The sequence below is a fragment of the Mannheimia massilioguelmaensis genome, from assembly GCF_000940515.1.
Classification (GTDB): Bacteria; Pseudomonadota; Gammaproteobacteria; order Enterobacterales; family Pasteurellaceae; genus Basfia; species Basfia bettyae.
In genome coordinates, this window is the sequence record NZ_CDQL01000003.1 from 1 (window position 1) to 57,671 (window position 57,671).

60 protein-coding genes and 1 pseudogene (1 of these 61 running past the window's edge) are annotated in these 57,671 nt (G+C 36.3%); 34 read left to right on the plus strand and 27 right to left on the minus strand.

Features of this window, described 5'->3' with window-relative positions; genetic code table 11:
* Window positions 1-127: 127 nt before the first annotated feature.
* The 5 genes and pseudogenes from BN1226_RS00265 to BN1226_RS00285 all read left to right on the plus strand — a co-directional run.
* Window positions 128-379, plus strand: a pseudogene (locus BN1226_RS00265) (4Fe-4S dicluster domain-containing protein); the annotation flags it as partial.
* 1 nt (window position 380) lies between these two features.
* Entirely contained in the window at window positions 381-1,217 is an 837-nt protein-coding gene (locus BN1226_RS00270; protein ID WP_044469520.1) for a DmsC/YnfH family molybdoenzyme membrane anchor subunit, read from the plus strand.
* Window positions 1,218-1,303: 86 nt separating this feature from the next.
* Complete coding sequence (gene dmsD, locus BN1226_RS00275) at window positions 1,304-1,909, plus strand: Tat proofreading chaperone DmsD (RefSeq protein ID WP_044469521.1); 606 nt, start codon at window positions 1,304-1,306, stop codon at window positions 1,907-1,909.
* Between the two features lie 6 nt (window positions 1,910-1,915).
* Complete coding sequence (napF, locus tag BN1226_RS00280) at window positions 1,916-2,446, plus strand: ferredoxin-type protein NapF (RefSeq protein ID WP_044469522.1); 531 nt, start codon at window positions 1,916-1,918, stop codon at window positions 2,444-2,446.
* Window positions 2,447-2,580: 134 nt separating this feature from the next.
* Window positions 2,581-3,477: a mechanosensitive ion channel family protein gene (locus BN1226_RS00285; RefSeq protein ID WP_044469523.1), complete on the plus strand. Its 897-nt coding sequence runs from the start codon at window positions 2,581-2,583 to the stop codon at window positions 3,475-3,477.
* Window positions 3,478-3,541: 64 nt separating this feature from the next.
* Here BN1226_RS00285 and BN1226_RS00290 read toward each other — a convergent pair whose 3' ends face one another.
* The 4 genes from BN1226_RS00290 to rsmD form a co-directional block, all read right to left on the minus strand.
* On the minus strand, window positions 3,542-3,937 hold the full coding sequence (locus BN1226_RS00290) for a DoxX family protein (RefSeq protein WP_044469524.1): 396 nt from the start codon (window positions 3,935-3,937) through the stop codon (window positions 3,542-3,544).
* Between the two features lie 196 nt (window positions 3,938-4,133).
* On the minus strand, window positions 4,134-5,273 hold the full coding sequence (locus BN1226_RS00295) for an NADH-dependent flavin oxidoreductase (RefSeq protein ID WP_044469525.1): 1,140 nt from the start codon (window positions 5,271-5,273) through the stop codon (window positions 4,134-4,136).
* A 126-nt stretch (window positions 5,274-5,399) separates the two neighbouring features.
* The gene (locus BN1226_RS00300) at window positions 5,400-7,331 is read right to left on the minus strand and encodes an ABC transporter ATP-binding protein (protein WP_044469526.1); all 1,932 of its coding nucleotides are present in this window, start codon (window positions 7,329-7,331) and stop codon (window positions 5,400-5,402) included.
* 47 nt (window positions 7,332-7,378) lie between these two features.
* Window positions 7,379-7,996 carry a 16S rRNA (guanine(966)-N(2))-methyltransferase RsmD gene (gene rsmD, locus BN1226_RS00305; RefSeq protein WP_044469527.1) on the minus strand — a complete coding sequence of 206 codons (618 nt, stop codon included), beginning with the start codon at window positions 7,994-7,996 and terminating at the stop codon, window positions 7,379-7,381.
* A 98-nt stretch (window positions 7,997-8,094) separates the two neighbouring features.
* Between rsmD and ftsY the strand changes: the two genes are divergently transcribed.
* From ftsY to BN1226_RS00330, 5 genes are all read left to right on the plus strand, one after another.
* Complete coding sequence (gene ftsY, locus BN1226_RS00310; protein WP_044469528.1) at window positions 8,095-9,561, plus strand: signal recognition particle-docking protein FtsY; 1,467 nt, start codon at window positions 8,095-8,097, stop codon at window positions 9,559-9,561.
* A gap of 69 nt (window positions 9,562-9,630) precedes the next feature.
* A complete protein-coding gene (ftsE, locus tag BN1226_RS00315) occupies window positions 9,631-10,281 on the plus strand; it encodes a cell division ATP-binding protein FtsE (protein ID WP_005760900.1) in 651 nt (216 codons plus the stop codon).
* 12 nt (window positions 10,282-10,293) lie between these two features.
* Window positions 10,294-11,229 carry a permease-like cell division protein FtsX gene (gene ftsX / locus BN1226_RS00320; RefSeq protein WP_044469529.1) on the plus strand — a complete coding sequence of 312 codons (936 nt, stop codon included), beginning with the start codon at window positions 10,294-10,296 and terminating at the stop codon, window positions 11,227-11,229.
* Between the two features lie 174 nt (window positions 11,230-11,403).
* Window positions 11,404-12,516, plus strand: a complete 1,113-nt coding sequence (asd, locus tag BN1226_RS00325; RefSeq protein ID WP_044469530.1) for an aspartate-semialdehyde dehydrogenase — start codon at window positions 11,404-11,406, stop codon at window positions 12,514-12,516.
* Window positions 12,517-12,652: 136 nt separating this feature from the next.
* Window positions 12,653-13,594, plus strand: a complete 942-nt coding sequence (locus tag BN1226_RS00330; protein WP_044469531.1) for an alpha/beta fold hydrolase — start codon at window positions 12,653-12,655, stop codon at window positions 13,592-13,594.
* A gap of 38 nt (window positions 13,595-13,632) precedes the next feature.
* Here BN1226_RS00330 and BN1226_RS00335 read toward each other — a convergent pair whose 3' ends face one another.
* Together BN1226_RS00335 and mutS are read right to left on the minus strand one after the other, a co-directional pair.
* The gene (locus BN1226_RS00335) at window positions 13,633-14,352 is read right to left on the minus strand and encodes an MgtC/SapB family protein (RefSeq protein WP_044469532.1); all 720 of its coding nucleotides are present in this window, start codon (window positions 14,350-14,352) and stop codon (window positions 13,633-13,635) included.
* A 15-nt stretch (window positions 14,353-14,367) separates the two neighbouring features.
* Entirely contained in the window at window positions 14,368-16,944 is a 2,577-nt protein-coding gene (gene mutS / locus BN1226_RS00340) for a DNA mismatch repair protein MutS (protein ID WP_044469533.1), read from the minus strand.
* A gap of 211 nt (window positions 16,945-17,155) precedes the next feature.
* Between mutS and recA the strand changes: the two genes are divergently transcribed.
* Window positions 17,156-18,220: a recombinase RecA gene (gene recA, locus BN1226_RS00345; protein WP_005760727.1), complete on the plus strand. Its 1,065-nt coding sequence runs from the start codon at window positions 17,156-17,158 to the stop codon at window positions 18,218-18,220.
* A 90-nt stretch (window positions 18,221-18,310) separates the two neighbouring features.
* Window positions 18,311-18,772 carry a recombination regulator RecX gene (gene recX, locus BN1226_RS00350; RefSeq protein WP_044469534.1) on the plus strand — a complete coding sequence of 154 codons (462 nt, stop codon included), beginning with the start codon at window positions 18,311-18,313 and terminating at the stop codon, window positions 18,770-18,772.
* An 11-nt stretch (window positions 18,773-18,783) separates the two neighbouring features.
* Here recX and BN1226_RS00355 read toward each other — a convergent pair whose 3' ends face one another.
* Both BN1226_RS00355 and narQ read right to left on the minus strand, forming a co-directional pair.
* The gene (locus BN1226_RS00355) at window positions 18,784-19,329 is read right to left on the minus strand and encodes a GNAT family N-acetyltransferase (protein WP_005760881.1); all 546 of its coding nucleotides are present in this window, start codon (window positions 19,327-19,329) and stop codon (window positions 18,784-18,786) included.
* A gap of 8 nt (window positions 19,330-19,337) precedes the next feature.
* Complete coding sequence (gene narQ, locus BN1226_RS00360) at window positions 19,338-21,065, minus strand: nitrate/nitrite two-component system sensor histidine kinase NarQ (protein ID WP_044469535.1); 1,728 nt, start codon at window positions 21,063-21,065, stop codon at window positions 19,338-19,340.
* A 401-nt stretch (window positions 21,066-21,466) separates the two neighbouring features.
* Between narQ and napF (BN1226_RS00365) the strand changes: the two genes are divergently transcribed.
* The 16 genes from napF (BN1226_RS00365) (at window position 21,467) to BN1226_RS00440 (ending at window position 33,754) form a co-directional block, all read left to right on the plus strand.
* On the plus strand, window positions 21,467-21,991 hold the full coding sequence (napF, locus tag BN1226_RS00365) for a ferredoxin-type protein NapF (protein ID WP_044469536.1): 525 nt from the start codon (window positions 21,467-21,469) through the stop codon (window positions 21,989-21,991).
* Window positions 21,988-22,272, plus strand: coding sequence for a chaperone NapD (locus BN1226_RS00370; protein ID WP_005760940.1), 285 nt, complete (start codon window positions 21,988-21,990; stop codon window positions 22,270-22,272). Before napF (BN1226_RS00365) ends, BN1226_RS00370 begins: the two co-directional genes overlap by 4 nt.
* A 33-nt stretch (window positions 22,273-22,305) precedes the next feature.
* Window positions 22,306-24,813 carry a nitrate reductase catalytic subunit NapA gene (gene napA, locus BN1226_RS00375; protein ID WP_044469537.1) on the plus strand — a complete coding sequence of 836 codons (2,508 nt, stop codon included), beginning with the start codon at window positions 22,306-22,308 and terminating at the stop codon, window positions 24,811-24,813.
* 107 nt (window positions 24,814-24,920) lie between these two features.
* Window positions 24,921-25,835, plus strand: a complete 915-nt coding sequence (gene napG / locus BN1226_RS00380; protein WP_005760729.1) for a ferredoxin-type protein NapG — start codon at window positions 24,921-24,923, stop codon at window positions 25,833-25,835.
* Window positions 25,822-26,715 (plus strand): quinol dehydrogenase ferredoxin subunit NapH, encoded by an 894-nt coding sequence (gene napH, locus BN1226_RS00385; protein WP_044469538.1) that lies wholly within the window; start codon window positions 25,822-25,824, stop codon window positions 26,713-26,715. The genes napG and napH overlap by 14 nt, the downstream gene beginning before the upstream one ends.
* A gap of 19 nt (window positions 26,716-26,734) precedes the next feature.
* Window positions 26,735-27,178, plus strand: coding sequence for a nitrate reductase cytochrome c-type subunit (locus BN1226_RS00390; protein ID WP_044469539.1), 444 nt, complete (start codon window positions 26,735-26,737; stop codon window positions 27,176-27,178).
* A 12-nt stretch (window positions 27,179-27,190) separates the two neighbouring features.
* Window positions 27,191-27,796, plus strand: coding sequence for a NapC/NirT family cytochrome c (locus BN1226_RS00395; RefSeq protein ID WP_044469540.1), 606 nt, complete (start codon window positions 27,191-27,193; stop codon window positions 27,794-27,796).
* Window positions 27,797-27,901: 105 nt separating this feature from the next.
* A complete protein-coding gene (gene ftsB, locus BN1226_RS00400; RefSeq protein ID WP_044469541.1) occupies window positions 27,902-28,180 on the plus strand; it encodes a cell division protein FtsB in 279 nt (92 codons plus the stop codon).
* Entirely contained in the window at window positions 28,180-28,878 is a 699-nt protein-coding gene (ispD, locus tag BN1226_RS00405; protein ID WP_044469542.1) for a 2-C-methyl-D-erythritol 4-phosphate cytidylyltransferase, read from the plus strand. The genes ftsB and ispD overlap by 1 nt, the downstream gene beginning before the upstream one ends.
* A 53-nt stretch (window positions 28,879-28,931) precedes the next feature.
* Entirely contained in the window at window positions 28,932-29,408 is a 477-nt protein-coding gene (ispF, locus tag BN1226_RS00410) for a 2-C-methyl-D-erythritol 2,4-cyclodiphosphate synthase (protein WP_005760764.1), read from the plus strand.
* Complete coding sequence (truD, locus tag BN1226_RS00415) at window positions 29,408-30,421, plus strand: tRNA pseudouridine(13) synthase TruD (RefSeq protein ID WP_044469543.1); 1,014 nt, start codon at window positions 29,408-29,410, stop codon at window positions 30,419-30,421. Before ispF ends, truD begins: the two co-directional genes overlap by 1 nt.
* 36 nt (window positions 30,422-30,457) lie before the next feature.
* Entirely contained in the window at window positions 30,458-31,198 is a 741-nt protein-coding gene (gene surE / locus BN1226_RS00420) for a 5'/3'-nucleotidase SurE (RefSeq protein WP_044469544.1), read from the plus strand.
* Between the two features lie 41 nt (window positions 31,199-31,239).
* Window positions 31,240-31,815, plus strand: coding sequence for a YqaA family protein (locus tag BN1226_RS00425; protein WP_005760758.1), 576 nt, complete (start codon window positions 31,240-31,242; stop codon window positions 31,813-31,815).
* 11 nt (window positions 31,816-31,826) lie between these two features.
* On the plus strand, window positions 31,827-32,015 hold the full coding sequence (locus tag BN1226_RS00430; protein WP_005760870.1) for a hypothetical protein: 189 nt from the start codon (window positions 31,827-31,829) through the stop codon (window positions 32,013-32,015).
* Between the two features lie 19 nt (window positions 32,016-32,034).
* Window positions 32,035-33,306: a murein hydrolase activator NlpD gene (gene nlpD, locus BN1226_RS00435; RefSeq protein ID WP_044469545.1), complete on the plus strand. Its 1,272-nt coding sequence runs from the start codon at window positions 32,035-32,037 to the stop codon at window positions 33,304-33,306.
* A gap of 55 nt (window positions 33,307-33,361) precedes the next feature.
* A complete protein-coding gene (locus BN1226_RS00440) occupies window positions 33,362-33,754 on the plus strand; it encodes a hypothetical protein (RefSeq protein WP_239384629.1) in 393 nt (130 codons plus the stop codon).
* Window positions 33,755-33,852: 98 nt separating this feature from the next.
* On the opposite strand, the gene BN1226_RS00445 is transcribed toward BN1226_RS00440, so the two are convergent.
* The 7 genes from BN1226_RS00445 to gpt form a co-directional block, all read right to left on the minus strand.
* Window positions 33,853-34,242 (minus strand): RidA family protein, encoded by a 390-nt coding sequence (locus BN1226_RS00445; protein WP_005760909.1) that lies wholly within the window; start codon window positions 34,240-34,242, stop codon window positions 33,853-33,855.
* A 123-nt stretch (window positions 34,243-34,365) separates the two neighbouring features.
* Window positions 34,366-35,457: a lactonase family protein gene (locus BN1226_RS00450; protein WP_044469546.1), complete on the minus strand. Its 1,092-nt coding sequence runs from the start codon at window positions 35,455-35,457 to the stop codon at window positions 34,366-34,368.
* A 5-nt stretch (window positions 35,458-35,462) separates the two neighbouring features.
* Window positions 35,463-36,881: a DASS family sodium-coupled anion symporter gene (locus BN1226_RS00455; protein ID WP_044469547.1), complete on the minus strand. Its 1,419-nt coding sequence runs from the start codon at window positions 36,879-36,881 to the stop codon at window positions 35,463-35,465.
* A gap of 15 nt (window positions 36,882-36,896) precedes the next feature.
* The gene (locus tag BN1226_RS00460; protein WP_052506662.1) at window positions 36,897-37,772 is read right to left on the minus strand and encodes an amidohydrolase family protein; all 876 of its coding nucleotides are present in this window, start codon (window positions 37,770-37,772) and stop codon (window positions 36,897-36,899) included.
* A 93-nt stretch (window positions 37,773-37,865) separates the two neighbouring features.
* Entirely contained in the window at window positions 37,866-38,939 is a 1,074-nt protein-coding gene (locus BN1226_RS00465; RefSeq protein WP_044469548.1) for an isocitrate/isopropylmalate dehydrogenase family protein, read from the minus strand.
* A gap of 18 nt (window positions 38,940-38,957) precedes the next feature.
* Window positions 38,958-39,617, minus strand: coding sequence for an aspartate/glutamate racemase family protein (locus BN1226_RS00470; RefSeq protein ID WP_052506663.1), 660 nt, complete (start codon window positions 39,615-39,617; stop codon window positions 38,958-38,960).
* A 415-nt stretch (window positions 39,618-40,032) separates the two neighbouring features.
* Entirely contained in the window at window positions 40,033-40,491 is a 459-nt protein-coding gene (gpt, locus tag BN1226_RS00475) for a xanthine phosphoribosyltransferase (protein ID WP_005760744.1), read from the minus strand.
* 230 nt (window positions 40,492-40,721) lie between these two features.
* On the opposite strand from gpt, the gene BN1226_RS00480 reads away from it, so the two are divergent.
* Window positions 40,722-41,387 carry a CPBP family intramembrane glutamic endopeptidase gene (locus tag BN1226_RS00480; RefSeq protein WP_044469550.1) on the plus strand — a complete coding sequence of 222 codons (666 nt, stop codon included), beginning with the start codon at window positions 40,722-40,724 and terminating at the stop codon, window positions 41,385-41,387.
* A 136-nt stretch (window positions 41,388-41,523) separates the two neighbouring features.
* Window positions 41,524-42,978: an aminoacyl-histidine dipeptidase gene (locus BN1226_RS00485; RefSeq protein WP_044469551.1), complete on the plus strand. Its 1,455-nt coding sequence runs from the start codon at window positions 41,524-41,526 to the stop codon at window positions 42,976-42,978.
* A gap of 62 nt (window positions 42,979-43,040) precedes the next feature.
* Here BN1226_RS00485 and mioC read toward each other — a convergent pair whose 3' ends face one another.
* The 3 genes from mioC to glpX all read right to left on the minus strand — a co-directional run bounded on the left by mioC (window position 43,041) and on the right by glpX (window position 47,174).
* On the minus strand, window positions 43,041-43,484 hold the full coding sequence (mioC, locus tag BN1226_RS00490) for an FMN-binding protein MioC (protein ID WP_044469552.1): 444 nt from the start codon (window positions 43,482-43,484) through the stop codon (window positions 43,041-43,043).
* 74 nt (window positions 43,485-43,558) lie between these two features.
* Entirely contained in the window at window positions 43,559-45,988 is a 2,430-nt protein-coding gene (gene gyrB, locus BN1226_RS00495; protein ID WP_044469553.1) for a DNA topoisomerase (ATP-hydrolyzing) subunit B, read from the minus strand.
* A gap of 172 nt (window positions 45,989-46,160) precedes the next feature.
* Window positions 46,161-47,174 carry a class II fructose-bisphosphatase gene (gene glpX, locus BN1226_RS00500; protein ID WP_044469554.1) on the minus strand — a complete coding sequence of 338 codons (1,014 nt, stop codon included), beginning with the start codon at window positions 47,172-47,174 and terminating at the stop codon, window positions 46,161-46,163.
* Between the two features lie 195 nt (window positions 47,175-47,369).
* Here glpX and zapB point away from each other — a divergent pair, with 195 nt between their 5' ends.
* The gene (gene zapB, locus BN1226_RS00505; RefSeq protein ID WP_005760797.1) at window positions 47,370-47,588 is read left to right on the plus strand and encodes a cell division protein ZapB; all 219 of its coding nucleotides are present in this window, start codon (window positions 47,370-47,372) and stop codon (window positions 47,586-47,588) included.
* 317 nt (window positions 47,589-47,905) lie between these two features.
* Window positions 47,906-48,796, plus strand: coding sequence for an EamA family transporter RarD (gene rarD / locus BN1226_RS00510; protein WP_044469555.1), 891 nt, complete (start codon window positions 47,906-47,908; stop codon window positions 48,794-48,796).
* Window positions 48,797-48,835: 39 nt separating this feature from the next.
* Here the strand turns inward: rarD and BN1226_RS00515 are convergent, their stop codons facing one another.
* The 7 genes from BN1226_RS00515 to rbsK form a co-directional block, all read right to left on the minus strand.
* Window positions 48,836-49,018 carry a DUF1232 domain-containing protein gene (locus BN1226_RS00515; protein ID WP_044469556.1) on the minus strand — a complete coding sequence of 61 codons (183 nt, stop codon included), beginning with the start codon at window positions 49,016-49,018 and terminating at the stop codon, window positions 48,836-48,838.
* Between the two features lie 127 nt (window positions 49,019-49,145).
* The gene (locus BN1226_RS00520) at window positions 49,146-49,517 is read right to left on the minus strand and encodes a DUF2255 family protein (protein ID WP_044469557.1); all 372 of its coding nucleotides are present in this window, start codon (window positions 49,515-49,517) and stop codon (window positions 49,146-49,148) included.
* 177 nt (window positions 49,518-49,694) lie between these two features.
* The gene (uhpC, locus tag BN1226_RS00525) at window positions 49,695-51,023 is read right to left on the minus strand and encodes an MFS transporter family glucose-6-phosphate receptor UhpC (RefSeq protein ID WP_044469558.1); all 1,329 of its coding nucleotides are present in this window, start codon (window positions 51,021-51,023) and stop codon (window positions 49,695-49,697) included.
* Window positions 51,024-51,338: 315 nt separating this feature from the next.
* Window positions 51,339-52,355, minus strand: coding sequence for an aldose 1-epimerase family protein (locus tag BN1226_RS00530; RefSeq protein WP_239384631.1), 1,017 nt, complete (start codon window positions 52,353-52,355; stop codon window positions 51,339-51,341).
* 7 nt (window positions 52,356-52,362) lie between these two features.
* Window positions 52,363-53,343 (minus strand): MFS transporter, encoded by a 981-nt coding sequence (locus BN1226_RS00535; RefSeq protein WP_420835327.1) that lies wholly within the window; start codon window positions 53,341-53,343, stop codon window positions 52,363-52,365.
* Between the two features lie 140 nt (window positions 53,344-53,483).
* Window positions 53,484-53,831: an MFS transporter gene (locus BN1226_RS00540; protein ID WP_044469560.1), complete on the minus strand. Its 348-nt coding sequence runs from the start codon at window positions 53,829-53,831 to the stop codon at window positions 53,484-53,486.
* A 10-nt stretch (window positions 53,832-53,841) separates the two neighbouring features.
* Window positions 53,842-54,762, minus strand: a complete 921-nt coding sequence (gene rbsK, locus BN1226_RS00545; protein WP_044469561.1) for a ribokinase — start codon at window positions 54,760-54,762, stop codon at window positions 53,842-53,844.
* Between the two features lie 169 nt (window positions 54,763-54,931).
* On the opposite strand from rbsK, the gene deoC reads away from it, so the two are divergent.
* Window positions 54,932-55,606 carry a deoxyribose-phosphate aldolase gene (deoC, locus tag BN1226_RS00550; protein ID WP_044469562.1) on the plus strand — a complete coding sequence of 225 codons (675 nt, stop codon included), beginning with the start codon at window positions 54,932-54,934 and terminating at the stop codon, window positions 55,604-55,606.
* Between the two features lie 20 nt (window positions 55,607-55,626).
* On the plus strand, window positions 55,627-56,382 hold the full coding sequence (deoR, locus tag BN1226_RS00555) for a DNA-binding transcriptional repressor DeoR (RefSeq protein ID WP_044469563.1): 756 nt from the start codon (window positions 55,627-55,629) through the stop codon (window positions 56,380-56,382).
* A 202-nt stretch (window positions 56,383-56,584) separates the two neighbouring features.
* Here the strand turns inward: deoR and BN1226_RS00560 are convergent, their stop codons facing one another.
* Both BN1226_RS00560 and BN1226_RS00565 read right to left on the minus strand, forming a co-directional pair.
* Window positions 56,585-57,079 carry a YfbU family protein gene (locus BN1226_RS00560; RefSeq protein WP_044469564.1) on the minus strand — a complete coding sequence of 165 codons (495 nt, stop codon included), beginning with the start codon at window positions 57,077-57,079 and terminating at the stop codon, window positions 56,585-56,587.
* 17 nt (window positions 57,080-57,096) lie between these two features.
* Window positions 57,097-57,671: the 3' portion of an MlaA family lipoprotein gene (locus BN1226_RS00565; RefSeq protein ID WP_044469565.1), read on the minus strand. Its footprint extends 172 nt past the window's final position; the window shows 575 of its 747 coding nt (coding positions 173-747); its start codon lies beyond the right edge, outside the window; the stop codon is at window positions 57,097-57,099.

Sequence of the window (57,671 nt, forward strand, 5' to 3'; positions counted from 1 at the left end):
TCTTTTAATTTAACCAATAAAAAGGGGCTGACATCTCGTCAACCCCCGTCATACCTATATTCGTTCCACTTATTCCAGCATAATTCAACCTAAGTCCTAATATTCTCAATTTAAGTGGTTGGTTACAATGACCAAATGTGATGGTTGTTATTCTCGCATCAAAGAAGGGCATAAACCAATTTGTGTAGAGGCTTGTCCGTTACGGGCACTCGATTTTGCTCCAATTGATGAATTACGAGCAAAATATGGCAACCAAGCATCAATTGCTCCTTTGCCACCATCAGACTTTACCAAACCAAACTTGGTAGTTAATCCGAATAAAAATGCTCGCCCAAGTGGTGATACAACAGGGTTTTTAGCTAACCCGAGAGAGGTGTAAGATGAACGGATTACATGAATTACCCCTTATTATTTTTACGGTATTAGCACAATCAGTGGTAGGTGCGTGGCTAATCTTCACTTTTGTTTTATACCGTAATAATAGTGAAAAGAGCCAAAATTATCTCTATAAAGCAATGTTTGTATTATTAGCCTTATTAGGTGTTGGTTTCATTGCTTCAGTGTTACACCTGGGTTCTCCACTACGCGCCTTTAATAGCCTAAATCGTGTAGGCAGCTCAATGCTTAGTAATGAAATTGCCAGTGGAGCCGTTTTCTTTGCAATGGCAGGTTTATATTGGTTAGTGACTATTTTGGGAAAAATGCCTCCAGCTTTAAATAAAACTTGGCTAATTTTGACCGCACTTTTAGGGCTAGTGTTTATGTATATGATGAATAATCTTTATCATATTAGTACGGTGCCAACCTGGAATAGTACGATTACCTCTTGGTTATTTTACTTAACAGTGGTTATTGGCGGTTCCGCTTTAGGCTATGCACTTGCTTATGGTAATGCTGATAAAGCGTATCAACTAAGCTATATTCCTATTTTATATTGCTTAGGTGTGTTTTTATCTGTAATGGTCGTGATTTATCAAGGCTTTGGTTTAACTCAAATTCATAGCTCGGTTCAACAAGCGGTAAATTTAGTACCAGATTTTGCAATTATGCATTGTATTCGCTTTTGTTTATTAGGGTTAGCGGGTTTCTTATTATTCAAAGGTAAGAATCTAGCTATGCTCACTAGTGCGGCATTTATTGCACTCTTCGCAGAAATGATTGGTAGAACCGTTTTCTATGGTTTACATATGACAGTCGGCATGGCTGTGGCTGGTTAAATTAACCGCTGAAATTTTTCTAAAACCCACCGCACTTTTAATAAGTACAATACCCATAAAAGTGCGGTTGATTTTTAAGGAATAGTATGAATAACGAATTACTGCAATGGATTTCTACGAGTGGACGTTTATTAGGCGCAATATTTTATTATGAGCCTCAAGATCAACGCGTTGCTTCTATCTTAGATTTTTTTAAACAGCCAAATTGGATTAAAGAATGGGCACCTTTATCTCAATCAGAACAAATCAGTACTTTAGTAAAAAAAGGCTTACAACAGAATTTATCTGCAGATTATCAATATTTGTTTATAGGCCCTAATGATTTGCCAGCACCTCCTTGGGGATCGGTGTATTTAGATAAAGAATCGGTTATTTTTGGTGATTCATTATTAGCCTTACGAAGCTTTTTGCAAAGCAACCAAATTAATTTTGTGCAGACTTTGAATGAACCTGAAGATCACTTAGGGTTGATGTTGATGTTAGCCGCTTATTTAGCGGAAAATCGCCCTCAATTATTGAATGAGTTTTTGAGTCAGCATTTACTTACTTGGGGATATCGTTGTCTTGATTTATTAATTGAACAAAAAAAATTCCATTTTTATCAAGGGCTTGCACTTCTTGCTCGAGAAACCTTACAAGGTTGGCAACAACAAGCAGATATTCAACCCGCTCAACTACAACTATATCGGTAATTTGCTATGCAGGGCAAAAATGAACAATATTATGAAGCTTATTTAAGCCACCATCATATTTCTCGTAGAGGGTTATTACGTGGTGTTTTCCATCCTGTTGAAAAGGCTGTGGAAAAGCATATTGTTCGTTTAGCTACTCGACCGCCTTTTGCTGCTGAAGAAGCGCTTTTTCTGATTGCTTGCACTGGATGTGGTGATTGCGTTTCTGCTTGCCCTCATCATCTTATTCAGATTCAGCAACATAAAGCCGTGCTTGAAATTGATTATATGAGTTGTAATTTGTGTGGCAAATGTGCAGAGGTTTGTTCAAGCTATGCATTACATCCTGCTTTTAAAAAAGATACGGAATTACGACCGCACTTTTCTAATCAATGTCTTGTAAAGCAGCATCAAGCTTGTTCTAGTTGTCAACAACAATGTCCACAACAAGCGATTTCTGTTGATTTAGTCGTAGATAATGAACGTTGTAATGGCTGTGGTGCATGTAAAATATCTTGTTTCCTTTCAGCCATAAACTTGCAACAGATTCCTGCTTAGCTTGCAACCAATAAAAGTTTATGTTGTCATACACTAAGTGCGATGAAATTTTCAATATTTTCACCGCACTTTTTATTTAATTAAGTTAGAGTAATCATTTTACTCTTGTTTTTATTGGTTAGAGGAAAGACAAAATGTCAGCACAAGAGACAGCGCAAAATTTAGATGTGGCCGCTGAAACAGATAAAATTATTAATAAAGTTAGTAGCATGAATTTTGACACCATGTTAAATCAATGGATTCTGCCTTATGGTACTAAACTATTATTAGCCATTGTTATTTTTATTGTAGGTAAATGGGTTGCTCGTGGATTGAGTAAATTATTAGGTAAAGCAGCTTTTGCTTCAACCAAAGATGATATGTTACAAAGCTTTGTTTCATCCATTAGTTATTTTTTATTTTTATTGATTGTGGTGATTGCAGCGCTTTCTCAATTAGGTATTAATACTAGTTCATTAGTAGCGTTAATTGGTGCCGCTGGTTTAGCGATTGGTTTATCATTACAAAGTTCATTGCAGAACTTTGCAGCAGGTGTCATGTTGCTTATTTTCAAACCCTTCCGTAAAGGCGATTTTATTGAAACTAGTGGTCAGGCTGGAACTGTTGAACAAATGGGACTATTAGTGCTTGAATTACGCACGGCAGATAATAAAACGGTATTAATTCCAAACGCTAAAGTATTCTCTGATAGCATTGTAAATAACAGTGCAAACTCAACTCGTCGTATCGATTTTATTTTTGATATTGCATATGATGCAGATATTGCGAAAGCTAAAGAAATTGTGGCTCAAGTATTAAAATCCGATGTGAGAGTGTTACAAAATCCACAACCAACAATTGCAGTGGGTGCATTAGCAGCAAGCAGCGTACAATTATTTGTTCGTCCTTGGGTAAATACGGGTAATTATTGGGATGTCTATTTTAATATTACTGAAAATGTCAAACTTGAATTTGATAAAGCTGGCATTGAAATTCCATTTAATCAGATGGATATTAATTTCCCCACAGAAAAAATTTCACAAATTAAGTAATTAGTAATCAATAAAAAGGCTGAAATCAATCATTCAGCCTTTTTGTTTATTTAAACTGTAAATATTATTTATTTCGGTTATCCACAGAAAATTTCCCTGCACCTGCAAATACAAAAAAGAAAAATACGAAGCAGTAAAGTGCTGGTAATTCACCACCTTTTAATAAAGGCAATAATGGGTTGGCTCCATGTACAAAGAAGAATGCAAAAGCCATCATGCCTGATAATAAGAAGGCTACAGGGCGAGTAAATAAACCGATGATAAATAAGAAGCCACCAACGATTTCAAGAATACCGCCCACACCATATTGTGAGAATAATGGTACTGAGCCATTACCGTTTGTCATTGACATAGGGAATTCAAAGAATTTTGCCGTGCCATGTAATAAAAACATATAACCAACAATGATGCGTAATAACCCTAAAACATAGGGGGAGTATTTTTCTAATTTTTCGTTCATAAAGTTGTTCCTAAATAAAATACTAAACAAATAAATAATATTATAAAAGACACACATTAGACAGTGTTTAGTAATTATATTTTATTTACTTATCATTAATAAATATCAAAAATATTGAAACATTATTAACTAATAGTAAATAATGAAAATATAAGAACGTGAATACTAAGATCCATTTTCTTAATTTAATATAAGATTAAATATCTAAAGGGCTCCAGTTTTTATCTTTCACTGGAGGCAGCCAAGCACTACCTTTTACACACATTTCCCATAATAATTGCGGAATACCATAATGGTCGGCTTTTTCAGGATCAAGATGTGTAATTATTTCATTTTCACAGCCCCGTTTAATCAGAGTAGCGATATTGGGATTGATCATTACTGTTTTACCTAAACCAATAAATTCTGCCCAGCCTTTTGCGTAAGCATTGATAATTTGTTCTGCTGTGAATAAGCAACCTACGCCAATCAGTGGTAGTTTACCCGCAATATGATCATGTACTAATTGCATACGAGTTAGGTTGGTATCCGCACCGCGACGAGCTTTTTTGTAGAAATCATGTAATGACATATGTAGATATTGCAATGGTTTTTTCACTAATTCATCAACTAACGCAAAAGTATCTTCCATTGTTAAACCTAATTCTTCAGGTTCTTCAGGTGAGAAACGGTAACCGATCACAAAATCATTACGATTAAATTTTGCTCGAGCCGCAATGACAGCATCTACAACCGCTAATGGGAAACGCATACGTTTTTCACGTGAACCACCCCATTCATCAGTACGTTGGTTGGAATGACCTGAGTAGAATTGTTGAATTAAATAACCATTAGCACCATGGATTTCTACGCCATCAAAACCAGCTTGAATAGCTAATTCTGTGGCATAACCAAAAGCTTTTATTAAATCTTCTATTTCAGTTATGGTTAATGCACGAGCGCCAGATTCTTGATCATCAGAAGGTGCTACCTTGTCGTTGCCTTTTAATAAATCCGCCACTGCAGATTTACCGCCATGGTGGATTTGTAAAATCGCTTTTGCGCCCTGTGCTTTAATTATCTCTGCTGTTTGTTTTAAGCTAGGTAATTGTGATACATGAATCGCTTCAGGTTGACCATAAAAAGCTTTACCGTTATCAGCTACTAGCGTTGCTGCTAAGATAAACATACCAACGTCATTAGCACGATTGCCAATAAAGATACGTTCTTCATCGCTGAGTGTGCCATTTTCATGAGAGGCAAAATGTGTCATCGGTGCTACGACTAAACGGTTTTTAATTTCTACACTGTTATTTAAACGGTAAGCTTCAAATAAAGGGGCATATTTTGAATTCATAATAGATCCTTGGTTGAGGAGGGATTTTATGAGAGTAAAACAACTTGCTGAATTAATCAATGATTAGATAGTGAGTTTGTTAACTCACTATCTGGATTAAAAGTGCGGTGAGAAATATAAAAATTTTTATGAATTCAGGATTGCTTCCAATTCTTCCTGGGCCGTTAACCATGCTATTTCTATTTCTTCTAACGTTTTTTTCACTTTGACTTGTTCCGCTAAAAGTGCGGTCATTTTATCTTTATTTTCTGCCGTATAAAGTTCGGAATCACCTAGTTGAGTTTCAATATCATTGAGTTGCTGGTGGCATTTATCCATGTTTATTTCAAAGGAGCTAATTCGTTTACGTAAAGGAGCTGTTTGTTGGCGTAATTCTGCCTCACGGCGTTTTTGCTCTTTGCGATTAGCACTCGTATTTTCATTGGCAGATGATTGTGCAGAAATTTCGGTATTTTTGACCGCACTTTTTCCTTGAGCATTAATTTCATTTAGCCATTTCGCATAGTCTTCTAAGTCACCGTTAAATTCTTCTGCTTGTTGATCATGTACCAAATAGAATTCTTCCACGGTGTTACGTAGTAAGTGACGATCGTGGGAAACAACAACTAACGAGCCTTGATAATCCACTAGAGCTTCTGTTAACGCTTGACGCATATCTAAGTCGAGATGGTTGGTGGGCTCATCTAATAACAGTAAATTAGGGCGTTGCCATACGATCAGCGCTAACACTAAACGGGCTTTTTCACCGCCAGAGAATTGTTTTACTGGATCATTCACTTTATCACCGTGGAAAGCAAAACTACCAAGATAATTACGCAGCTCTTGCTCTGTCTGCATCGGTGCAAGTTTTTGTAAATGCCATAAGGCACTTTCATCAGCACGTAAAGTATCTAATTGATGCTGTGCAAAATAACCTAATTGTACGCCTTTAGCTAATTGTACTACGCCAGAACGGGCTTGCAGTTCACCTGCTAATAATTTAATTAAGGTAGATTTCCCTGCTCCATTTTTGCCCAGTAAACCGATACGTGAACCCGGCACCAAATTCAGCTTAATTTTTTGTAGAATTTCTACCGCACTTTTACCTTCACCATAGCCTGCAGAGGCTTTATCAATCATTACTAAGGGATTAGGCAATGAAAGAGGTGCTCGGAATTCAAAGGTAAAAGGATTATCCACATGAGCAGGAGCAATTAATTCCATACGCTCCAGAGCTTTCATGCGACTTTGCGCTTGTTTTGCTTTGGTGGCTTTTGCCTTGAAACGGTCGATATATTTTTGTAAATGAGCAATTTTATCTTGTTGTTGACGATACATTGCACTTTGTTGTGACAGCTTTTCTGCTCGTTGTAATTCGAAAGACGAATAATCGCCCGTATATTCATTCAGTTTTTGATGTTCAATGTGAATAATTTTATTCACAATCGGATCAAGGAAATCACGGTCGTGCGAAATTAATAAGAGTGTGCCTTGATATTGAACCAACCAACGTTCTAACCAAATTACCGCATCTAAATCCAAGTGGTTAGTGGGCTCATCGAGTAATAATAAATCTGAAGGGCATAACAATGCTTGTGCTAAGTTTAAACGCATACGCCAGCCCCCCGAGAAAGATTTCACCGAATGTTGCAATTCTTCCTGTGAGAAGCCTAAGCCATGTAATAAAGCAGCCGCACGAGCTTGAATCGTCCATGCATCAATGGTATCTAATTGACCATGAATACGGGCGATAGCATTACCATCATTACATTCATTGGCATTCGCCAATTCTTTTTGTAAACGACAATATTCACGATCGCCTTCAATGATATAATTTAAGGCTGAAATTTCTAAAGCAGGGGTTTCTTGATTTACCCAAGATACTGCCCAATTAGCAGGATAAGTAGCATTGCCACCTTCAGGTTGCATTTCTTTTTTGAGTAAAGCGAATAAGGTGGATTTTCCGCAACCATTTTTACCTACCAGCCCGACTTTTTGTTTAGGATTGATGCTGGCGTTTGCCTCTTCTAGAAGAACTGTTTGACCACGTTTTAAAGTTAAATTAGAGAAAAAAATCATGCTGTTTTGAGTTTATAAAATTGAAATAAGGTTTTAATCTTTAAGAATTAGTCAACTTGATATAAGCGATAACTGACTAATCCTGTGTTTTTTTCTTTGAGTAAATGCCAATGTGCTGGTGCCGAAATAGGCTTAGCCAGCTCAGTTTCCACATAAACTAAGGCTTTTGTTTTGAGCCATTGATTTTTATCTAGTAGAGCTATGGCTTGTTCCGCCAAATTAAAATGGAACGGCGGATCCAAAAAGACTAAATCAAATTGAGGCTGAGCAGGTCTTTGGCTTAAATAAATTAAGCTGTTTTGATTGATGACTTCCGCTGATTCTTTAGCACATTTTAGGGTTTGTAAATTTTGTTTAAGCTGTGTTGCCACAGACTTTTCTAATTCTAAAAAAGTAACATGTTTAGCTTGGCGGGAAAGAGCTTCAAAACCTAAGGCACCACTGCCTGCAAATCCATCTAAACAGACGCTATCTACAATGTAAGGCATTAGCCAATTAAATAACGTTTCTTTAACTCGATCACCTGTTGGGCGCAACCCTTGTGAATTTAGTACAGGAAGTTTTCGCCCTCGCCATAAACCAGCAATAATTCGTACTTCACCTTTAGCCTGGTTTTGTTTAGTTGGTGTCAGCTTTAAAGTGCGTTGATTTGTATTTTTTTTCATAGAGGATTTGCAAATAAATGTTACACTATGGGAAATTAAATGTAGTTTAACAAAATTCAGGTTTTTTGACCAAACCTTAGAGGAAATGAGAGCAATTTATGGCAAATGAACAGAAAAAAGGCGGTTTTTGGTCTTGGTTAGGCTTAGGTAACAAAAAAGAACAAGAAGAGCAAGTCGCTGAGTCAGAAGCCCAATCTGAATTATCATTATCAGAACAAGTGGAAGAATTGGTTGATGATGTTAAAGATAAAATTGAACAATTAGCCGAGAAAACAGAAGATATTACTGAGCAAGTTGAAGAGAATATTGATCAGCTTCAAGCACATGTGGAACAAAAAACAGATCAATTTGAAGCTCAACTAAAACAATCGGTTTCTGAATTTTCACAGAAGTTTGAAGATTTTGAGCATAAAATTGATGATAATTTACAAGATATTAAACAAGATGCTACTGCTTATATTGAACAAGTGAAATCGGAATTTTCTGAAAATGAACCGCACGTTGAAGGCAAATTAACAGATAAGCTAGAACATCAAAGTGCGGTAGAAAATTCAGAAATTTCTGCTCAAACTGCACTGACTCATAGTACTGACCTTGATGTTAGTCAAGTAGCTATTCAAACTCAAGAAAAACCAAGTGAAGGTGGTTTCTTTAGTCGTTTGGTAAAAGGGTTATTAAAAACTAAACAAAATATTGGTGCAGGCTTCCGTAGTTTATTTACGGGTAAAAAAATTGATGATGAGCTATTCGAGGAATTAGAAGAACAGTTATTGATTGCCGATATCGGTATGCCAACCACCACTAAAATTATCAGCCATCTTACCGAACATGCCAGCCGAGCTCAGTTGAAAGATGCCGATATGCTCTATCAACAATTGAAAGTAGAAATGGCAGAAATTCTTAAACCTGTTGAGCAACCCTTAGTAATTGATAGCAGTAAAAAACCTTATGTAATTTTAATGGTGGGAGTCAACGGCGTAGGTAAAACAACCACAATTGGTAAATTAGCCCGCCAGTTCCAACAACAGGGAAAATCGGTGATGTTAGCCGCGGGTGATACTTTCCGTGCTGCTGCTGTTGAACAGCTACAGGTGTGGGGCGAACGTAATAACATTCCCGTGGTAGCTCAAAGCACAGGTTCTGATTCTGCTTCAGTAATTTTCGATGCAATGCAATCAGCCGCCGCTCGTAACATAGATATTTTGATTGCTGATACCGCAGGTCGTTTACAAAATAAGAATAATCTTATGGACGAATTGAAAAAAATCGTACGTGTGATGAAGAAATATGATGAAACAGCTCCCCATGAAATTATGTTAACCCTTGATGCAGGCACGGGTCAGAATGCTATTAGTCAAGCTAAATTATTTCATGAAGCAGTGGGTTTAACGGGAATTAGTTTAACTAAATTGGATGGAACAGCTAAAGGCGGTGTAATTTTTGCTATTGCGGATCAATTTAATTTACCTATTCGTTATATTGGTGTGGGCGAAAAAATTGAAGATTTGCGCCCATTCCATGCAGAGGAATTTATTGATGCGTTATTCACCCATGAAGAAGCTTAAGAATAACAAGGTAAAGTGCGGTTAATTTCGGCACTTTTTATCAAATACAATAATTAGAGATATAAAAAGATGATACGTTTTGCAGATGTAAGTAAAGCTTATATGGGAGGAAAACCGGCATTACAGGGGCTGACTTTCCATTTACCTGTAGGTAGTATGACTTATTTAACAGGGCATTCGGGTGCAGGTAAAAGTACCTTATTAAAATTAATTATGGGCATGGAACGTGCTAATGGTGGACAAATTTGGTTTAATGGTCATGACATTACTCGCCTTTCAAGTTATGAAATTCCATTTTTGCGTCGTCAAATTGGGATGGTTCACCAAGATTATCGCTTATTACCAGAACGTTGTGTAGTCGATAATGTAGCGTTGCCATTAATTATTGCTGGCTATCGCCCGAAAGACGCAGAAAAATATGCGCTTGCAGCTTTAGATCGTGTTGGTTTACGTGATCGTGCTAATCATCTACCAATTCATTTATCTGGCGGTGAACAACAACGTGTAGATATTGCTCGTGCGGTAGTACATAAACCACAATTATTATTAGCCGATGAACCAACGGGGAACTTAGATATTAATCTATCTATGGATATTTTTAATCTTTTTGAAGAATTTAATCATATGGGTATGACAGTATTAATCGCCACTCACGATTTATCTTTAATTCAACAAAAACCAAAACCTTGCTTGGTATTAGAGCAAGGTCATTTACGTTAAGGTCGGTGTTTTATGAGTTCAATGAATAGCGCACCGTTTTGGGTGCAAATGCAGTATGTGTTACGTAATGTATGGGCTGATCTTGTGAAGCGTAAATATGGCACTTTGCTGACTATTTTAGTGATTGCTGTTTCATTATCCATTCCTACTGTGAGTTTTTTATTGTGGAAAAATACCCATCTTGCAGCTACTCAGTTTTATCCTGAAAGTGATATTACGGTTTATTTGCATAAAAATCTTAGTGAAGATGATGCGAATGCTGTGGTGGAAAAAATTCGTCAAGTTGAAGGCATTGATAGCCTTAATTATATTTCTCGTCAAGAAAGTTTAAATGACTTTAAAACTTGGTCTGGCTTTAATGAAGAGTTGGATATTTTAGATGATAATCCATTACCTGCGGTAGTGATGATTCAGCCAACTAAAGAATTCCAAGATTCGAAAAAGCGTGAACAATTACGGGCTAATTTAGACCAAATTAAAGGTGTACAGGAAGTGCGTTTAGATAATGATTGGATGGAAAAATTTACAGCGCTTACTTGGTTGATTGGTCATGTCGCAATCTTTTGTGCCGTGTTAATGACCCTTGCAGTCTTCTTAGTGATTGGTAACAGTATTCGTTCTGATGTATATAGTAGCCAAGCAAATATTTCTGTGATGAAATTATTAGGTGCAACAGATCAATTTATCCTTCGACCATATCTTTACACTGGAATTATTTATGGCTTCTTAGGTGGTTTCTTTGCATGTTTCTTCAGTAGTTTATTGATTGGTTATTTTGCTAATGCAGTGAAATATGTGACAGATGTTTTCGCAGTGAAATTTGAACTAAATGGTTTAGCATTCGGAGAAGTGTTATTCCTGTTAATTATTTGTTCTATTGTCGGTTATGCATCGGCTTGGATTTCAGCCACCCGTCATATTAGGATGTTAGAGCGTAAAGTGGGATAATTATTTCATTTAATAAGAAAGGCTATTTTTAAGTAAATAGCCTTTTTTAATTTGCAGACAGGTTAAAATATATTTTATTCCATTTTTTTAGTAAAAAAGCTTGCTTTTATTTAGCGTATCTAGTAATTAATTAAATCTAGTCAAACACACATAATTAACTTAAGGAAACAAAATATGAAAAACGTAGGATTTATTGGTTGGCGTGGCATGGTAGGTTCCGTTTTAATGGATCGTATGATTCAAGAAAACGATTTCTCACACCTTAACCCAATCTTCTTTACCACTTCACAAGCGGGTCAAAAAGCACCTGATTTTGCAGGTAAAGATGCTGGCATTTTAAAAGATGCATTTGATATCGAAGAATTAAAGAAACTAGATATTATTGTTACTGCACAAGGTGGTGACTACACTTCTGCGGTTTATCCAAAATTAAAAGCAACAGGATGGGATGGTTACTGGGTTGATGCAGCATCAACTTTACGTATGGAAAAAGATTCAATCATTGTATTAGATCCAGTAAACCAACATGTTATTTCTGAAGGTTTAAAAAATGGCATTAAGACTTTCGTAGGGGGAAACTGTACGGTAAGTCTAATGTTAATGGCTATTGGTGGCTTATTTGAGAAAGATTTAGTGGAATGGGTTTCTGTTGCAACTTACCAAGCAGCTTCTGGTGCTGGAGCAAAAAACATGCGTGAATTGCTTTCACAAATGGGTCAATTAGAAAGTGCTGTCTCAGCTGAATTAGCCAATCCCGCTTCTTCAATATTAGAAATTGAGCGTAAAGTTACCGCACAAATGCGTTCGGTAGAATTTCCAACAGAAAACTTTGGCGCTGCATTGGGCGGTAGTTTAATTCCTTGGATTGATAAATTATTACCAAGTGGTCAAACTAAAGAGGAATGGAAAGGTTATGCAGAAACGAACAAAATTCTTGGTTTAAGTGATAATCCAATTCCTGTAGATGGCTTGTGTGTACGTATCGGTGCATTACGTTGCCATAGCCAAGCTTTCACAATCAAATTAAAACGTGATATTCCATTAGAAGAAATTGAGCAAATCTTAGCATCTCATAATGAATGGGTGAAAGTAATTCCAAATGACAAAGAAACCACATTACGTGAATTAACACCTGCGAAAGTAACAGGGACATTAAGTGTGCCTGTGGGTCGTTTACGTAAATTAGCGATGGGTCCGGAATACTTAGCTGCATTTACTGTGGGTGACCAATTATTATGGGGAGCAGCAGAACCTGTACGTCGTATTTTAAAACAGTTAGTGGCTTAACCAGTTGAATTAAATATAAAAGTGCGGTGATTTCCACCGCACTTTTTGTTTATAATGAAAAACCTTGTTGTAAATCTATTGGAAATTATTTTCCTTGTGATATTTGATATTTTTTACCAAACTCTCTAAAACCACTATGCAAAATCGAGAACCGCACTTTAGTCAATTTGCACTTTCTGAATTAATGCCCTTTGCTGAGCGTTTTCCACTAAATTATGTGAAAGGTAAAGGCAATATTAAAATTGCTTATCGTCATTTTACCCATCAACAAAATGGAAATGGACGATTAGTGATTTTAGTCAATGGCCGTGCAGAAAACTTATTAAAATGGACTGAAGTTGCTTTTGATTTTTATCATCATGGATATGATGTTCTAACCTTTGATCATCGTGGACAAGGTTATTCAGAACGATTATTAGCTGATAAAGACAAAGGTTATATTGATGAGTTTCGTTTTTATACGGAGGACATGGCAAGGGTTATTCAAGAAGCTACAGATAAATGCGAATATAAAAGTTTGCATTTAGTGGCTCATTCTTTAGGGGCTTTAATTAGTAGCTATTATTTAGCTAATTATGATCATCATATTCAGAGTGCCGTACTTTCTTCACCTTGTTATGGCTTACCGCTTAAACATCCCATTCGAGATCAATTATTGATTAGTTTAATGATGTTATTTGGGCAAGGTGAACGTTATGTGCCAGGTAAGAAAGGTTATCAACCAGCTAACTTAAATAGTAATGAATTAAGTTTTTGTAAAACTAGAATGAAATGGATGAATAGGATTAATCGTAACCATCCGGATATTCATTTAGGTGGACCGACTTTTCGTTGGGTTCATCTTTGTTTAAGTGCGATCAAGGGATTGTCATCGGTAATTCCAAGGATAGAAATTCCGATGATGATTTTATATTCAGATAAAGAAAAAATTGTCGATAATAAAAATTTAGCAAAATTGACCGCACTTTTTCCTCAAGCTAAATTGGTAAAAATGAAAAATACCAAGCATGAAATTTTGTTTGAACGTGATCAACTGCGGCATTGTGCAATTACAAAAATACTTGATTTTTTTGAGTAAGTTTAGATAAGGAATCCCCATTCTGTTGGGATTCTTGATTATGCGGTTTCCATATGTGCGGCTAATACGCCTGGTTGCATTTTTGCAAGCACATAGATATTTTGTAATTCATGAGATTCTTCAATTTCACATTGTAAAATGAGGTTAATTTCGCCATTGTATAAATCTTTAATAGAAATATCTTCAATTTTACAGTTGTTTTTCTTAAATAGTGCTGTGACGGCGCTAATAGTCTGAACTGAATTCAAATGTAAGGTAAAAGTCGCATCTACTTCTTTTTCTGGTGGACGTCGATTATGAGCCAATTTCATTACATAAGGACTTAAACGGATTGCTACTAGAATCATTAACGTTGCAATAACCGCATCAAAGAAAAAGCCAGCCCCAGTGGCAATTCCAATGCCAGCAGCAGCCCAAATAATAGCGGCGGTTGTTAATCCTGAAATGGCATCATTATTTTTTCGTAAAATCACCCCTGCGCCGAGGAAACCAATACCGCTAATGACTTGTGCTGCAAGGCGCATGGGATCAGTCCGAATGTTATCAGAAACACCAGCATAATATTCTGCAGATTGAATAGATACAATTGTCAGAATACAGGTAGTAATCGAAATAATGACACAGGTTTTGACCCCAACAGGTTTGTGTTTTAATTCTCGTTCTAAACCAATAAAAGCGCCTAAGCACATAGCCACTGATATTTTAATCAGAATTAAGATTTGAGGTGAGGTGATCACCTGATTCAAAAAGTGATTCATAAAAGAAAAATCCTACTAAACTAATTTTTTTAATTGATATAAATAAGCTAATGCCTGTTTAGGGCTAAGATCATCAGGATCTAGTTGATTAAGCATTTCCATCACGGCATTTTTACTATCATCTTCTTCTAGAAGATTAAGTTCGCCTTGTGTCTGATTCATAGCACGTAAGTCTTGAATTTTTTGATCTGCATTTTGTTGTGACAAACGTTCTAAATTAGAAAGTTTTTGTTTCGCTAGTTTAATCACATGCTGTGGAACGCCAGCTAATGCAGCAACGGCTAGCCCATAACTTTTGTTAGCTGCACCATCTTGTACTGCATGCATAAACGCAATGGTATCTCCATGTTCTAGCGCATCTAAATGCACATTAGCGGTGCCTGCAATTTGTTCGGGCAAAATCGTTAATTCGAAATAATGTGTTGCAAATAAGGTTAATGAACGTAATTTTTTAGCTAACCACTCTGCGCAAGCCCAAGCCAATGAAAGTCCATCATAAGTTGAGGTGCCACGCCCTATCTCATCAATCAACACTAAACTATTTGCTGTCGCCTGATGTAGAATATTTGCCATTTCTGTCATTTCCACCATAAAGGTTGAGCGTCCAGAAGCTAAATCATCCGAGGCTCCAATGCGGGTAAAAATACGATCAATAGGACCAATTATGGCACTTTCAGCAGGTACAAAACTACCCATATAGGCCATTAAAGTAATTAATGCAGTTTGACGCATATAAGTACTTTTTCCTCCCATATTGGGCCCTGTAATAATCAATAAGTGGCGTTGTTGGTTGAGATTGACTGGGTTAGCAATAAATGGCTCTTTGAGCACTTGTTCCACTACGGGATGACGACCATTTTCAATAGATATGCCAACATTATCGCTAAATGTAGGTGCCACGTAATTTAAGGTTTCTGCCCGCTCTGCAAGATTAGTAAGGACGTCTAATTCAGAAAGTGTTAGGCTTGCTAATTGTAATGCCCCTAAGTGCGGTAATAATTGGTCAAAAAGTTCTTCATACAGTTGTTTTTCTAAAGCTAAAGATGCGCCTTTTGCTTTCAGAACTTTATCTTCATAAGTTTTTAACTCAGGAATAATAAAACGTTCCGCATTCTTTAGGGTTTGACGACGAACATAATGCATTGGTGCCTTATGTGCTTGACCTTGGCTAATTTGGATGTAATAACCATGAACCGCATTAAAACCTACTTTTAAGGTATCAATGCCTGTCGCCTCACGCTCACGTAGCTCTAAGTCTTCTAAATATTTAGTTGCTCCCTCAGAAAGCGAACGCCATTCATCCAGTTCAGCATTATAACCTTCAGCAATGACTCCACCATCACGAATCAATAGTGGTGGAGTTTCAATAATAGCACGTTGTAATAAACTACAAAGTTCATCAAAATCGCCTATATGAGTTAAAAGTGCGGTGAAATTTCCAGAAATTTTTAGAATTTCTTTGATTTTTGGAATTTGCTCTAAGGCAGTACGTAAACGGGTTAAATCACGTGGGCGAGCTGTTCTTAATGCTACACGAGCTAAAATACGTTCCATATCTCCCACTTGTTGAAGATAGGGTTGTAATTCTGCAATTAAATCTTGTGCTAAAATATGCGTAATAGTTTGTTGACGGTATTTTAATTTTTCCACTTGGCGGATCGGTTGATGAATCCAACGTTTTAATAAACGGCTACCCATGGGGGTCACACATTTATCAAGCACTGATGCTAAAGTGTTTTCTGTACCACCTGAGAGATTTTGTGTCAGTTCTAAATTACGACGAGTTGCAGCATCTAGCTGAATATTTTCATTATTTTCAACTAAGGTAATGCTTTGAATATGAGGCAATGCAGTACGTTGTGTTTCTTTAGCGTATTGCAATAGACAACCAGCAGCACATAATCCAAGAATAGCTTTTTCTACCCCAAAACCACGTAAATCTTTAGTTCCAAATTGACGATTAAGCAATTGCACAGCAGTGCCTAATTCAAACTCCCAAATTGGACGACGACGTAATCCTTTTGCATTTTCAATCAATGACATATCTGCAAAATCTTCGCAATAGAGTAACTCTGCTGGCGACAGCCGTTGCAATTCTGCTTTAAGGCTTTCTCGATCAGCTGGTTCAGCGATTTGGAAACGACCTGATGTCATATCTAGTGTTGCTAAACCGAAGTGATCTTTTTCCTGATAAACCGCAACAATAAGGTTATCTTGGCGTTCAGGTAGAAGATTCTCATCACTCACTGTACCAGGCGTCACAATGCGTACAATCTTACGTTCTACAGGGCCTTTACTAGTGGCTGGATCACCGATTTGTTCACAGATAGCAACAGGTTCACCAAGTTGAACTAATTTTGCTAAATAGCCTTCTACCGCATGATAAGGGACACCAGCCATTGGAATGGGTTGACCGGCAGATTGGCCTCGTTTGGTGAGGGAGATATCCAACAACGCCGCGGCTTTTTTAGCATCATCATAGAAAAGTTCATAGAAATCTCCCATGCGATAAAACAATAGAATATCGGGGTTTTCAGCTTTTAATGCTAAATATTGGCGCATCATTGGCGTATGTAGATCTAAGTTTTCCATGAGGTTCCACTCGTTAATTAATTAAAACAAATAATTATTATACTGAATTGGGTTAAGGATTTCGAATATTCGCTTTTATTTATTTTTGTGAAGCAGATCGAAAAAAATTTAGGTGTAAATAAAAAGATCAAAAATTCACTTGATACTGTATATTATAACAGGTATTATATTGAGTAAATTTAGGAATAAATGCTTACTTTTGAGGTAGAAAATGGCGACGAATGATGAAAAATCCAAAGCTTTAGCGGCAGCACTAGGTCAAATTGAAAAACAATTTGGTAAGGGTGCTATTATGAAACTAGGTGATACTCAAGCATTAGATGTAGAGTCTGTTTCCACTGGTTCTATTGGTTTGGATGTGGCATTAGGTATTGGTGGTTTGCCAATGGGCCGTATCGTTGAGATTTTTGGACCTGAATCTTCAGGTAAAACAACCTTAACACTTTCAGTGATTGCGCAAGCACAAAAAGCAGGTAAAGTTTGTGCTTTCATTGATGCTGAACATGCCTTAGACCCGATCTACGCAGCAAAATTAGGTGTTGATGTTAAAGAATTATTAGTTTCTCAACCAGATAATGGGGAACAAGCCTTAGAAATTTGTGATGCATTAGTGCGTTCAGGTGCAGTAGATGTGATTATTGTAGATTCTGTAGCTGCCTTAACTCCAAAAGCAGAAATTGAAGGCGATATGGGGGATTCTCATGTTGGTTTACAAGCTCGTTTAATGTCACAAGCATTACGTAAATTAACAGGACAAATCAAAAATGCTAACTGCCTTGTTGTGTTTATTAACCAAATCCGTATGAAGATTGGTGTGATGTTTGGTAATCCAGAAACAACCACGGGTGGTAATGCATTAAAATTCTATTCATCTGTGCGTTTAGATATTCGCCGTGTAGGTTCAGTAAAAGATGGCGATGAAGTGATTGGGAATGAGACTCGTGTAAAAGTAGTAAAAAATAAATTAGCAGCTCCGTTCCGTCAAGTGGACTTCCAAATTCTTTATGGAGAAGGAATCTCTAAGAATGGTGAATTAATTGAATTAGGTGTTAAACACAAATTTGTTGATAAATCAGGCGCTTGGTATGCGTACAATGGCGATAAAATCGGTCAAGGTAAAGCCAATGCGATGAAATGGTTAGCAGATAATCAAGCCGCGGCAGCAGAATTAGAAGGTAAAATTCGTGCTGAGTTGTTAGCAAATCCAGAACAAGCACTAATGGCTGATATTGAAGCTAATGATAAAGATGAATTTGATGGCGAAGATTTTGAATAAGCCATATTAAGAAAAAGTGCGGTAGATTTACCGCATTTTTTTATATTTAATTTTTACTCTTTTTATTTAGACTGAAATAAGGAATATTAAATGTCTTCTCTTGCCTTTAGTTATGTTGTTAATTTGCTGGCTCGCCGAGAATATAGTGAGTTTGAGATTCGTTGTAAAATGCAAGAAAAAGCTTTTTCTGAAGAAGAAATTGCTCAAACTATTGGACAGTTACAACAAAAGAACTGGCAAAGTGATAAACGTTTTACAGAAAATTATTTTCGAGCAAGAGCACAACGTGGTTACGGCATTAACCGTATAAAACAAGAGTTACGTCAACTCAAAGGTGTGCAATCTGAAACCATTAATGAGGTGTTAATAGAAACAGAAATTGATTGGTCTGAAGTAGCATTATCTGTATTATCAAAAAAATTTCCTAATTATCGTTCGAAACAAGATCAAAAAACAAAACAGAAAATTTGGCACTATATGATCTCTCATGGTTTTTATGCTGAAGATTTTAGTGATTTTTTAGGTCGCGGTGGCGATGAGGAATTTTACTAAAATTTTCTAAATTAATACCGCAGTTTTTCTGTGAGATTATTTTCTATCCCCGTTTGATAACCATACATTAAAAAAGTTTGGTAACTATCCCCCATATTAGCAATGTTTGGATAACGTCCCCATTGTTTAAAACCTTGTTTTTCAAAGGTTTTACGGCTAATAATATTTTCTTCAATCACATAAGCCATTAAGGTGTTAATATCACGAGAAAGCATTTGCTCTTTCATAAATTGTAGAATATGCGAGCCATAACCATGCCCTTTCGCATTATTATCTAAATAAATACTAATTTCTACAGTATTATCAAAAGCTGCACGTGGATAAAAAGGTGAGAAAGTACACCAACCAAGAATTTGAGGTTCTTGATTTAATTGAATAATATTATCCAAGACCCAAATGGGATATTTATCACTATTTAAATGAAATTCAAACCAACCTAAGCGACTTTCTTGGGTAACAGGTTCTAAATCTGCCGTGATTCGTCTAGTCGGGATGGCTTGGTTATAAATATCAATAATTTGTGGATAATCTAATTTATTGGCAACTCTTATAATCATATTTTTTGTTAGGATAAAGTATTAGATAGAATAATTTTTACTTCTGTGCCACCAGTATCTCGGTTGTGGATACTGAGTCTGGCATTTAACTGTTGGCTACGTTCTTGCATAATATTCAAACCATAATGACCATCTGGTTCATTTAAGCTTGGGATACCAATCCCATTATCTCGTACTAATAATTCTTGTTCTCCATCTTGATTTACGTGTGCAATTATCTCGATTAAGCTTGCTTTTGAATGTTTAATGGCATTAAGTGTTGCCTCTCGAACAATTTGTAATGCATGAATTAATTGCTGTGGTGTAAAGGTCTGTGATGGCAATGTACAATCAACGGTCATTTGAATATTCGTTTGATTACGTAATGAATCAATAACTTGTTCAAGTGCTAATTGTAAATTAGCTTCTTGTACGGTCAAGCGGAAAGTTGCTAATAATTCTCGCAATTGAATATAGCCATCACTTAAAGCTTGTTCGAATTCCTTAATAATATTTAAACTTGTTTGCTTAGATTCAGGTTCATTTTTATGCAAATTATGTTTAAGTAAGGTGAGTTGAATTTGTAAAAAGGATAATACTTGTGCTAGAGAATCATGCAATTCTCGGGCAATAATTGAGCGTTCCTCCATTAACAGCAATTGTTGTTGCTGACGTTGGTTTTGATTTAAATAAAGTGCGCGTCCTAGTAATTGTGCGATATTTTCCATTCCACGAGGATCTGGGCAAGGTAAACCTGCTTGCCAACGCAATACACCTAATTTATTGCCTTCGCTTCCAATAGTTTGTTCTTGCCAGCTTTGTGTCATTGATGCTTCACCGAGCTTAATATTCCATTGTGAAGATTCAATTAAATCTAATTCAAAAGCACGTAGATGTTCAGTACCCATGACATGTTTTAGGACTTGTAATAGTTTATTACGATTAATCTCATTTGTGCTTAATTCTTGTGAGCAATGATATAACATGGCTAAAGAGCGGTTAATTTGATTTAACTTTTGGGTTTTTTCTGTAACTTTTTCTTCGAGGTTTGAATAGAGTTTATTCAGTTCGGCAGACATATGAGTGAACGACTTAGCTAAACGACCCAATTCATCATTTTTATTTATATCTAGGGGGATGTGGTTGAATTGACGCATTTCCACTTGGATACTTGCACGCATTAATCGGTTAAGCGGATAGACAATTTCCTTATTGGTGTACCAGATTAAATAAGAGGCTAATATTACAATTAATAGCATGGAAATAATAAAAATTAGGACAGCAAATATAACCTTTTTTTCAGCAAATTTCTGCAATGCAAAAACAAATTGATCCACTTGATCAACATAGCTAGTAATTTGAGAGCGATACGTTTGTTGCTTATTCTGTTGTGCATAGGTTTCCATTTCTTGCCAACGACGCACTAAATTTGAATAGGCTTGTTTCACTTCTGTTGGCGTTAAAATGCTATGACGAATATTTACTAAGGAATTTGAATGGAGGCTAACACGGTATTGTCGTAGCCCTAAATCTAGTTTTTCAGGTTCATATTCCATGGTGTAAATAAGGCGATAGCTCTGCATACGTAGTGAGCCCGCTACATTAATTAATTCAGCATCAGATTCATTGCTCTGCATAATAGCGAAGCTAAATGATGTAATTAGTCCTGCTAATGTGATAATAAGTAATAAATAATGTGCAATTCGAGTAGTGACAGAGTTCTTTTTAATTTTTACTTTTCTGATTAAATCTTTCATTAGTTCTGTGCCTGTAAAGCATGGAAATAACCATTATGGAATATTAAGTGGAGCTAAATCATAAGTATCTTTTTAATCAAGATAACTATTCCATAAACATTAATTTTTTGTGTACACAATATAAACCATGGTATCGCTTAATGCGAGTAGTGATAGTCAAATATATTTTATATTTTTAGCTAATTCTATAAAAAGAAATGTGACAAATTAGGAAAAAAATAGGAGGTTATTTATCAGTAATGTTAAGCATTTGTAAAATAAAATGGTATTTATTGTTTCATATCAAAAAATATATTGATTTATCAGCATAAATACCCCTTTCGGGTGGTTTTTTATTGATGATATGCGGTCGATAATGCATCATCTGAGAAAGGTATCGCATGTAAATTAAGGGATATGGAATGATGGAAAAAGAGTTACCTCGTCGTCAATTTTTGCGAGGTGGTTTTTTAAAATCATTACAGTCTGAAGCGGTAAAACAACAAGGATTTCAGGGTGTAAGACCACCTTGGGCAGTGGCTGAAGAGCAATTTATCACAAGTTGTACAAGATGTGGCGATTGTATCCATGTATGTGAAACCAAGATTCTGGTGAAAGGTGCGGGGGATTATCCTGAGATCCAGTTTAGTCATGGTGAATGTACTTTCTGTATGAAATGTGTGGAAGTTTGCCAACAACCTATTTTTAGACCTAGAGCAGAATCTGCTTGGCAGCATAAAATAGAAATTCAAGCAGGTTGTTTAGCCTTGAATCATGTGGAATGTCGTACCTGTGAAGATAACTGTGAAAGCCGAGCGATTCGTTTTAAGCGTCAGCTCGGCGGTATTGCCACTCCAGAGGTTCAATTAGATAACTGTAATGGTTGTGGGGCTTGTATTTCAGTTTGTCCTGTACAAGCAATTAAACTTTATTATGAAGAGCAATGAAAGACGTAGAAAAGTTAAATATTATCAATAATCAAGATAATTGGTATGTTTGTAGTTTAATCGTGCAGGCACGTCCTGAGAAAATGGAGCAAGTGAAGAAAGCTATTCTTGCATTGCCTGGCACAGAAATTCATGCTGAGAAAATCGAAGATGGTAAGTTAGTGGTTGTCATGGAAGCCTCTCATCAACCTGAGCTAGCAAACAAGATTGATAAGGTGAAGGATATCTCTGGAGTGATAGTGGTATCTTTAATTTATAACTATTTAGATGAACAGAATTAACTGTATTTAAAATTGACTAACGTGGGGTATGTTATGGAACTCAATCGTAGAGAGTTTGTAAAAGCGAATGCTGCTGCAGCAGCGGCTGCTGCAGCAGGGATTGCGATTCCTGTAAAAAATGTATATGCCGAAACCGATGATTCAGGTATCCGTTGGGACAAAGCACCGTGCCGTTATTGTGGTACGGGTTGTAGCGTGCTTGTAGGGACTAAAGATGGTCGGGTAGTAGCAACTCAGGGTGACCCAGATGCAGAAGTAAACCGTGGTTTAAACTGTATTAAAGGTTACTTCCTATCTAAAATTATGTATGGTGCTGACCGTATGCAAACACCAATGTTGCGTATGAAAAATGGTAAGTTTGATAAAGAAGGTGATTTTACACCAATTTCTTGGGATCAAGCCTTTACCATTATGTCAGACAAAATCAAAAAAATTATTAAAGAGAAAGGTCCTAACGCAGTTGGCATGTTCTCTTCAGGTCAGACAACTATTTTTGAAGGTTACGCAAAAGTAAAACTTTGGAAAGGTGGTTTCCGTTCTAATACTATTGACCCAAATGCCCGTCACTGTATGGCATCAGCTGCGGTTGCATTTATGCGTACATTTGGTATGGATGAACCTATGGGCTGTTACAATGATATCGAAAAAACCGATGCCTTTGTACTTTGGGGTTCAAACATGGCTGAAATGCATCCGATTTTATGGTCACGTATTTCAGATCGCCGTTTATCAGATAACAAAGTTAAAGTTGTGGTTATGTCAACATTCGAACATCGTTCATTCGAATTAGCAGATACACCAATTATCTTTAAACCACAATCAGACTTAGCAATTTTAAACTACATTGCTAACTACATTATTCAAAATGATAAAGTCAATTGGGATTTCGTAAACAAACACACTAAATTTAAACGTGGTGAAACGGATATCGGTTATGGTTTACGTCCAGAACATCCTTTACAACAAGCAGCTAAAAATGCGAAAACTGCGGGCAAAATGTATGATAGTGATTTTGAAGAATTCAAAAAAATCGTTTCTGAGTATACATTAGAAAAAGCCCATGAAATTTCAGGTGTACCAAAAGAACAACTTGAATTATTAGCAAAAATGTATGCAGATCCTAATCAAAAATTAGTGTCTTTCTGGACCATGGGATTCAATCAACATACACGTGGTGTATGGGTGAATCAAATGATGTATAACGTACATTTATTAACAGGTAAGATTGCTATTGAAGGTTGTGGACCATTCTCATTAACAGGTCAACCATCAGCTTGTGGTACTGCTCGTGAAGTAGGAACATTTATTCACCGTTTACCTGCAGACATGGTTGTTACTAATCCTAAGCACCGTGCAACGGTAGAAAAATCTTGGGGATTACCAGAGGGATTCATCTCAGATCAATTAGGTTTCCATGCGGTTGCTCAAAGCCGTGCCTTAAAAGATGGCAAACTTAATTTCTTATGGCAAATGTGTACTAACAACATGCAAGGTGGTCCAAACATTAATGAAGAAATTTTCCCGGGCTGGCGTAATCCAGATAACTTCATTGTAGTATCAGACCCTTATCCATCAGTATCAGCAGTATCGGCAGATTTAATCCTTCCAACTTGTATGTGGGTTGAAAAAGAAGGTGCTTATGGTAATGCAGAACGCCGTACTCAATTCTGGCGTCAACAAGTTAAAGGTCCTGGTGAATCTCGTTCAGATGTATGGCAATTAGTCGAATTCTCTAAATATTTCAAAACTGATGAAGTATGGCCAGAAGAATTATTAGCGAAAGCCCCAGAACTTCGAGGCAAAACTTTATATGAAGTCCTTTATCGTAATGGCAAAGTTGATAGTTATAAAGTGCCTACAAATGTTCCAGGATATATCAATGATGAAGCAGATCACTTCGGTTTCTATTTACAAAAAGGTTTATTCGAAGAATATGCTGAGTTTGGTCGTGGTCATGGCCACGATTTAGCATCATTTGATACTTATCACCAAGTTCGTGGTTTACGTTGGCCTGTAGTGAAGGACGAAAAAACTGGCGAATATAAAGAAACATTATGGCGTTATCGTGAAGGTTATGATCCATATGTAAAAGCTGGTGAAGAAGTTAAATTCTATGGTAATCCAGATGGTAAAGCGGTGATTTTAGGGGTGCCTTACGAAAAACCTGCTGAAAGTCCAGATGAAGAATACGATTTATGGTTATGTACAGGCCGTGTACTTGAACATTGGCATACAGGTACGATGACACGTCGTGTTCCTGAGTTACATAAATCCTTCCCAAATAACTTGGTATGGATGCATCCTGAAGATGCGAAGAAACGTGGTTTACGTCATGGTGATCAAGTGAAAGTAATTTCTCGTCGTGGTGAAATGATTTCTCATATTGATACACGTGGCCGTAACAAAACCCCAGAAGGTTTGGTTTTCTCAACATTCTTTGATGCGGGTCAGTTATTAAATAAAGTTGTACTTGATGCAACAGATCCAATTTCATTTGAAACCGACTATAAAAAATGTGCGGTTAAAGTGGTGAAAGTGTAGTTATGTTAGTGGGTGGGCGACTTTGCCCATCCAACTAAAATAAATAATTACATGAAAAGTGCGGTGCTTTTTTAACGAATTTTACCGTTCTACTCAAGGAAACCACTATGAAAATGGATCCAAATCGTCGTCAATTCTTAAAAAATGCTACCCGTACGGCTGCTGGTGTGTGTGGTGTTGGTGTTATTTTAGGATTGCAACAGCAACAAAGTGTTGCCAGAGAGGGCGTAGCATTACGTCCACCTGGTGCATTACCAGAGAAAGATTTTTTAGCTGCTTGTACTCGTTGTGGACAATGTGTGCAGGCATGTCCTTATGACATGTTGCACTTAGCATCTTTACTTTCTCCTATGGAAGCTGGAACACCTTATTTCATTGCTCGTGATAAGCCATGTGAAATGTGTGTGGATATTCCTTGTATGAATGCTTGCCCTACGGGTGCTTTAAGTGAAGAGCTTAAAGATATCAATGATTCAAGAATGGGTTTAGCTGTATTGCTTGACCATGAGACTTGTTTGAACTGGCAAGGGTTGCGTTGTGACGTATGTTATCGTGTTTGTCCATTAGTGGATAAGGCGATTACATTAGAAAGAATACATAATGACCGTACGGTAATTCATGCAAAACTTATTCCAACTGTACATTCTGATGCTTGTACAGGCTGTGGTAAGTGTGAACAAGCTTGTGTATTAGAAGAAGCTGCAATTAAAGTGTTACCGATGGATCTTGCGAAAGGTTTATTAGGCCGTCACTATCGTTTAGGTTGGCAAGAAAAACAAAATGCGGGTAAATCTCTGGTTGAAGACGTTCATCCAGATGGTTTCCGTTCTTTTGATGCTCGTATGCCTGAAGGTAAGGTTGAACCAACATATCAACCTATGCAGGTTCAGCCAAATCAACGAGTGGCAACACCTAGTCGTGCAACCCAAGACTATGTGCCTAATTCAACTACAGTGGATGCGCCAGAACATTTCCCTAATTTAGATCTCAATCTTAAGGGGTTAAAAGATGGCACAAAATAATACGTTTAAAGCAAATTCTCCTAGAGATGTCGGACTTGAAGCTCGACAAAAATTAGGCTGGTGGCATGCCTACCGATTCATTATCCTACGCCGTTTAAGCCAATTAAGTATTATCTTAATGTTCTTAAGTGGCCCATTTTGGAATGTATGGATTTTGAAAGGAAATTATAGTGGTAGTTTATTGTTTGATACAGTTCCTATGACTGATCCATTAATGACTGCCGAAGTGCTTTCAACAGGTTATTTACCTGAGTGGAAAATGTTGATTGGTTCACTGATTATCGTGGCATTTTATGCAGTGGTAGCAAGTAAGGCCTTTTGCTCTTGGGTTTGCCCATTAAATATGGTGACTGATACCGCAGCATGGTTACGTCGTAAATTAGGTATTCGCCAGTCGGCTAAAATTCCACGTGGATTACGCTATGCCATCCTTGTGATGATTTTAGTGGGGAGTGCAGTATCTGGAACTTTATTATGGGAATGGATCAATCCAGTTGCTGCTTTAGGCCGTGTGTTTGTATATGGATTAGGCGCAACATTATGGTTAGTAGCAGTAATCTTTTTCTTTGATTTACTGGTTGCTGAACATGGTTGGTGTGGTCATATTTGTCCAGTGGGTGCGACTTATGCATTAATTGGTGCAAAAAGTGTAATTAAAGTGGGCGTTATTGATCGAGATCGATGTGACCGCTGCATGGATTGCTATAATGTCTGCCCAGAACCACAGGTTTTAAGAACACCATTACATGGTAATCCTGATGATAGCACAATTGTGTTATCCAAAGATTGTATTACTTGCGGACGTTGTATTGATGTCTGCCCTGAACATGTTTTTGAGTTTACCTCTCGTTTTGCGAAACAAGGTAACAGAATTATTTAATTACTATACGGAGTGAATTATGAGAAAGTATCTCATTATATTACTTACAATGATGGCTGGATTTGCATTTGCTGAAAGTAATATTGTAAACCAAACCGAAGTGCCTTCAAGTATTGAGGGAATCTCAGAAAAAGTTGACCCTGCGTTTCAAAACCCACAAAAAAGCCGCAGTAATATTCCTGTGACTTTTATTAATCAACCTCCTCTTGTGCCACATAGTATTCGCGGTTTGCAAGTGACTAAAAATGTTAATCAATGTTTAGGTTGCCATGGTTTAGATTTTTATAAAACTACAGGGGCCCCACGTTTACCACAAAGTCACTTTATTACTCGTGATGGTGAAGTGAAAGAAGGAGAATCACCACGCCGTTATTTCTGTTTACAATGCCATGTTCAACAAACTGATGTGGATCCTATTGTACAAAATAAATTTGAAACTATTAAACGTACTCAAAATAAATAATCGGGGTGATTTATGGAAGCATTAAAATCTTTTTGTAATTGGTTTAAATCACCAAGTAAAATGGCGGTTGGTGTTGTGGTTTTACTTTCTGCAATTGCGGGTGTTTTATTATGGGGCGGTTTTAATTTAGCAATTGAAGAAACAAGTACTGAAGAATTCTGTTCTCAATGTCATATGAATGATGTGGTGCCAGAATATCGTCAAACTATTCACTATACTAATCATAGTGGGGTGCGTGCCGCTTGTGCAGATTGTCATTTACCACATGAATTTATTCCTAAATGGGTTCGTAAAGTACAGGCTGCAAAAGAAGTATATAGCTATTTCATGGGTCATGTTGATACGAAAGAAAAATTTGAAGCTAAACGTTTAGAAATGGCACAAAATGAGTGGAAACGTATGAAAGCGAATAACTCTCAAGAATGCCGTAACTGTCATAACTTCAATTCAATGGACTTCTCACAACAAAAATCTGTTGCAGAGCGTATGCATACAGCTGCAATGGCTGAAGGCAAAACCTGTATTGATTGTCATAAAGGAATTGCTCACCAATTGCCGGATATGCATGGTGTTAAATCAGGTTTCTTGAGTGAAGATGCCAAAAAAGAAGAAAAATAATAAAATCTTGTGAAAACAGACCGCACTTTTTATAGGTGCGGTCTTTTTTTATCCCTCATTTTCCCCTACACTATAGACATTTTCAGTCCATATAAAAAGAATCAAATGCGCTTATTAATTTTAACTCTTACTGCGGTGCTTTTATTATTCCAATATGATTTTTGGTTTGGCAAAAACGGTTATTTAGATTATAAAGAAACCGCCAGTGAAATTGCTGTTCATAAAGAAGAAAACACTAAGCTTTCACAACGTAATCAAGTGGTTGCCGCGGAGATTAAAGATTTACGTGAAGGGGTGGATGCAATTCAGGAACGTGCACGGTTACAATATGAATTAGTGAAGCCTAATGAAACTTTCTATCGCATCTCAAAAGAAAATAAATAATGGCTGAATCTCGTTCAATTATTGCCGTCGTTCCTGCTGCTGGTGTGGGAAGTCGTATGCAAGCAGATAAACCAAAACAGTATTTACAGTTATTAGGTAAAACTTTATTAGAGCATACCTTAGATGTTTTATTGAGTTATCAACCTATTCAACAAGTGATTATTGCAGTTGCCGAAAATGATCCCTATTTACCTCAGTTAGCTATTACTCAGCATCCTAAAATTAAAGTGGTAAATGGGGGAGTTAACCGAGCCGATTCTGTATTTAATAGCTTGCAAGCAATCACTGATAAAAGGGCTTGGGTAATCGTTCATGATGCAGCACGCCCTTGTTTAACTCATGAAGATTTAGATAAATTATTAAAAATTACTGATGAGCAAGGCGCTATTTTAGCCATTCCCGCTGTGGATACCATTAAACGAGCAACCCCCCAGCTACAAATTCAAAAAACCGAAGATCGTAGCCAATTATGGCTAGCTCAAACTCCTCAATTTTTTCGTGTAGATCTATTAAGTCAAGCACTACAGTACGCAAGTGAACAAGGTTTAGTGGTAACGGATGAAGCTTCTGCTATGGAATTTTCTGGTTTTCGACCGCACTTAGTGGCGGGACGTAGTGATAATTTAAAGGTCACCCGTCCTGAAGATCTTGCTTTGGCGGAGTTTTATTTAAGCCGTCGCTCAAATGTAATATATTAATTATCATACTGGGCTTTGAGGCTCATTAGTGATTTAAAAGGAAAGGAATAGATATGATTCGAATTGGTCATGGTTTTGATGTGCACGCTTTTGGTGAATCTCGTCCATTGATAATTGCAGGTGTGGAAGTCCCTTATCATACAGGTTTTATTGCCCATTCTGATGGCGATGTCGCATTACATGCATTGACTGATGCCCTATTAGGTGCGGTTGCTTTAGGGGATATTGGTAAATTATTCCCTGATACTGATATGCAATTTAAAAATATAGACAGTCGTATTTTATTACGTGAAGCCTTTCGTCAAGTGCAAGAGAAAGGTTATAAAATTGGTAATGTGGATGTTACTATTATTGCTCAAGCCCCTAAAATGCGTCCTCATATTGATGCTATGCGTACCGTGATTGCCACAGATTTACAATGTGATTTAACGCAAGTGAATGTAAAAGCTACGACCACTGAAAAACTCGGTTTTACTGGACGAGGTGAAGGCATAGCCACTGAAGCTGTAGCATTATTGGTGAAAGTCTAATGTTAGCCCTTTCTTATTTACAAACTCCACCAAAACAGACCGCACTTTTAAAGTCAGAATGTGCGGATTTTATTGTGAAAGAAGAACTTGGCTATGAAATGTCAGGTGAAGGAGAGTTTGTCGCAGTTAAAGTACGTAAAACAAATAACAACAGCATTTATGTAGGTGAACAATTAGCAAAATTTGCGGGAATTCCTCTGCGCAATATGGGATATGCAGGCTTAAAAGATCGTAAAGCTATTACTGAACAGTGGTTTTGTTTACAAATGCCAGGTCAAGCAACACCTGATTTTAGTCAGTTCAAAATAGATGGTGTAGAAATTTTGCAAGTAACAAGACATCATCGAAAAATTCGTATAGGCAGTTTAGTTGGTAATTATTTTGAAATCTTACTGCGTAATATTGTGGAAACTGATGAACTAAAAGTGCGGTTAGAAAAAATAAAAAATTTTGGATTTCCTAATTATTTTACTGAACAACGCTTTGGTAAAGATGGTCATAATCTTACTCAAGCCATGCGTTGGGCAAGAGGTGAGATTAAAGTTAAAGATCGTCAAAAACGTAGTTTTTATTTATCTGCAGCTCGTAGTGAAGTATTTAATTTGGTCGTCTCTGAACGTATCCAGCAAGGCGTGGCAAACCAAGTATTAGCTAATGATATTCTGCAATTAACAGGCTCACATAGTTGGTTTGTGGCAGATGAAAATGAAGATTTAGCGATTTTGCAAAACCGTTTAGCACAACGAGATTTACAACTGACAGCACCTCTTATTGGGGAAAACGCCCAAGTTGCTTGTCAACTTGAAAATCAAATAGTGGAGCAACATCAAGAGATCATTCACTTGATGAAACAGCAACGCATGAAACCAGCTCGCCGTCCAGTTTTAATGCAGCCACAAAATTTTCAATGGGCATTTGGCAAAGATGGACTCACCTTAAAGTTCTACTTATCAGCGGGTAGCTATGCTACCGCTTTAGTACGTGAATTGGCGTTGGTGGATGAAACAATTTAATAATTGATTAGATAATATAATTTTTCGGATAATAAAATGAATATACTCCTTTCTAATGATGATGGTTACCATGCAGAAGGCATTCAAACTTTAGCAGTAGAACTGCGTAAATTGGCGGATGTCACTATTGTGGCACCAGATCGCAATCGTAGTGCTGCCTCAGGTTCATTAACACTTGTCGAACCTTTACGTCCTCGTCGTTTAGATGATGGAAATTATTGCGTCAATGGAACACCAGCAGATTGTGTTCATTTAGCACTCAATGGTTTTTTATCTGGTCGTATAGATCTTGTGGTTTCAGGTATTAATGCTGGGGTAAATTTAGGTGATGATGTTCTCTATTCTGGAACTGTTGCAGCAGCATTAGAAGGCCGCCACTTAGGTCTACCCGCAATTGCAGTATCATTAGATGGTCGTCAGCATTATGATACCGCGGCACGTATTGTATGTGATCTTATTCCTAAATTGCATACACAACTGCTTAATCCTCGAGAAATTATTAATATAAATGTTCCAGATCTTCCTTATGAACAAATTAAAGGAATTAAAGTTTGTCGGTTAGGATATCGAGAATCAGCCGCGGAAGTAATTAAACAACAAGATCCTAGAGGAGAAAATATCTATTGGATTGGACCAGCAGGACTACCAAAAGATGCTTGTGAAGGCACTGATTTTGATGCGGTAGCAAACGGATATGTGTCAATTACCCCAATTCAGGTTGATATGACCTCTTATCCTTCAATGAAGGCTTTACAAGACTGGTTAGAAAGTGAATAATTAATCAGTTCTATGCACAACTTATAGTTAAGGGCATTATTTTGAAAATTTTCGGTGCAATGTATGACAAAACGATGGAGTGGTCAAAACATCGTTTTGCAACATTTTGGTTATGTTTAGTTAGTTTTATTGAAGCTATTTTTTTTCCTATTCCACCTGATGTGATGTTGATTCCAATGTCAATGTCAAAACCGAAAACAGCGATCCGATTAGCGCTTTATACAGCTATCGCATCAGTTATTGGTGGTATGATTGGTTACGCTATCGGTTATTATGCCTTTGATTTTGTGCAAAGTTATATTATTAAATGGGGTTATCAACAACATTGGGATACGGCGATTTCTTGGTTTAAAGAATGGGGTATTTTAGTTGTTTTTGTGGCAGGATTCTCACCGATCCCTTATAAAGTTTTCACCATTGCTGCTGGTGTGATGCAAATGGCTTTTATTCCATTTGTGATTACTGCTTTTGTTTCACGAGCAGCACGTTTTTTATTAGTCGCTAAATTAGCTGCTTGGGGCGGTGAACGTTTCGCAGCTAAACTACGTAAGTCAATAGAAGTGATTGGCTGGGCGGTAGTTGCTTTAGCGGTGATCGCATATTTAATTTTAAAATAGGGTTGAATAAAATGAAAAAATTAGCAATTTTGTTGTCTATGATTGCAGCATTGTCTGCTTGCTCCTCTGCTCCAGAAGTAAAAGATGAGAATGCTTTACCAAATGGTATTATGCAACCTGTAGAAGGAACAGGAGCCGTTGCCGGCGGTAGTTTTATGCCTGAAGTTCAGCAACAAAGCATGCCTGCAAATATGAAATAATTAAAGGAACATATAAATAATGAAAAAATCATTTTTGTTATTACCTATTGCTATTGCAGTTTTATCTGCTTGTAGCTCTTCGTCAAATTCACCAGCACCTGTAGAAAGTGTAGATGGTTCTTTAAGCCCAGGTATAATGCAACCTGTGGATAATAGTTCTTCTGGATCATGGCAACCTGAAGTACAGCAAAGTTCAATGCCTGCAACAATGAGTGGTCCTGTGACTACAACTCCAACTATGCCAGCATCAATACCAAGTGCACCAGTAGCCACTCAGCCTGCTGTGCAAACTTCTGTTACGCCACAAACCAAAACAGTGTGTAAAACAGTGACGAAACAAAAACCCAAAATAGACAAATCTGGTGCAACATCAAGTAAGAATTTAGAGATTCCTCGTAATTCAACGACGAATGCTCCTGATTATAGTAAGATTGATAAAGGTTTCTATAAGGGTAGCACTTATACTGTAAATAAAGGCGATACAATGTTTTTAATCGCTTATATTTCTGGTATGGATGTAAAAGAATTAGCTGCATTAAATGGCATGTCAGAGCCTTATAACTTAAAAGTTGGTCAAACATTGAAGGTTGCTAATGGTTCAGCCGCTTCAAGTAAAACTGAGACTCAAACAGTGACAGAACAACAATGTACAGAGGTGCCAGTTGAACCATCAATTACATATACTGCTGGGGCTAATGGTACGCAATATGGTTCTGATGGAACAGTCACTGGACCAGTTAAGGCCTCTGCTGGTGCTGCCGCACCTACGGTTAATACTACAGGACCAATTGTGGCAAGTGCGGGTAATGCAGCAGCTAATCCAGGTGTAACAGCAGGAACGGCTGGAACAATCACAGCTACTGCAACCACCGGTGGTGTGATAGCTGGTACTGCATCAAGTACGCCAGCACCAGTTTCTAATATTGCTTGGAAATGGCCAACCACTGGTAAGGTTATTCAAGGTTTCTCGGATTCCGATGGTGGTAATAAAGGGATTGATATCAGTGGTTCAAAAGGTCAACCAGTTTATGCCGCTGCAGCTGGTCGAGTAGTGTATGCAGGTAATGCATTACGAGGTTATGGTAACTTAATCATTATTAAACATAATGATGACTTCTTAAGTGCTTATGCTCATAATGATAGTATTTCTGTAAGCGATCAAGAAGAAGTGAAAGCGGGTCAACAAATTGCGAAAATGGGTAGCTCTGGTACAAATAGTACTAAGTTACACTTTGAGATTCGTTATAAAGGTAAATCAGTGGATCCAACCCGTTATTTACCAAGACGTTAATTTAGGTTGATGGAAAGGCTGATCTGTTGGATCAGCTTTTTTATTGGAGAATAAAATGAAATTCAAATTATTCGTAGGAACTATGGTGATGGCTTTATCGGCTTGTTCTACAGCTGAGTCAGAAACACTACTAGTGGGCGCTGATCGTGATAAACATAATTGTATTTCTTCTGCTGGCTATAGTTGGTCAGAACTAAAACAACAATGTATTCAGACTTTTGATATTGCAGATATTAAATTAGCAGATCCAGATAATCAAACTTTGGCAATTTATGTCATCTTATCAGAGGATAAAAGCCAGGCAGAAGTCTTTAAATCTGACCTCCATCCTAGTCAAAAAATTTTTGATGTAGTGAAAGGGGGATATATTTCAAAAGATAATTCAATGCGTTTAATGAATACAAAACAAGGTTGGAAATTTTTGAAAGAGATTAAGAAAATTTCTTAAAATTTGACCGCACTTTTGATAAGTCTGGTATAAGTTTTCCATATATAAAAGGCAGAAGATTAATTTATCTGCCTTTTATTTTTTTGTTGTACTATAAATTATTTACGCACGGCAATAGCTTCAATTTCTAAACCAACATCTTTGGGTAAACGAGCGACTTCGACGCAAGAACGTGCTGGAAAATTAGGGTGATTATTTTCTTTAAAGAAGCGTTCATATTCCGCATTGACTGTGCCAAAATCATTTAAGTCTTTTACGAATACAGTAGTTTTTACAATATCACCAACAGTTAAACCTGCCTGTTCAATAATGGCTTTTACATTTTCTAATGATTGGCGGGCTTGTGCGGTGATATCTGTAGGGACTTCACCTGTAGCAGGATTTACTGGAATTTGTCCTGAAGTCATTACTAAATTACCTAAATCGACGGCTTGTACATAAGGACCAATTGCAGCTGGGGCTTTTTCTGTATGAATAACTTTAGTCATCATTTTCTCCTTTTATGATAAATGGTAGGATTTTATTTTACACCGCCAAGTTGCAAAAACAATGAAAAAAAGACCGCACTTGGAGTCAAAGTGCGGTCAACTTGTGGAGAATTTTATGATTATTTAAATAAAACAGATAAAGGTTGGGCTTCTGTTTGCAATAATAGTTCCTGTGGGTTCTAAATAACCATTATCAGGATTAACTTTTAACTGAACGATATTATCACTATCTTCGTTAGCAATATAAAAATACTTATTATCTGGTGATAAAGTCGTGAATCTTGGTGTTTTTCCGCCTGATTCAAACCATTTCTGCAATTTTAATGTACCATCTGTTTGTACATAAAACAGCGAAATACTGTTATGAATGCGGTTAGAAACATATAAAAATTTACCATTTTGATGTAATTGAATTTCACTGACATCATATTTGCTATTGATATCTAAGGTTTTAATTTCTTGTAATTGTTTCAATTCACCTGTTTCATCATTAAAAGAGAACACTGTAACCGTACAACCTAATTCATTTACACAATAAATGAATTTATTGCTTGGATGTAAGCAAATATGGCGAGACCAACAGCCCTCTGTGGTTATAGCGGTGTGTACTAGTTGATAATCATCTCCGACGATTTTATACACTTGCACCATGTCAATACCATTTCCAGCTTTACGACCTTGATTTGGCACTAACATAAATTTGCCAGAATTATCAAATAAGGTTTGATGTGGGCGAGATAAACTTTTGTCTTGATAGCTTGGATCTTGTTTACCAGGTATAAAAATAAATTTATCTGTTGACACTAGATTGTTATCTACATCGAAATTTAATATGGCAATATTTCCGCCTTCATGATTAGCAATAAGTAAATGTTGTGCATCAGGCGTTAAACAAGAACATACAGGATTATTACGTCGTTCTGGTTGTAGGTCTTTATTAGGATGACGAGGGCCTGTTGTTACTGAATTGATATAACTTAGTTGACCATTTTGTTTGTTAAATTTAAATTGGCTGACTTTTTCTCCGTCACCATAAATCACGTAAAGCTGTTGGCGTTTGTCGTCAAAGGTCAGCCAAGAAGGATTATCAAAAGGTACAGACATGGTATAAAGGTGTTGCCATTGATGATTGGCAATTTCATATACTTCAATACCTTTGCCACGAGCATTACGGAATTCTGAGGTGCGGCAACCTGTTAATGCATATTGTTTCATTATGATTATCCCCATAGCCCTAAAATATTCCACCACATTGGGCCGACTAATGCGTAGATAATTAAGTAGATAGCTGATAATACGAAACCAACAATCCACCAAGTTCTTAAGCTGGTATATCCTGAGCCAAAGTAAATTGGTGCACAGCCCATTGAATAATGAGTTAAACCTTGGAAAATTGGTGCAATAAAGCTAAAAGTTAATACAGCTAACATTGGAGGAACACCTGCGGAAATAGATACCGTTACGAATGGAATATACATTGCCACTACGTGAGCTGTGCCACTAGCAAAGGCATAATGTGAGTACATATACACAATAGCAAGAGTTGCAAGAATCACAGGCCAGGAAAGACCTGTTAAGTGACCAGATACTGCTGTGGCAAACCAAGGTACAAGTCCAAATTTCGTTAATAAACCAGCTAAACCGATAATTCCTCCCATCCATACAAAAGTATCCCAAGCTGCGCTATCAGTACAAGCATCTTTTTTCCAATTAATTAGACCTGTTATTACAGAAAGTACAACCGCTAACATTGCAATTGCAGTGATATTGAAACCTGTTAATGAAGCAGTTGACCATAAAAGAATTGCTAATAGGAAAATAGTTAAAGTTAATTTTTCTTGGAATGTTACTGGACCACATTCAGCTAGACCTTTTTCAGCAAGATCTCGAGCTAAAGGGGTTTTTTTAATGCTTGGTGGTGATAATTTATAAATTACAAATGGAGTTACAATAATTGCAATTAAGCTTGGTAATAATGCCGCTAAGAACCAAGTTCCCCAAGAAATACTAATATTGAAAGATTCTTGTGCTAAAGAAAGTGAAAGTGGCACTCCCGCCATGGCGGTCATAAATACCGCAGAGGTTACACAGTTACCTTGGAATTCACATTGCATTAAGAACGATCCAAACGAACGGTTTTCATTTTCTGGTGTAGAATTGAATGCATCACAAAGGCTACGTACAATCGGATAAATTGAGCCAGCACGAGCTGTATTAGAGGCCATTGCAGGACTGAGAATTAAGTCTGTGACGACAATAATGTAGCCTAAAGATAATGAGCTTTTACCAAAATATTTGATGAGTAAATAGGCAATGCGAATGCCTAACCCCGTTTTAATAATCACTTTAGAAAAAAGAAAAGCTGATAGTACCAACCATACAGTACTGCTGTTATATCCACTAAGTGCTTCACCTAATTTTAATACTCCAGTAAATACTGCAATGGTTAAGGAAATCAGCACAGTTGTACCCATTGGGAATGGTTGGAGAATAAAACCTAAAATCGTTGAAACGAAGATCGCAAATAAATGCCAGGCTTTCGGTTGTATGCCTTCAGGAATTGGGGCAAACCAAATGAGTATTCCTATAGCAACACAAATAAGTGCATTTACGAAATTTTTATTTTGTAAAATACTCATATAATAACTCCGCTATTATTTAAAAAAGAATGTTGTTGGGTTATCGACAAAAATTTTTTGTCGCATGGCATCAGTGCCTAACCAGGAATTGAATAATGCAAGAAAATATTTATCATCAGGCATATTTTTGTGTGATGAAGTTAAATTAGGATGAGGCCAATCTGATCCCCACACTAAACGTTCAGGCGCAATTCGAAGAAATTCTTTCGTAATTTGCTCTAAATCTGAGAAGTCTGCTTTTGTAGAGGTATGATAAGGTCCTGATAATTTAACCCAACAATTTTGTGCATCAATTAGTTGTAATAACTGTTTCCAGAATGGATGTTTGAGAGCTGTTGGCTGTTTCAATTGTGCATAATGATCAAAAATAATTGGGTTTTTAATTTTAGTTAAAAGTGGATAGAGTTCAGATAATTGATCAGCTTTTGCATGAATTTGAATATGCCAATTAAATTCATGGACTCTTTCAGCTAAAGTTAGTAAATTGTCTGCGCTTGCATAATTACCCGCACCAAAGTTAAACCGAATTCCAACGACACCTTTATCAGCTAAATCTTGTAATTGTTTGTGAGTAAAGCTTTCGTCAATTACCGCTTCTCCACGACAAAGTTTACCTCCTTTTTCTAGAGCATCTATTAAGCAGCGATTATCTACACCATAAGAAGATGGTTGAACCAAAATATGTCGTTCTACCCCCATATATTTTTTGAATTGGACAAAATCATCCATTGTTGCATTGGGTAAATCACGAGTATCTTCAGGTGTATATGGAAAATTGCGATTGAAAATATGATGGTGGCAATCGCATGTATGGTTAGGTAATTTAAAATTTTGCTCAATTACATTTTTAAATTGAAAAGATGTGAATTTGATATCAGTTTCATTAGTCATAAATAAGACCTCTATACTAGAGGCTATTTATAACCTCTATTATATTCATGCATAGTTTCAGTTAGCACCTGAGTGCTAACTGATTCACTATAATTAGAGATTTTTAACAACTTTCGCAACAGCTTCACTAAATGCGGAACATGTTGATTTACCACCAAGATCAGGGGTTCTTGCGCTTGGATCTTCTAATACTTTATCCACTGCTTCAGTCATTGCTTTGGCTGCTTTTATTAATTCAGGTTTGTTATGTTTGTTACCCATCCATTCGACCATCATGGCTACAGATAAAATCATTGATACTGGGTTCGCCTTATCTTGCCCCGCGATATCTGGAGCAGAACCATGTTGTGCTTGAGCACAGCAATATAAGTCACTTGCCATAATTGAACCTGCAAGACCAAGACTACCAGATAATTCACTGGCTAAGTCACTGATAATATCGCCGTAGAAATTAGTTGCGACTAATACGTCAAAACGTTCAGGGGTTCTCACTAAGTGGGCTGTTGATGCATCGACTAATAAATCATTTAATTCAACTTCTGGGAATTCTTTAGCTACATCACGAACTGCTTCTAAGAACAAGCCATCAGTCATATGGAAACTGTTTGCCTTATGAATTGCAGTAACTTTCTTACGACGAGTCATGGCTAATTCAAAAGCTTTACGTGCAATACGTTCACTACAATGGCGAGTAATTTTACGAATTGAAAGAGCCATATCTGGAGATGGCATTACTTCCCCCCAACCTTGGGTCATATTACGATCTGGATAGAAGCCTTCGGTTGCTTCACGCATGATCACTAAATCAATACTTTTACCAGGGCTCATATTTGTTGGTAAGAATGGGCGAGAACGTGCTGGACGTACGTTTGCATATAAGTCTAAACCGATACGGAAGCCAGCTGAAACATTACGGCCACCTTTTTCGGGTTTTGGATAATCAGCATGTGATTGAGTACCTAAAATAATTCCATCATAGGTTTTAGCTTTTTCTAATGTTTCTTGGCGAAGGGTCGTGCCATATTTTTCTAAACTAGGGAAACCGACTTCTTCATAATCAAAATGAAGGTCTAAATTATATTTTTCATTAGCAGCTTGTAGTACTTTTACTGCACCAGCTGTAATTTCAGGACCAATACCATCGCCAGGTAATACGATAATTTTCATAGTAAAACTCCTATTATTTTATTTAAGATTTGCTAATTTATTTTTAAGTAATTCCACCGCACTTTGAGGACTAGTTAAAATAGGTTTAGTCGTCATTGTAGAGGCTAATGACAATGCAGTTGATGATGAAAAATGTGCTAATAATAGAATATCTTCATCAGTAAATTGCTTGGCTGCTTCAGCCATGAGCTTGTCATGTAATCTAATATCACCTTGATTTAAGGCTTCTTTTGCTTCAGTTACACAAACTGTACGAATCGTTGCTTGAGGATTGATTTCTTTAGCAAGTTCATAGAATTCTTCTTCCATCCCAGCTACAGCCGGCTGAAATGAAGCGATCATTCCAATCTTAGTTCCTTTTTCTAGAGCCAAGCGAAACATAGCTTCATTAGGTTTTAAAACAGGAACTGGAGAATTTTTTGTGGCTTGTTCAATAGCATCACCAAAAGCGGAACAAGTAAACAATATGCCATCAGCCTCTTTACTGATCGCATATTGTGTGAGATCTAAAATTCGTTGTGTTAATTGAGGTGTTAATTGTTTAGATTTTGCCCGCTCATCAGAAAGGGTTTCATCTAGAATATTTAAAACTTTTGCTTCAGCCCAATTTTGTTTAAAGGCTTGTTTAACAGGATCCATTGCTGCAGTGACAGCATGAATTAAAATAATTTTAGGCATATTCATTCCTTGGAGAGGTGGAAAATAACCTGATAGGTATTAATATGGACTAATTATTATTCATTTTTTGATGAAAATCTGAGATCTATATCACAATATTTAACAATTGTGTTAAATATTGTTTAGTGTTTTATTCTTTATGTTTACGAGTAAATTAAATGATAAATAATTTATAAATGCTTTTAAATTATATAGTTATATAAATCTATAAGTCATTTATCTATTTTTTAAAAAATTATTTTTATATGAAAAGAATTGTTTTGTGAATATTTGTGATGTTTGTTTTAAACAGAAGAAACGATTGCTTATATAAATTTTAATAAAAAAGACCGCACTTTTAGATGAGTAAGTAGGTAGAAAATAGTCTGGATGAAAAGGGTAGCTGATATCCACCCTTTTACAACATGAGAAGAAATTATTTACGAGCTAAAGGTGGAACGAAAGTGATACCTAAATCCCAAGGTTGTTCAATCCAAGTGTTTTGTGGAATATCAATTACGTAATCATCCACTAATGATGCTCCTGCTGGTTTTGCAAATACAGTAACAAATTTTGCTTTAGGATACATTTTGCGAATTTCACGAGCGGTATTTCCCGTATCGACTAAATCGTCTATCACAATAAAGCCTTCTCCATCGGTATTTGCTTTGTGAATTACTTTTAATTCACCTTGTAAATCATGATCATAACTTGCGATACACACGGTTTCTACATGACGAAGACCTAATTCACGTGCTAATACTGCTGCTGGGAATAAACCACCACGGCTTACCGCAATGATACCTTTCCATTGGGATGCTGGAAGTAAACGTTCTGCTAATTTGCGTGCGTGCATGTGGAACATATCCCACGTAACAACATATTTTTCGCTCATAATAAAATATACCTTTGTTGCATAATTAATAAAATTGCATAAGGATAACTCGAATTACACTTTTATGCTATTATTTTTAAGATATCAATGACATTTCAGTGATAAATTTGGTATTTTTTAAGCAGAAATGATATGAATAGATTATAAATGTAAGGAGAACGCTCAGTTAAATATACTATATGATAACAGTAATTATGGATGATTGTTTTAACTAGATATAAAGGATGATGATGAAAAAAACGACTCTTAATTTAATAGATATTTTACTATTAACCCTAATCTTTTTTGGTAGCTCAATTTATGCGTCTTTAGAGCAGTACCTTTCATTACAACAGGCGGGGCTTGAATCACCTACAGACTTGAACTTAAATTCCGAAGATAATTATTCGTTATTGGTATTTGAGCTTTTTTCTTTATGTATTGCATTTGCTTATTTATGGTGGCGTCATTTTGATTTTAAGCAACTTAATTTTTCTATCAATAAACTGACATTGCCTTTAGCATTATTATTTATTTTATTGGCTGGAGGAATAGATCACTTATTTTATATGTTGATATTTCCTACTGAAAATAATGTTGATGTTTCATCATATGCAGAGTTACAACCTTATCTTTCTTTTTCTTTAATTGCAGCTGCTATACTTAATGGATTTTATGAAGAACTTTATTTTTTAGGGCTCATGTTTACCGTTCCTAAAAAATGGTTACCTTATGTCATTATTTTCGGATTAGTTATTCGCTTTTTATTCCATACGTATCAAGGTTTATTTGCAGCCATTACTGTTACCTTATTTGGTTTAATATTTGTATTATTAAGGTTACGATTCTCAACATTATTACCTTTTATGCTTGCTCATGCCTTTTTTGATGTTTTTGGGTTAGGCTTACCTTTTTAAATATTTTAAGGAAGCTTATTGAATAGATAAATGTAAGATTTAGGCTTGTTATAATTTATGTTATGCTATCTATATGATAAATAGATACCTAAACATGGTATTTAGATAAGTTAACTTTTTAAATAAGGTGTGATTTATGATAACAACATTACAACCCACATTGCTTTGGAAATGGTTTGATAAAATTTGTTCAATTCCCCATCCTTCTTACCATGAAAATACATTAGCTGAATTTATTGTTGATTGGGCAAAAGGGAAAGGTTTTTATGCTGAGCGTGATGAAGCCGGTAACGTATTAATTCGTAAGCCTGCTACGGCTGGTATGGAAAAGGCTCAGCCTGTCGCTTTACAAGCACATTTAGATATGGTGCCACAAGCTAATGAAGATACACAACACAATTTCGAAACTGATCCTATTCAGCCTTATATTGAAGGCGAATGGGTCACTGCGAAAGGCACAACCTTAGGTGCAGATAATGGTATCGGTATGGCATCAACGTTAGCAATTTTAGATAGTGATGATTTAGTTCATCCTGATTTAGAAGTACTACTAACTATGACTGAAGAAGCTGGTATGGAAGGGGCGATAGGGTTACGTGCAAATTGGTTAACCTCTGAAGTTATGATTAACACTGATACAGAAGAAAATGGTGAAATCTATATCGGTTGTGCTGGTGGTGAAAATGGCGATTTAACCATTCCTGTAGAATGGCAAACCAACCATTATGAACATACTTATAAATTGGTCTTAAAAGGTTTACGTGGTGGCCATTCAGGTTGTGATATTCATACGGGGCGTGCAAGTGCAATTAAAACACTTATTCGTTTCTTAGCAAATTTACAGCAAAAACAACCGCAGTTTAGTTTCTCATTAAGTGATGTCCGTGGTGGTTCTGTACGTAATGCTATCCCTCGTGAAGCCTTTGCAACGATAAGCTTTAATGGTGATGTTACTGTCTTGACTCAAGCAGTTGTAGCGTTTGAAAGTTTATTAAAAACTGAATTAGCTTTAGTTGAACCTAATTTAACATTCTTTAGTGAAAAAGTTGAAAATACGGCAAAAGTCTTTAGTGAAAGTACCAAAATGAAAGTCATTCATTTGCTAAATGTATTGCCAAATGGAGTAATTCGTAATAGTGATGTCGTTGAAAATGTAGTAGAAAGTTCACTGAGCCTTGGGGTATTAAAAACCACAGAACAATCGATAAAAGGTACAATTTTGGTTCGTTCACTGATTGATAGCGGTACAGATTATATTAATAGTTTATTACTTTCTTTAACTTCATTATCGGATGCAACGATCACATTCTCTGGGCGTTATCCAGGTTGGGAACCTCATGCAGAAACTCCAATTCTTAGTTTAACCAAGGATATTTATGCTGAATTGTTAGGCTATCCTCCTGAAATTAAAGTGATTCACGCAGGTTTAGAATGTGGCTTACTGAAAAAAATCTATCCTTCATTAGATTTTATTTCTATTGGACCAACTATTGTTAATGCGCATTCACCTGATGAAAAAGTGCATATTCCAGCCGTCCAAACTTATTGGCAATTGCTCACAAAAATTTTGGCAAGTATGCCGAAAAAATAATGTGATAAAAAAGGCAGATGGTAAATTCTGCCTTTATTTTTTGTGAAAAGTTAGCTTGAGTTTTATAGTGCATTTACAAAATTAGGTAACCAGTCTTCGGCGGCTTGTTCGTGGTCTTCAATGGTAAGTACATCAATACGTAATGACTTACAAATTTGTTTAGCTCCTTGTTTGTTTAGTGTTGTTTCCACCTTGTCTACTGCTTGGCAGAAAGTATCATAATCTGAGTTGCCTAAACCGACAACGGCGAAACGTACTTCTGATAAATCAGTATCGTTATCTTTAATTTCTTGAAAAAGTGGCTTTAAATTATCTGGTAATTCACCCGCACCATGAGTTGAGGTAACCACTAGCCAAAGTTTTTGCCCTTCAACATTAGCCAATGAAGCGTGATTTTCTACTTGTGTAATAAAATCTTGTTGTTCTAATAAATCACAGAGGTGATCACCGATATATTCCGCACCACCTAAAGTGCTACCAGTAATAATACAAATTTGTTGTGCCATTGTTCTTTCCTTTTGAAATTAGGATTAACCTATAATATAAAAAAGGCTTAGAAAAACTAAGCCTTTTATGTTAATTAGATATCTAAGTTCGCTCGTAGTGCGTTACTTTCGATGAAGTCACGACGAGGTTCTACTTCGTCACCCATTAAGGTTGTAAAGAGCTGGTCAGCTGCCACAGCATCTTTAATCGTTACTTTTAACATATGGCGAGCATCAGGATCCATAGTGGTTTCCCAAAGTTGTTCAGGGTTCATTTCTCCTAGCCCTTTATAACGTTGTACAGTTAAACCACGACGAGATTCTTTCACTAACCAATCAATAGCTTCTTCAAATGATGTGATTTCTAATTGGCGTTCACCACGAGTAACATAAGCACCATCTTCTAGCAATCCTTTTAATTGATTACCTAATTTTATGATACGAGCATATTCGTTACCATTTGCGAAGTTATGATCTAGGCTGTAATTTGTATCTACACCATGAGTACGAACAGTTAAAATCACTTCACTTAATTGACGTTCAGGATTATTTACTATTTGGTATGAATAATGGTTACCGTGAGTATCTTTTTCGGCTAGTTGACTAATTAAAGTTTTTGCCCAGTTTTCAACCGCAGTAATATCCTTCATTAATTCAGTAGTTAATTGCGGATAGTAAATTAGCTCTTTCAACAAGGCTTCTGGATAACGACGGTGTAAACGATCAATCATTTGATTTACATTGTTATATTCGGCCACTAAGGTTTCTAATGGTAACCCTGTCATTGCTGGTGCATTTTTATTTACATAAAGTGCAGCATCTTCTAAGGCAATGGCTAATTCATATTGAGTCATTGCAGGCTCGTCTTTAATATATTGCTCTTGTTTACCTTTTTTCACTTTATAAAGTGGTGGCTGTGCAATATATACGTAACCACGTTCAATAATTTCAGGCATTTGACGATAGAAGAAGGTTAATAATAATGTACGAATATGGGAGCCATCCACATCCGCATCGGTCATGATAATGACTTTATGATAACGCATTTTGTCTGGATTATATTCATCACGACCGATACCACAACCTAATGCGGTAATTAATGTTCCAACTTCTTGAGAAGAAAGCATTTTATCAAAGCGTGCTTTTTCTACATTTAGAATTTTACCTTTCAACGGTAGAATCGCTTGATTTTTACGGTTACGCCCTTGTTTTGCAGAACCTCCCGCAGAGTCCCCTTCCACTAAGTATAATTCTGAAAGTGCGGGGTCTCGTTCTTGGCAGTCTGCTAATTTACCAGGCAATCCAGCGATATCTAATACGCCTTTACGACGAGTCATTTCACGAGCTTTACGGGCCGCTTCTCGAGCACGAGCAGCATCAATAATTTTACCTGCAATGATCTTCGCTTCATTAGGATTTTCATCTAAGTATTCTTGTAAACGCTCATTCATTGCAGATTCAACCGCACCTTTTACTTCTGAAGATACGAGTTTATCTTTGGTTTGAGATGAGAATTTTGGATCAGGCACTTTCACAGAGATAACGGCTACAAGTCCTTCACGAGCATCATCGCCTGAAGTATCAACTTTATCACTTTTCCCTTTTTTGTTTAAACCTGATTTATCCATATAGGCATTTAAGGTACGAGTTAATGCACCTCGGAAGCCCGCTAAGTGGGTGCCACCATCACGTTGAGGAATATTATTCGTGAAACAGTAAATGTTTTCGTTGTAACTGTCATTCCATTGCAATGAAATTTCCACACCAATACCGTCTTTTTCAGTACTAAAATAGAATGGTTTTTGATGAATTGGTGTTTTATTTTGGTTTAAGTATTCCACGAATGCTTGGATACCGCCTTCATAATGAAAGTGGTCATTTGTGCCATCACGTTCATCAAATAATTTAATAGAAACGCCAGAGTTCAAGAAAGATAATTCCCGTAAGCGTTTCTTCAGAATTTCATATTCAAAAACAGTTTTTGTAAAGATTGATGGGCTTGGCCAGAAACGAACAGTGGTTCCTGTTTTATCAGTGTCACCAATTTGTGCCAAAGGTGCTTTAGGTTCACCAAGATTATAGAATTGTTCATATACATGACCTTGGCGGCGAATTGTTAATTGTAATGTATCTGAAAGCGCATTCACTACAGATACGCCCACGCCGTGTAAACCACCAGATACTTTATAGGAATTATCATCAAATTTACCACCTGCGTGTAGTACAGTCATAATTACTTCTGCCGCAGATACGCCTTCTTCAGGATGAATATCAACAGGAATGCCACGACCATCGTCTTGCACAGATACGGAGTTATCTTCGTGGATAGTGACGATAATATCTTTACAGTAGCCTGCTAATGCTTCATCAATAGCATTATCTACAACCTCAAACACCATATGGTGCAAACCTGTGCCATCATCAGTATCGCCGATGTACATACCAGGACGTTTACGTACAGCATCTAAACCTTTAAGGACTTTAATGCTACTTGCACCATAATTTTCTTGTGGATTTTCTGACATAATCTTTCTCTGTTTTTACTCTGAAAAAATTATGTCAATTATAGCAAATTTTGCTAGAAATAGCACCTTTTAATGCAGAAAGATTGGCGTTTAGATAAAGAAAGTGCGGTCTAAAATAAAGAAATTTTTTATAGTGGGTCTAAGCTGTGACCCACATTAAAATTTATAGAAATTATAATCCAATAGATTTATATAAGTCTGAATCTTTACCATCTAAATAATGCATAGATTGAATACGACGAATAGTGTGAGATTGACCACGAATCATCAAGGTTTCTGTGGTTGCAAAACTGCCTTTAATTTGTATGCCTTGCAATAAATCGCCATGGGTGACTCCAGTTGCCATAAACACCAGGTTATCATCACGAGCAATATCTTCAAGATGTAAAATTTCATTTACTTTTACACCCATTTCGTGACAACGAGCGATTTCACTTTCGGCTAATTGAATATTTTCAGGGGTATCGCCTTTTACTTGATTACGTGGAATTAAGCGAGCTTGCATATCTCCTCCTAACGCACGTACTGCGGCTGCAGTAATGACGCCTTCTGGTGCACCACCAATTCCATATAAAACATCTGCTTCTGAATCAGGTAAGCATACTTGTACTGAAGCGGCTACGTCACCATCTGGAATTGCTAATACTTTTGCACCTAAAGCTTGAATTTGTTTAATGACTTCATCGTGACGAGGTTTAGCTAGCACCATGACCACTAATTCAGACATTAATTTACCTTTACGTGAAGCCACTCGGCGTAAGTTTTGTTCAATAGGTAAATTTAAATCAATCATGCCTTTAGCTTCACCATTTACTACTAATTTTTCCATATACATATCAGGTGCTTTGATAAAGGTATTACGGCCACCTGCGGCAAGTACTGCTAAGGCTCCAGATTGACCCAAAGCCGTCATTCTTGTGCCATCAATAGGATCTACAGCAATGGTGATTTGTTCACCCATGCCAGAGCCGACTTTTTCACCGATATAAAGCATGGGCGCTTCATCAATTTCACCTTCACCAATAATAATTTCGCCGTCCATATGGATGCGATTAAGCATATAACGCATTGCTTTTACTGCGGCATCATCGGCTGCATTTTTGTCACCACGACCAATCCAGGCATGGGCAGCAATAGCCGCAGCTTCGGTCACTCTTGAAAATTCAAGGGATAAGGATCTATTCATTTTGATTAACCTTTTTCACTGTAATGGGTTAAGATTTATTTTATCACTCAGCAAACGATTGCGATAGAAAATTGTCTGAATACTTGTAAAAATTGAACAAATATACAGGAAATTTTTATTTCACCCTTTAATATCAAGAGCATTCAATATAGAATAGAGTCATATTTCGAACATTATTTATAAGAGGAATTTTTTATGTCTTTAGAAATTTTAGATCAGTTAGAAGGTAAAATTAAACAAGCGGTTGAAACTATCCAATTACTTCAATTAGAAGTTGAAGAATTAAAAGAAAAAAACAACCAAGTTCAACAAGCAAATGAATCATTACGTAGTGAAAATGAACAACTTAAAGTTGAACATAATAACTGGCAAGAACGTTTACGTTCATTATTAGGTCAAATTGATAACGTTTAATTCTGGACATAAAAATGAGTAAAGGATAGTGAGGCTATCCTTTTTTAGTACTTAATTTTTAAATTTATGCCTTATGTCAGGTCGGTCATCTTACTATTCTTTGTGATAGTTAAAAGTATTATTCTAATAATTAATGTTACCTATGAGCTAATGTTAGTTAGCGCCACTTTCAAGGGCAATCGAAAGTGTTTCTCCATGTAAATAGCAAGTGCAAAGTGCGGTTAGAATCTGAAAAATTTATATATTTTATCTGTCTAGCGAATCTTCATCTTTAAGTGTAAACATATAATCTGTATTTAAAATAAGGAAACCAATAGATGAAAATTTCAGAGAAATTGAAGGGTTGGCATTATGCCTTTCTATGTTATTTAACTTGGGGCACATTCCCGATTTATTGGTATCCGATTAATCAATCTGCGATGCCTGCGGATCAGATTTTGGCACAACGCATTGTGTGGTCTGCGATTTTTGCGGTACTTTTGCTATTGGTATATCGACAAGGCCGTACGGTTTTAAGAGCTTTTAAACAACCACGTGTACTTGGCATATTTTTTATTACTGCTTTTTTAATAGCTTTGAATTGGTTAGTTTATTTGTGGGCAATTACTAACGACCATATTTTAGATGCTAGCTTGGGTTATTTTATTAACCCCTTATTAAATGTCTTTTTAGGTTGGTTTTTTTTAAAAGAAAAAATTAATAATGCACAATTACTTGCCTTGCTTTCAGCAACAGCAGGGATTTTATGGCTTGCCATCCCAGCAGGGCAGATTCCTTGGGTCGCCTTGATATTAGCAGCAAGTTTTGGTTTTTATGCTCTGATTCGTAAATTAGCACCCATGGAAGCTTTAGCAGGATTAGCGCTCGAAACCATTATTCTTTCTCCTTTTGCCTTGTTGTATTTAATTTATTGTTATAGCCAAAATACTTTGATTTTTAGTGAGTTGAATGGATTGCAAATGGTTGTATTATTAGGTTCAGGTGCCGCAACAACGATTCCTTTATTATGGTTTGCTATTGGTGCACGTAAGATTTCTATGTCATTACTCGGCATGTTGCAATATATTTCTCCAAGTTTGCAATTTTTATGCGGGGTGTTAATTTTTAATGAAAGTTTATCTATGGAGCGAATGATAGGTTATATTTTGGTCTGGGTGGGGGTCATTATTTTCTTATTCGGAATGAGAAATAAAGCCAAAAAAGTTTAATTTTTTCATTTTTTTTGACCGCACTTTTTAGTAAAAATCCTATTTGGTTAGAATCGTTTTGATTAATAGGGCTATTGCTGCTGCATCATCCACTAATCCTAATGGGCCTAGTAAAGCTTCAGGTAAAATATCAAACGGGCTTAATAAATAGATCAAAATGATCACTATTTTTAGTAATTTCGCTTTATTCATATTCATTAAAGTTAAATATAATTTGTTCATTTACTTTCCTTTATTTAATAAAACGGTTTTATCGTTAGCTGGTAATTTAAGTGAGCATATAAAAGTGCGGTATGTTATTTGTAAATTTTTTAGTGAGATACCGCACTTGAGCCACATCTTTAAGTAATTACTCACTTAATAATATTTCAATGGTGGCATTTCGTGCTCTTGGACTAATCATTTCTTTCATGTATGGGCTATCGGCATATTTTTGGCGATAAGCCTCATCAATTTGTTTATTAAGTTCTTCATCTGTTATTGATGCAAAAACAACATTAAATACATCTCCAATACTGTGGATGTGACCAGATTTTTGTTGTAACGCCGCTTGATACCAGCAAGAACTTTTTCCATTATAAGCACGGACAAATAAACGATTATCCACAATAACCTCCCAAATCCAAGTCGGTGTTCCAGTGGTTTCCATGTCAGTATGAAATGGTGCAATTCTTAAATCATCAGCTTGATTAATTTGTTGTAGTTGATCTAAATTCCACATTTTGTTTTCTCCACAATTAATAATAATTAAGGACGCTTGTTAGACAGCCGATTAGGGGAAAAATTCTTAATAATAGAAAATAGCTGAGAGGCGCTTAGTCATGAGGCATAAAAAAATCTGCATCTTATTTTAGGATTGCCAGTAAGATGCAGATTGGATATTAATTTTGAGGGTTCATTATGAACATTTCATTTTGTTGCGATGGCGTTGCAAGATATAAACTAATATCAACAATAATGCACAAACAAGAGAGATAATAAATAATGAGCCAAAGAAACCGTTCCAGTGGAATTTTTCAATAATTAATGAAAGTGGTAATCCTGCGACAGCGGCTCCAATGTAAGCAAATAAGCTCACAAAACCTGTTGATGCGCCTGAAGCATATTTATGAGAGTTTTCTGCTGCAGCCATAGCAATTAGGAATTGTGGACCAAAGATGAAGAAGCCCATTAGGAAGAATAGAATAGACATTAATAGGCTACTGTCGCTTGGTATAAACCATAATGCTAAGGCAACAGAGATAATTCCTACGACATAAATAATATTCATTTGGGTACGGTTACCGTTGAAGAATTTATCTGATCCCCAACCTGCAAATAGAGCACCTAAGAATCCACCTACTTCAAAGAAGGCAACGGTTGCGTTTGCTTCAAGTAAATTATAACCGTGGGTTTCTGTTAAGTAGAGATTACCCCAGTCATTAATCCCTGTTCTTACGATATAAACAAGGCCATAAGAAATAGCAAGTGCCCAAATAATATTATTTTTGAACACATATTCTTTTAGAATTTCCCAGGTAGATAACCCAATTCCTTCGCTTTCATGTTCTTTTTCTGCAATATCATTACGCCATTCACCCACAGTCGGTAATCCCATTGAGGCAGGGCGGTCTCTTAATAGAACACAAAGCCCTAAACCGACTACAACAGCAATAATACCAGGAATAATCATGCCATATCGCCAACCTAAAGCAAGTGTCACTGCACCTGCAAGTAATGGAATAAGTGCACCACCTAGGTTATGTGAAGTGTTCCAAATAGCCCACCATAATCCACGTTCGTTACGAGAATACCAGGTATTTAAAATTTTAGAACAAGGAGGCCAGCCCCATCCTTGGAAGAACGCATTAATCATCCAAAGTGTTACAAACATAAAGATAGAGGAACTCATACCAAATAAGATATTTACAATCCCCGTTGCCATTAGCCCTAATCCCATAAAATAACGAGGATTTGAACGGTCACCGATAACGCCTGATAGGAATTTTGATGCGCCATAGGTTAAATAGAATGCGGTCCCCATGATACCGATATCTGCTTTTTGCAATCCAAGATCTGTTAACATGGCTGGCATCACAAAGTTAAAACCTTTGCGTGTAAAATAGAATACTGCGTATCCTAAATAGCTCACGATCATTAAATGTAATCGCCAATATCGGTATGTTTTATCAATTTCTTCTTTGGATTTTGTTATTGGTAAATCAGGTGCTTCTTTAAAGATTCCCATAGACGCCTCCTTACAGCGATTTATAAAATGTGATAAAAATAACAAAGTTAATTTTAAGATTATAAATAAAATATAATGTTAAAAAAGTGACATAAATCATAAATTCAATATTTTTTTATTATTAAGAATCATTTTTTATACGTTATAGCATAAAAAATATACAAGTGTTTTAATCTAATATGGATTAATGAGTGAAAGAGAATATTGCTGAATGCGCTAATATAATGTCGGGTATGTTATTGATGATATATTTAAATAGTGTTAATAATACCGAACCTTAAGGCTCGGTATTATTTTACAGAACAATTGCAGGTATTATTCAATCCCTGTTGTTACACTAAAGCGACGCGTTTCATGCGGTTTCATCATTATTAATGAGCCTGCTTTTTTAGCGGCTAAATGTCCTTCTGGTCGACAGGTTGCAGGAAGCACAAATGCTCCAACTTGTTGATCTGCATTATATAGAATCCAACGGGTAGCATAATTAAATTCCTGTGATGAGAATGTTGTGAGATAACAATGCCCTTTTGGTGAATGCATACGATATTCAAGCTGTGTTTGATATTGTTGTAGATTATCCATAAAGAAGACGATTTCTGGATTATACATTTCATCCTTTTCTAAGGATGAAAGCACATATTTCCCTTGTTTGATTTCTTCATTGAAGGCTAACCATTGCGGTGTTGGTTTCACATGCGCAGGAATGGTTTGGCGTAATTTTACAGCACTATCAGGGATGTTTTGGCTAAAGCTTGCACCATGTTCATAGCAATAATTCATATGGCACATATATTGTAATGGCATTTCTACACTAGCTAAGTTAGTCACTTGCATATTGATATCAAATAATGTGCTGTCTGCTTTCAAAACAACTTCAGGTTTTGCTAGATAATGATCACCAAAGCCTTTCACATATTCAACTTCACCACTAATAGCAAGACTATTTTCATCAATAATCAGCCATGCCTTATCCATTTGTGCACAAGGCATTTCACCATGCAATGGATGATCATCTTCGGGTGCTGGGCAACCATTACGAATTAAACCTGAATGAAAAGCAAAGCAACCATAGGTATCAACAATAGTTGTACCAATTTTAGGTTCACTATACATGTTTTTCATTTTTAAGGTTTGACCATTAAATTCTGCGTCCCAAATAATTTGTCCGTAGAAAGGTAACACGGTGACAAAGCCTTTACTGTTAATTAGTTTAATAGCTTCAATTCCAGAATTGTATTTAAAACTGACCGCACTAAGTTGGTCATTTTCAAAAATAACACGTTCTTCATGACTAAATTGCTCTTTGCAAAGATAAATAACACTTTTCATCATTTACTCCTTATTTTCCTTCGCTCGTTTCTTTTAATTTTCCATAGAAATAGTAACCAACGTAGGCAAAGCAGAATAATGGCACAATAAAGGCAAGTTGTAATGAACCAATAGTATCAGATACATAGCCATGAATTGCAGGTACAACTGCGGCGCCAATAATAGACATAACGACTACTGCTCCACCGACTTCGCGGTGTTCTTGTGATACGGTTCCTAACACGGAAGCATAAATAGTCGCCCAGCATGGTCCAAATAATACACTAGCAAAAATAGCTGCATAAACAGCAGAGAAATCATGGACAAATGCAGTATAAGCTAAGGTGATCACGCCAAGAATGGAATACCATAATAGAACTAAATCTGATTTAAATTTGGTCATCAGGAAATTAGCGACGAATTTACCTACGAAGAAACCAATAAAGCTGTAAATCATGAAGTTAGAGGCATCACGCTCGTTCATATTACTTAAGTTTAAGGCTAAACGAATGGTGAATGACCATACCGCTACTTGCATCCCAACGTATAAGAATTGTGCCACAATCCCTTTTTTGAATTTACTATTAGTGGCTAAATATTTTAAGGTGTCAGTAAATTTGACTTCTTCTTTGCCGGCTTCGGTAATCGCTTTGCATTTTGGATATGAGGTAATGAGGAATAAGAACATCACAGCCAATAATACGAAAATTAAATATTTGTAAGGTTGTAACGTATGTTCAAGCAGTGACAATTTGAATGCGTGTAATTGTTCAGGATTCATTGTCGCCATTTGTTCATTTAAACTTGCACCTTCTTGGAAGATTAAATATTTACCTAACAAAATGCCTGAAATTGCTCCGACAGGATAGAATGTTTGGCTGATATTTAAGCGTAGTGTAGCGTAATCTTTATGACCAATCATTGAGCTGTAGGTATTCGCTGAAGTTTCTAAAAAACTTAAACCAATAGCAATAGAGAAAATAGCCGCTAAGAACATTGTATAAGTTGCCATATGTGATGCCGGATAAAACATTGAGCAACCGCCGATATACAAAGTTAATCCGATTAAAATAGCAATCTTATAACTGGTTTTTTTGATGATTAATGAGGCGGGTATAGCAATTAAAAAATAAACAACATAAAAAGCACTTTTTACTCCGAAAAAAAATTTGTATAATTTGCAATATGGGAGGCCGAAAAAAACATTGAGCAACCGCCGATATACAAAGTTAATCCGATTAAAATAGCAATCTTATAACTGGTTTTTTTGATGATTAATGAGGCGGGTATAGCAATTAAGAAATAACCACCATAGAATGCACTTTGCACTAAAGCACTAGCAAAATCACTTAATGTAAATACACTTTTGAATTGTGTAATTAATATGTCATTTAAACTTGCAGCAGCCCCCCAAAGAGGGAATAAGCAAGATAATAAAATAAATTGGAAAATTGGGGTCTTATTGAGATAGCCATCGGGCATTTGTTGAATATCTTTCATAATATATTCCTTATTTCACAGATTGTAAGAATTGTTCAAACTGTGCTTTATCTGGATAAGAAGACTGTGTACCTTGTCCTGTCACACTATAAGCAGAATAAGCTGATGCCATAGTCATGGCTTGTTTTACATCATTGGTCGCAATGTAATAATGTGCAAAGCACCCAATAAAGGCATCGCCTGCACCACTAGTATCAATAGCATTCACTTTATAAGGTTTAATATGAGTCATTTGTGTATCATGGAACCATACAGAACCTTTTTCACCTAAAGTGACGATCAAATTTTTCAAACCTTTATTAAACAAACTATTTGCAGCTTCTTGAATTTGTTCCATGGTATCTACTGGCATACCTGTTAAAATTTCAAGTTCAGTTTCATTTGGCATAAAGAAATCACATTTACATGCGTAGTTAATATCTAGATCTTTACGGGCTGGAGCTGGATTTAGAATGACAGGAATATGATGTTTCTTAGCAAAATCAATGGCGTAGTAAACGGTTTCCAATGGAATCTCTAATTGCAAAATAAAAAGTTTGCAATGTTTTAATTTTTCTTCTGCTCGATCAATATCTGCTGGTTTTAAATATTGATTTGCGCCTTTAATGATCAAAATACGGTTTTGTGATGATTTATCCACAAAAATCGGTGCGACACCACTAGAAACGCCTTCCACTTTTTCCACAAATTCTGTATTTACTCCGAATTTCTGGAAATTATGAATGGTGTTATCGGCAAATACATCATCACCTACTTTTGTCATCATCATGACAGAGGTACCTAATTTTGCAGCCGCTATAGCTTGATTGGCACCTTTACCACCACAACCCATTTTAAAATCAGGGGCTTCTAAGGTTTCTCCCATTTTGGGCATATCATTAATATAAGCGATTAAATCAACCATATTGGAACCAATTACAGCAATATCCATATATATCTCCTAAAATAATAGTGTTAAAATTGCAACATATTTGACTTAATCAAGTGTATAATAGTTAAAATGTTAAAAAAGTGACAAAAGTCACAGTTTTAAATTTTTTTTAATGTATGATATAAAAAAGTTAGAATAATCACATTTTCTGAGATAGGAGAGATTTATTATGAAAGGAAATGAAATAGCAAAATTTATTGATCACACTGCATTAACCGCAGAAAAAACAGAACAAGACATTCTTCAATTATGTGATGAAGCAATTGAAAATGATTTTTGGTCTGTATGTATCAATTCAGGTTATATTCCATTAGCAAAACAAAAATTAACGGGTTCCAATGTAAAAATTTGTACTGTAGTAGGTTTTCCACTTGGTGCAAATTTATCTTCTGTAAAAGCATTTGAAGCTAAAGAGGCAATCAAAGCTGGTGCTGAAGAAGTGGATATGGTGATTAATGTTGGTCTTATTAAATCAGGACAATGGGAGAAAGTTGAAGCGGATATTAAAACCGTTTTAGAAGCTTGCCAAGGTGGATTATTAAAAGTTATTTTAGAAACTTGCTTACTTAGCAAAGAAGAAATTGTTAAAGCTTGTGAAATTTGTCGTGATTTAAATGTGGGTTTTGTCAAAACCTCAACAGGCTTTAATAAAGGCGGTGCAACCGTTGAAGATATTGCTTTAATGCGTAAAACTGTAGGTGCCAATATTGGTGTGAAAGCATCGGGTGGAGTACGTGATACAGAAACTGCTCTTGCGATGATTAATGCGGGTGCAAGTAGAATTGGTGCAAGTGCAGGTATTGCCATTATTAAAGGTTTGAAGGACAATAATAGCACTTATTAATTACCATCAATGAGCCTGTTATGGACACTAAAGTACAATCACGCATTCATAAATTAGAATTTTTACTCAAACAGATGGATAAAATTCATCTGCGAGATGCCGCTGATATTTTGAATGTGTCGGAGATGACTATTCGTCGTGATTTGAATACCAATACAGGCTCAATTGTTTTACTTGGTGGCTATATCGTGAAAGATCCGCAAAAAAGTAACGAGAATGGCTACCAAATCTTTGAACAAGAAACTAAACATATTGCGGAAAAAATGCACATCGGGCGTCTTGGTGCGGAGTTAGTCGAGGAAGGTGATGTGGTTTTTTTTGATTGTGGTTCGACTATCCCTTTTATTGCCTCACAAATTGATTCTTCCATAAAATTTACCGCACTTTGTTGCTCAATTAATACCTTTATGGTGCTACAAGAAAAGCCAAATTGTGATGTGATTTTATGTGGTGGTAAATATTCACGTCATAATTCTTTTCTTAATTCTATTCAAGTACATAATGAACTTGAGGCAATTTGTACAACAAAAGCATTTATTTCTGCCGCAGGTGTTGATGCCAAGCGAGGTGTCAGTTGCTTTAATTTTGATGAAGTTAAAACGAAACAACGTGCAATAGCAAAAACCCAGCAAGCCATTTTAGTGTTTGATCATTTTAAAGTGAATAAAGTACAACAAGCTTATATTGGTGAATTATGTGAATTTGAGCTTATTGTGACAGATCAACTTTTACCAACTGAATTTGAAGGAAAAATTCCTCAGATTAAGCAAAGCTAATTTTTCAATTGCACTTTGTATTTATCGTAAAAGTTATTGGCATCGTTGGATCATTGATTTTATTAATTCCAACAACATAAAATATTGTATTCAGATTGATTCAAGGCTTGAGAATACTAAAACTGCGGTGCTATTTGAGAAAATTTTTTAATATGATACCGCACTTTAGATTCAGTAAAGTGCGGTGATAGTTTAGAAAATTTTAGGCATTAAGAATATTTTGAATTTCAACCAGGCTCAGATGATATTGGTGTGGACATTGTTTCCATAAATGAAGCATTCTATGGTATTTTTCACACATCGGCGTTTGTGAATCACAACCATGTTCACATTGCATAAATGCTTGGTATTTTCCTTCAATGTTGGTAAGAAAACGCAAATAATTAAGATATTTTTTTTCACGGATTGCATCATAGCCGACAAATTGTAAGCGATGAGCTGACAGTGCCGTTTTCTCTGTAAGATTTTCATAGGAAATTTGTAGAGCATGATACATTTCAAGAGTATCTAATACACTACGGCATTCTGCTTCAGTCATATTCAGAAAGGCGTTATCTAATTCTTTAAGTTCTAACTCAAATCCCCCTTTTACAATCATTTCTAGGCGTTCGTATTGGGTTGCATGAGTTGGATCTAATAAGCCCATTAACTTATATTGATTAGCAAGAATTAGACGTTGAGTTGATGTCATTTCCATAATGAATTCCTTAAAAGTTAGTCAATACTTTTTAAATCATCTTGTGATAAACCAGTTTCTTTTGCTTTTACATTTCCATCATTCACACGATATTCTAGGTTTTGATAGTAAGCTTCACGGAATGTAATGTAAGGATCTTGTGCTTGATTCAATAGCTCTTCTTTATCCATGGCTTTAGCTCGAGAATCTACAGTTTTAATCACCGTTGGCACTAATGACCAGGCTCCGCCGACCCATTCCCAGAACGGATAAGTATAGGCTTTATCCACCATTGACCCTGTTAATTCTCGAGGCGTGCTTGCACCATAAACAGGTAACATGACATAAACCCCAGGATCCACACCATAGCTGCCTAAAGTGTCACCAAAAGTACGATTATTTTCAATTTTTAATGGATCGCTATAACTCGCCCAATCAATAAGCCCTGCTAACCCAAAAGTAGAGTTAATAATAAAACGGTTAAAATGCACAAATGCTTTTTTGCCTTCACCCTCTAATAAACGGTTTACAAAGCTTACTGGCTCATCTAAATTTTTTGCCGCATTACTTAAACCTGTTGTTAATGGCGTAGGTAATGCGTTCCACCCTTTAG

Bases quoted from the DNA above. Each gene is read 5' to 3' on its own strand.
- BN1226_RS00450 (WP_044469546.1), bottom strand. From the start codon at position 35,457: ATGAAACAATATGCATTAACAGGTTGCCGCACCTCAGAATTCCGTAAT.
- BN1226_RS00465 (WP_044469548.1), bottom strand. From the start codon at position 38,939: ATGAAAATTATCGTATTACCTGGCGATGGTATTGGTCCTGAAATTACA.
- BN1226_RS00560 (WP_044469564.1), bottom strand. From the start codon at position 57,079: ATGGAAATGACATCAACTCAACGTCTAATTCTTGCTAATCAATATAAG.
- napA (WP_044469537.1), top strand. From the start codon at position 22,306: ATGGAACTCAATCGTAGAGAGTTTGTAAAAGCGAATGCTGCTGCAGCA.
- BN1226_RS00440 (WP_239384629.1), top strand. From the start codon at position 33,362: ATGAAATTCAAATTATTCGTAGGAACTATGGTGATGGCTTTATCGGCT.
- BN1226_RS00355 (WP_005760881.1), bottom strand. From the start codon at position 19,329: ATGATTATAAGAGTTGCCAATAAATTAGATTATCCACAAATTATTGAT.
- BN1226_RS00470 (WP_052506663.1), bottom strand. From the start codon at position 39,617: ATGCCTAAAATTATTTTAATTCATGCTGTCACTGCAGCAATGGATCCT.
- BN1226_RS00455 (WP_044469547.1), bottom strand. From the start codon at position 36,881: ATGAGTATTTTACAAAATAAAAATTTCGTAAATGCACTTATTTGTGTT.
- BN1226_RS00540 (WP_044469560.1), bottom strand. From the start codon at position 53,831: ATGAAAGATATTCAACAAATGCCCGATGGCTATCTCAATAAGACCCCA.
- napG (WP_005760729.1), top strand. From the start codon at position 24,921: ATGAAAATGGATCCAAATCGTCGTCAATTCTTAAAAAATGCTACCCGT.
- narQ (WP_044469535.1), bottom strand. From the start codon at position 21,065: ATGAAAGATTTAATCAGAAAAGTAAAAATTAAAAAGAACTCTGTCACT.
- BN1226_RS00290 (WP_044469524.1), bottom strand. From the start codon at position 3,937: ATGAACGAAAAATTAGAAAAATACTCCCCCTATGTTTTAGGGTTATTA.
- ftsY (WP_044469528.1), top strand. From the start codon at position 8,095: ATGGCAAATGAACAGAAAAAAGGCGGTTTTTGGTCTTGGTTAGGCTTA.
- dmsD (WP_044469521.1), top strand. From the start codon at position 1,304: ATGAATAACGAATTACTGCAATGGATTTCTACGAGTGGACGTTTATTA.
- glpX (WP_044469554.1), bottom strand. From the start codon at position 47,174: ATGAATAGATCCTTATCCCTTGAATTTTCAAGAGTGACCGAAGCTGCG.
- truD (WP_044469543.1), top strand. From the start codon at position 29,408: ATGTTAGCCCTTTCTTATTTACAAACTCCACCAAAACAGACCGCACTT.
- deoC (WP_044469562.1), top strand. From the start codon at position 54,932: ATGAAAGGAAATGAAATAGCAAAATTTATTGATCACACTGCATTAACC.
- BN1226_RS00300 (WP_044469526.1), bottom strand. From the start codon at position 7,331: ATGATTTTTTTCTCTAATTTAACTTTAAAACGTGGTCAAACAGTTCTT.
- napF (WP_044469536.1), top strand. From the start codon at position 21,467: ATGATGGAAAAAGAGTTACCTCGTCGTCAATTTTTGCGAGGTGGTTTT.
- BN1226_RS00460 (WP_052506662.1), bottom strand. From the start codon at position 37,772: ATGACTAATGAAACTGATATCAAATTCACATCTTTTCAATTTAAAAAT.
- mioC (WP_044469552.1), bottom strand. From the start codon at position 43,484: ATGGCACAACAAATTTGTATTATTACTGGTAGCACTTTAGGTGGTGCG.
- BN1226_RS00530 (WP_239384631.1), bottom strand. From the start codon at position 52,355: ATGATGAAAAGTGTTATTTATCTTTGCAAAGAGCAATTTAGTCATGAA.
- mutS (WP_044469533.1), bottom strand. From the start codon at position 16,944: ATGGAAAACTTAGATCTACATACGCCAATGATGCGCCAATATTTAGCA.
- recA (WP_005760727.1), top strand. From the start codon at position 17,156: ATGGCGACGAATGATGAAAAATCCAAAGCTTTAGCGGCAGCACTAGGT.
- ftsE (WP_005760900.1), top strand. From the start codon at position 9,631: ATGATACGTTTTGCAGATGTAAGTAAAGCTTATATGGGAGGAAAACCG.
- ispD (WP_044469542.1), top strand. From the start codon at position 28,180: ATGGCTGAATCTCGTTCAATTATTGCCGTCGTTCCTGCTGCTGGTGTG.
- BN1226_RS00485 (WP_044469551.1), top strand. From the start codon at position 41,524: ATGATAACAACATTACAACCCACATTGCTTTGGAAATGGTTTGATAAA.
- BN1226_RS00295 (WP_044469525.1), bottom strand. From the start codon at position 5,273: ATGAATTCAAAATATGCCCCTTTATTTGAAGCTTACCGTTTAAATAAC.
- BN1226_RS00535 (WP_420835327.1), bottom strand. From the start codon at position 53,343: ATGGCAACTTATACAATGTTCTTAGCGGCTATTTTCTCTATTGCTATT.
- gpt (WP_005760744.1), bottom strand. From the start codon at position 40,491: ATGAGCGAAAAATATGTTGTTACGTGGGATATGTTCCACATGCACGCA.
- rbsK (WP_044469561.1), bottom strand. From the start codon at position 54,762: ATGGATATTGCTGTAATTGGTTCCAATATGGTTGATTTAATCGCTTAT.
- asd (WP_044469530.1), top strand. From the start codon at position 11,404: ATGAAAAACGTAGGATTTATTGGTTGGCGTGGCATGGTAGGTTCCGTT.
- BN1226_RS00395 (WP_044469540.1), top strand. From the start codon at position 27,191: ATGGAAGCATTAAAATCTTTTTGTAATTGGTTTAAATCACCAAGTAAA.
- BN1226_RS00445 (WP_005760909.1), bottom strand. From the start codon at position 34,242: ATGACTAAAGTTATTCATACAGAAAAAGCCCCAGCTGCAATTGGTCCT.
- uhpC (WP_044469558.1), bottom strand. From the start codon at position 51,023: ATGGGAATCTTTAAAGAAGCACCTGATTTACCAATAACAAAATCCAAA.
- BN1226_RS00515 (WP_044469556.1), bottom strand. From the start codon at position 49,018: ATGAACAAATTATATTTAACTTTAATGAATATGAATAAAGCGAAATTA.
- BN1226_RS00270 (WP_044469520.1), top strand. From the start codon at position 381: ATGAACGGATTACATGAATTACCCCTTATTATTTTTACGGTATTAGCA.
- BN1226_RS00285 (WP_044469523.1), top strand. From the start codon at position 2,581: ATGTCAGCACAAGAGACAGCGCAAAATTTAGATGTGGCCGCTGAAACA.
- BN1226_RS00390 (WP_044469539.1), top strand. From the start codon at position 26,735: ATGAGAAAGTATCTCATTATATTACTTACAATGATGGCTGGATTTGCA.
- napF (WP_044469522.1), top strand. From the start codon at position 1,916: ATGCAGGGCAAAAATGAACAATATTATGAAGCTTATTTAAGCCACCAT.
- BN1226_RS00370 (WP_005760940.1), top strand. From the start codon at position 21,988: ATGAAAGACGTAGAAAAGTTAAATATTATCAATAATCAAGATAATTGG.
- BN1226_RS00335 (WP_044469532.1), bottom strand. From the start codon at position 14,352: ATGAATCACTTTTTGAATCAGGTGATCACCTCACCTCAAATCTTAATT.
- recX (WP_044469534.1), top strand. From the start codon at position 18,311: ATGTCTTCTCTTGCCTTTAGTTATGTTGTTAATTTGCTGGCTCGCCGA.
- BN1226_RS00520 (WP_044469557.1), bottom strand. From the start codon at position 49,517: ATGTGGAATTTAGATCAACTACAACAAATTAATCAAGCTGATGATTTA.
- nlpD (WP_044469545.1), top strand. From the start codon at position 32,035: ATGAAAAAATCATTTTTGTTATTACCTATTGCTATTGCAGTTTTATCT.
- napH (WP_044469538.1), top strand. From the start codon at position 25,822: ATGGCACAAAATAATACGTTTAAAGCAAATTCTCCTAGAGATGTCGGA.
- ftsB (WP_044469541.1), top strand. From the start codon at position 27,902: ATGCGCTTATTAATTTTAACTCTTACTGCGGTGCTTTTATTATTCCAA.
- deoR (WP_044469563.1), top strand. From the start codon at position 55,627: ATGGACACTAAAGTACAATCACGCATTCATAAATTAGAATTTTTACTC.
- gyrB (WP_044469553.1), bottom strand. From the start codon at position 45,988: ATGTCAGAAAATCCACAAGAAAATTATGGTGCAAGTAGCATTAAAGTC.
- BN1226_RS00430 (WP_005760870.1), top strand. From the start codon at position 31,827: ATGAAAAAATTAGCAATTTTGTTGTCTATGATTGCAGCATTGTCTGCT.
- rsmD (WP_044469527.1), bottom strand. From the start codon at position 7,996: ATGAAAAAAAATACAAATCAACGCACTTTAAAGCTGACACCAACTAAA.
- BN1226_RS00480 (WP_044469550.1), top strand. From the start codon at position 40,722: ATGAAAAAAACGACTCTTAATTTAATAGATATTTTACTATTAACCCTA.
- zapB (WP_005760797.1), top strand. From the start codon at position 47,370: ATGTCTTTAGAAATTTTAGATCAGTTAGAAGGTAAAATTAAACAAGCG.
- ispF (WP_005760764.1), top strand. From the start codon at position 28,932: ATGATTCGAATTGGTCATGGTTTTGATGTGCACGCTTTTGGTGAATCT.
- ftsX (WP_044469529.1), top strand. From the start codon at position 10,294: ATGAGTTCAATGAATAGCGCACCGTTTTGGGTGCAAATGCAGTATGTG.
- rarD (WP_044469555.1), top strand. From the start codon at position 47,906: ATGAAAATTTCAGAGAAATTGAAGGGTTGGCATTATGCCTTTCTATGT.
- surE (WP_044469544.1), top strand. From the start codon at position 30,458: ATGAATATACTCCTTTCTAATGATGATGGTTACCATGCAGAAGGCATT.
- BN1226_RS00330 (WP_044469531.1), top strand. From the start codon at position 12,653: ATGCAAAATCGAGAACCGCACTTTAGTCAATTTGCACTTTCTGAATTA.